General features: G+C 39.3%; 55 protein-coding genes and 3 pseudogenes (1 of these 58 cut by a window edge). 37 read left to right on the top strand and 21 right to left on the bottom strand.

The genetic code is table 11. The features are described 5' to 3' along the window. The 4 genes in view from metI to ribE are tightly spaced (at most 21 nt apart) and all read right to left on the bottom strand, a layout consistent with a single transcriptional unit that may run on beyond the window. On the bottom strand, window positions 1-424 hold the 5' portion of the coding sequence (metI, locus tag FIM66_RS00795) for a methionine ABC transporter permease (RefSeq protein WP_000625456.1). 224 nt of this gene lie to the left of the window's left edge; the window shows 424 of its 648 coding nt (coding positions 1-424); its start codon is at window positions 422-424; its stop codon lies off the left edge, out of view. Between the two features lies 1 nt (window position 425). Then, window positions 426-1409, bottom strand: coding sequence for a methionine ABC transporter ATP-binding protein (locus tag FIM66_RS00790; protein WP_140599797.1), 984 nt, complete (start codon window positions 1407-1409; stop codon window positions 426-428). 21 nt (window positions 1410-1430) lie between these two features. Continuing rightward, a complete protein-coding gene (locus FIM66_RS00785) occupies window positions 1431-1703 on the bottom strand; it encodes a FlhB-like flagellar biosynthesis protein (protein ID WP_001044047.1) in 273 nt (90 codons plus the stop codon). Further along, window positions 1704-2324 carry a riboflavin synthase gene (gene ribE / locus FIM66_RS00780; protein WP_140489625.1) on the bottom strand — a complete coding sequence of 207 codons (621 nt, stop codon included), beginning with the start codon at window positions 2322-2324 and terminating at the stop codon, window positions 1704-1706. It lies immediately after the preceding gene. 74 nt (window positions 2325-2398) lie between these two features. On the opposite strand from ribE, the gene FIM66_RS00775 reads away from it, so the two are divergent. The 9 genes from FIM66_RS00775 to mrdA all read left to right on the top strand — a co-directional run bounded on the left by FIM66_RS00775 (window position 2399) and on the right by mrdA (window position 9756). After that, a complete protein-coding gene (locus tag FIM66_RS00775) occupies window positions 2399-3163 on the top strand; it encodes a TatD family hydrolase (RefSeq protein ID WP_140489623.1) in 765 nt (254 codons plus the stop codon). Window positions 3164-3246: 83 nt separating this feature from the next. After that, window positions 3247-4371 (top strand): lytic transglycosylase domain-containing protein, encoded by a 1125-nt coding sequence (locus FIM66_RS00770; protein ID WP_140599796.1) that lies wholly within the window; start codon window positions 3247-3249, stop codon window positions 4369-4371. Beyond that, window positions 4371-5315, top strand: a complete 945-nt coding sequence (locus FIM66_RS00765) for a septal ring lytic transglycosylase RlpA family protein (RefSeq protein ID WP_140599795.1) — start codon at window positions 4371-4373, stop codon at window positions 5313-5315. Before FIM66_RS00770 ends, FIM66_RS00765 begins: the two co-directional genes overlap by 1 nt. After that, window positions 5312-5806 (top strand): KdsC family phosphatase, encoded by a 495-nt coding sequence (locus FIM66_RS00760; protein ID WP_000593735.1) that lies wholly within the window; start codon window positions 5312-5314, stop codon window positions 5804-5806. The genes FIM66_RS00765 and FIM66_RS00760 overlap by 4 nt, the downstream gene beginning before the upstream one ends. Further along, window positions 5781-6374 carry a hypothetical protein gene (locus FIM66_RS00755; protein WP_140599794.1) on the top strand — a complete coding sequence of 198 codons (594 nt, stop codon included), beginning with the start codon at window positions 5781-5783 and terminating at the stop codon, window positions 6372-6374. The genes FIM66_RS00760 and FIM66_RS00755 overlap by 26 nt, the downstream gene beginning before the upstream one ends. Continuing rightward, the gene (gene lptA, locus FIM66_RS00750) at window positions 6374-6931 is read left to right on the top strand and encodes a lipopolysaccharide transport periplasmic protein LptA (protein ID WP_050841499.1); all 558 of its coding nucleotides are present in this window, start codon (window positions 6374-6376) and stop codon (window positions 6929-6931) included. The genes FIM66_RS00755 and lptA overlap by 1 nt, the downstream gene beginning before the upstream one ends. After that, window positions 6928-7554, top strand: a complete 627-nt coding sequence (yihA, locus tag FIM66_RS00745; RefSeq protein ID WP_121294135.1) for a ribosome biogenesis GTP-binding protein YihA/YsxC — start codon at window positions 6928-6930, stop codon at window positions 7552-7554. Before lptA ends, yihA begins: the two co-directional genes overlap by 4 nt. A gap of 11 nt (window positions 7555-7565) precedes the next feature. Beyond that, on the top strand, window positions 7566-8009 hold the full coding sequence (locus tag FIM66_RS00740; RefSeq protein ID WP_131128897.1) for a hypothetical protein: 444 nt from the start codon (window positions 7566-7568) through the stop codon (window positions 8007-8009). Further along, window positions 7990-9756, top strand: a complete 1767-nt coding sequence (gene mrdA / locus FIM66_RS00735; protein WP_140599793.1) for a penicillin-binding protein 2 — start codon at window positions 7990-7992, stop codon at window positions 9754-9756. The genes FIM66_RS00740 and mrdA overlap by 20 nt, the downstream gene beginning before the upstream one ends. Before the next feature lie 495 nt (window positions 9757-10251). Here the strand turns inward: mrdA and FIM66_RS00725 are convergent, their stop codons facing one another. Continuing rightward, window positions 10252-11067: a MetQ/NlpA family ABC transporter substrate-binding protein gene (locus FIM66_RS00725; protein WP_140599792.1), complete on the bottom strand. Its 816-nt coding sequence runs from the start codon at window positions 11065-11067 to the stop codon at window positions 10252-10254. 145 nt (window positions 11068-11212) lie between these two features. Continuing rightward, entirely contained in the window at window positions 11213-11809 is a 597-nt protein-coding gene (locus FIM66_RS00720) for a peroxiredoxin (protein ID WP_000961643.1), read from the bottom strand. A 242-nt stretch (window positions 11810-12051) separates the two neighbouring features. Between FIM66_RS00720 and FIM66_RS00715 the strand changes: the two genes are divergently transcribed. Further along, window positions 12052-13053, top strand: coding sequence for an ABC transporter substrate-binding protein (locus tag FIM66_RS00715; protein ID WP_140489607.1), 1002 nt, complete (start codon window positions 12052-12054; stop codon window positions 13051-13053). Window positions 13054-13240: 187 nt separating this feature from the next. Beyond that, window positions 13241-14248 (top strand): ABC transporter substrate-binding protein, encoded by a 1008-nt coding sequence (locus FIM66_RS00710; RefSeq protein WP_140474905.1) that lies wholly within the window; start codon window positions 13241-13243, stop codon window positions 14246-14248. Between the two features lie 23 nt (window positions 14249-14271). Here the strand turns inward: FIM66_RS00710 and FIM66_RS00705 are convergent, their stop codons facing one another. Continuing rightward, window positions 14272-15438: an FtsW/RodA/SpoVE family cell cycle protein gene (locus FIM66_RS00705; RefSeq protein WP_140547790.1), complete on the bottom strand. Its 1167-nt coding sequence runs from the start codon at window positions 15436-15438 to the stop codon at window positions 14272-14274. A 205-nt stretch (window positions 15439-15643) separates the two neighbouring features. On the opposite strand from FIM66_RS00705, the gene flgB reads away from it, so the two are divergent. The 6 genes and pseudogenes from flgB to FIM66_RS08390 form a co-directional block, all read left to right on the top strand. Further along, window positions 15644-16066 (top strand): flagellar basal body rod protein FlgB, encoded by a 423-nt coding sequence (flgB, locus tag FIM66_RS00700; protein WP_000347766.1) that lies wholly within the window; start codon window positions 15644-15646, stop codon window positions 16064-16066. Window positions 16067-16078: 12 nt separating this feature from the next. After that, window positions 16079-16564, top strand: a complete 486-nt coding sequence (gene flgC / locus FIM66_RS00695; RefSeq protein WP_140547791.1) for a flagellar basal body rod protein FlgC — start codon at window positions 16079-16081, stop codon at window positions 16562-16564. Window positions 16565-16690: 126 nt separating this feature from the next. Further along, a complete protein-coding gene (gene fliE, locus FIM66_RS00690) occupies window positions 16691-17020 on the top strand; it encodes a flagellar hook-basal body complex protein FliE (RefSeq protein WP_001147918.1) in 330 nt (109 codons plus the stop codon). Window positions 17021-17043: 23 nt separating this feature from the next. Further along, complete coding sequence (locus tag FIM66_RS00685; RefSeq protein WP_080317549.1) at window positions 17044-17169, top strand: transcriptional regulator; 126 nt, start codon at window positions 17044-17046, stop codon at window positions 17167-17169. A gap of 6 nt (window positions 17170-17175) precedes the next feature. Beyond that, on the top strand, window positions 17176-19023 hold the full coding sequence (locus FIM66_RS00680; protein WP_140599791.1) for a peptidoglycan D,D-transpeptidase FtsI family protein: 1848 nt from the start codon (window positions 17176-17178) through the stop codon (window positions 19021-19023). Between the two features lie 324 nt (window positions 19024-19347). Next, window positions 19348-19413, top strand: a pseudogene (locus FIM66_RS08390) (AAA family ATPase); the annotation flags it as partial. Window positions 19414-19469: 56 nt separating this feature from the next. Here the strand turns inward: FIM66_RS08390 and tsf are convergent. After that, entirely contained in the window at window positions 19470-20537 is a 1068-nt protein-coding gene (tsf, locus tag FIM66_RS00675; protein ID WP_140599790.1) for a translation elongation factor Ts, read from the bottom strand. Beyond that, a complete protein-coding gene (gene rpsB / locus FIM66_RS00670; protein ID WP_000258276.1) occupies window positions 20537-21331 on the bottom strand; it encodes a 30S ribosomal protein S2 in 795 nt (264 codons plus the stop codon). Before rpsB ends, tsf begins: the two co-directional genes overlap by 1 nt. A gap of 250 nt (window positions 21332-21581) precedes the next feature. Here rpsB and FIM66_RS00665 point away from each other — a divergent pair, with 250 nt between their 5' ends. From FIM66_RS00665 to FIM66_RS00590, 16 genes are all read left to right on the top strand, one after another. Next, window positions 21582-24392, top strand: a complete 2811-nt coding sequence (locus FIM66_RS00665; protein WP_140599789.1) for a RecB-like helicase — start codon at window positions 21582-21584, stop codon at window positions 24390-24392. Between the two features lie 23 nt (window positions 24393-24415). Then, window positions 24416-25732 (top strand): sodium/proton antiporter NhaA, encoded by a 1317-nt coding sequence (gene nhaA / locus FIM66_RS00660; protein ID WP_140547795.1) that lies wholly within the window; start codon window positions 24416-24418, stop codon window positions 25730-25732. Window positions 25733-25779: 47 nt separating this feature from the next. Then, window positions 25780-26073 carry a preprotein translocase subunit YajC gene (gene yajC / locus FIM66_RS00655; RefSeq protein WP_140478002.1) on the top strand — a complete coding sequence of 98 codons (294 nt, stop codon included), beginning with the start codon at window positions 25780-25782 and terminating at the stop codon, window positions 26071-26073. Continuing rightward, window positions 26074-27651 (top strand): protein translocase subunit SecD, encoded by a 1578-nt coding sequence (secD, locus tag FIM66_RS00650; RefSeq protein ID WP_140547796.1) that lies wholly within the window; start codon window positions 26074-26076, stop codon window positions 27649-27651. It begins immediately after the preceding gene. 8 nt (window positions 27652-27659) lie between these two features. After that, complete coding sequence (gene secF / locus FIM66_RS00645) at window positions 27660-28631, top strand: protein translocase subunit SecF (protein WP_140477998.1); 972 nt, start codon at window positions 27660-27662, stop codon at window positions 28629-28631. A gap of 9 nt (window positions 28632-28640) precedes the next feature. Next, window positions 28641-28979, top strand: coding sequence for a DUF6394 family protein (locus tag FIM66_RS00640; protein ID WP_000383761.1), 339 nt, complete (start codon window positions 28641-28643; stop codon window positions 28977-28979). Window positions 28980-28988: 9 nt separating this feature from the next. Then, window positions 28989-31409: a leucine--tRNA ligase gene (leuS, locus tag FIM66_RS00635; protein WP_140489591.1), complete on the top strand. Its 2421-nt coding sequence runs from the start codon at window positions 28989-28991 to the stop codon at window positions 31407-31409. Beyond that, window positions 31406-31918, top strand: coding sequence for an LPS assembly lipoprotein LptE (gene lptE, locus FIM66_RS00630; RefSeq protein ID WP_001202108.1), 513 nt, complete (start codon window positions 31406-31408; stop codon window positions 31916-31918). The genes leuS and lptE overlap by 4 nt, the downstream gene beginning before the upstream one ends. Next, complete coding sequence (locus tag FIM66_RS00625; RefSeq protein WP_140599788.1) at window positions 31908-33083, top strand: bifunctional folylpolyglutamate synthase/dihydrofolate synthase; 1176 nt, start codon at window positions 31908-31910, stop codon at window positions 33081-33083. The genes lptE and FIM66_RS00625 overlap by 11 nt, the downstream gene beginning before the upstream one ends. Next, the gene (gene csd2, locus FIM66_RS00620) at window positions 33083-34009 is read left to right on the top strand and encodes a M23B family cell shape-determining DD-metalloendopeptidase Csd2 (RefSeq protein ID WP_140599787.1); all 927 of its coding nucleotides are present in this window, start codon (window positions 33083-33085) and stop codon (window positions 34007-34009) included. The genes FIM66_RS00625 and csd2 overlap by 1 nt, the downstream gene beginning before the upstream one ends. A gap of 8 nt (window positions 34010-34017) precedes the next feature. Further along, window positions 34018-34956: a peptidoglycan DD-metalloendopeptidase Csd1 gene (gene csd1, locus FIM66_RS00615; protein ID WP_140599786.1), complete on the top strand. Its 939-nt coding sequence runs from the start codon at window positions 34018-34020 to the stop codon at window positions 34954-34956. Next, window positions 34875-35285 carry a bactofilin family protein gene (locus FIM66_RS00610; RefSeq protein ID WP_140547802.1) on the top strand — a complete coding sequence of 137 codons (411 nt, stop codon included), beginning with the start codon at window positions 34875-34877 and terminating at the stop codon, window positions 35283-35285. Before csd1 ends, FIM66_RS00610 begins: the two co-directional genes overlap by 82 nt. A gap of 3 nt (window positions 35286-35288) precedes the next feature. Next, the gene (gene mfd, locus FIM66_RS00605; RefSeq protein WP_140599785.1) at window positions 35289-38288 is read left to right on the top strand and encodes a transcription-repair coupling factor; all 3000 of its coding nucleotides are present in this window, start codon (window positions 35289-35291) and stop codon (window positions 38286-38288) included. Between the two features lie 124 nt (window positions 38289-38412). Next, window positions 38413-38916 (top strand): ubiquinol-cytochrome c reductase iron-sulfur subunit, encoded by a 504-nt coding sequence (locus FIM66_RS00600; protein WP_000763656.1) that lies wholly within the window; start codon window positions 38413-38415, stop codon window positions 38914-38916. 10 nt (window positions 38917-38926) lie between these two features. Then, the gene (locus FIM66_RS00595) at window positions 38927-40165 is read left to right on the top strand and encodes a cytochrome b (protein WP_033616252.1); all 1239 of its coding nucleotides are present in this window, start codon (window positions 38927-38929) and stop codon (window positions 40163-40165) included. After that, on the top strand, window positions 40162-41019 hold the full coding sequence (locus tag FIM66_RS00590; protein ID WP_140489577.1) for a cytochrome c1: 858 nt from the start codon (window positions 40162-40164) through the stop codon (window positions 41017-41019). Before FIM66_RS00595 ends, FIM66_RS00590 begins: the two co-directional genes overlap by 4 nt. Window positions 41020-41139: 120 nt before the next feature. On the opposite strand, the pseudogene FIM66_RS00585 reads toward FIM66_RS00590, so the two are convergent. The 4 genes and pseudogenes from FIM66_RS00585 to FIM66_RS00565 all read right to left on the bottom strand — a co-directional run bounded on the left by FIM66_RS00585 (window position 41140) and on the right by FIM66_RS00565 (window position 43847). Continuing rightward, window positions 41140-41870, bottom strand: a pseudogene (locus tag FIM66_RS00585) (type II restriction endonuclease). Beyond that, window positions 41863-42759: an SAM-dependent methyltransferase gene (locus FIM66_RS07990; protein ID WP_194149225.1), complete on the bottom strand. Its 897-nt coding sequence runs from the start codon at window positions 42757-42759 to the stop codon at window positions 41863-41865. The pseudogene FIM66_RS00585 and the gene FIM66_RS07990 overlap by 8 nt, the downstream one beginning before the upstream one ends. A 12-nt stretch (window positions 42760-42771) precedes the next feature. Next, complete coding sequence (locus FIM66_RS00570) at window positions 42772-42975, bottom strand: hypothetical protein (RefSeq protein ID WP_025448452.1); 204 nt, start codon at window positions 42973-42975, stop codon at window positions 42772-42774. Continuing rightward, window positions 42975-43847, bottom strand: a complete 873-nt coding sequence (locus FIM66_RS00565) for a class 1 fructose-bisphosphatase (protein ID WP_140599784.1) — start codon at window positions 43845-43847, stop codon at window positions 42975-42977. Before FIM66_RS00565 ends, FIM66_RS00570 begins: the two co-directional genes overlap by 1 nt. A 70-nt stretch (window positions 43848-43917) precedes the next feature. Between FIM66_RS00565 and rpe the strand changes: the two genes are divergently transcribed. Both rpe and FIM66_RS00555 read left to right on the top strand, forming a co-directional pair. After that, window positions 43918-44571: a ribulose-phosphate 3-epimerase gene (gene rpe, locus FIM66_RS00560; RefSeq protein ID WP_140599783.1), complete on the top strand. Its 654-nt coding sequence runs from the start codon at window positions 43918-43920 to the stop codon at window positions 44569-44571. Beyond that, window positions 44549-45412 carry a 3'-5' exonuclease gene (locus FIM66_RS00555; RefSeq protein WP_140599782.1) on the top strand — a complete coding sequence of 288 codons (864 nt, stop codon included), beginning with the start codon at window positions 44549-44551 and terminating at the stop codon, window positions 45410-45412. Before rpe ends, FIM66_RS00555 begins: the two co-directional genes overlap by 23 nt. Before the next feature lie 38 nt (window positions 45413-45450). Here FIM66_RS00555 and hcpG read toward each other — a convergent pair whose 3' ends face one another. The 5 genes from hcpG to FIM66_RS00530 all read right to left on the bottom strand — a co-directional run bounded on the left by hcpG (window position 45451) and on the right by FIM66_RS00530 (window position 50629). Then, complete coding sequence (hcpG, locus tag FIM66_RS00550) at window positions 45451-46428, bottom strand: Sel1-like repeat protein HcpG (protein ID WP_140599781.1); 978 nt, start codon at window positions 46426-46428, stop codon at window positions 45451-45453. A gap of 139 nt (window positions 46429-46567) precedes the next feature. Continuing rightward, window positions 46568-46864, bottom strand: a complete 297-nt coding sequence (locus FIM66_RS00545; protein WP_000539103.1) for a hypothetical protein — start codon at window positions 46862-46864, stop codon at window positions 46568-46570. Window positions 46865-46882: 18 nt separating this feature from the next. Continuing rightward, window positions 46883-48190: a putative RqcH family protein gene (locus FIM66_RS00540; protein ID WP_140489565.1), complete on the bottom strand. Its 1308-nt coding sequence runs from the start codon at window positions 48188-48190 to the stop codon at window positions 46883-46885. Between the two features lie 2 nt (window positions 48191-48192). Continuing rightward, entirely contained in the window at window positions 48193-49761 is a 1569-nt protein-coding gene (locus tag FIM66_RS00535) for a DNA repair protein RecN (RefSeq protein ID WP_140489563.1), read from the bottom strand. Between the two features lie 13 nt (window positions 49762-49774). Continuing rightward, window positions 49775-50629, bottom strand: coding sequence for an NAD(+)/NADH kinase (locus FIM66_RS00530; RefSeq protein ID WP_140489561.1), 855 nt, complete (start codon window positions 50627-50629; stop codon window positions 49775-49777). Window positions 50630-50814: 185 nt separating this feature from the next. Between FIM66_RS00530 and FIM66_RS00525 the strand changes: the two genes are divergently transcribed. Next, window positions 50815-51543 (top strand): outer membrane protein, encoded by a 729-nt coding sequence (locus FIM66_RS00525; protein ID WP_140491094.1) that lies wholly within the window; start codon window positions 50815-50817, stop codon window positions 51541-51543. Between the two features lie 9 nt (window positions 51544-51552). Here the strand turns inward: FIM66_RS00525 and FIM66_RS00520 are convergent. From FIM66_RS00520 to FIM66_RS00510, 3 genes and pseudogenes are all read right to left on the bottom strand, one after another. Next, a pseudogene (locus FIM66_RS00520) lies at window positions 51553-53315 on the bottom strand (DUF262 domain-containing protein). Between the two features lie 142 nt (window positions 53316-53457). Then, window positions 53458-54555, bottom strand: coding sequence for an NAD(P)-dependent alcohol dehydrogenase (locus tag FIM66_RS00515; RefSeq protein ID WP_121294157.1), 1098 nt, complete (start codon window positions 54553-54555; stop codon window positions 53458-53460). A 269-nt stretch (window positions 54556-54824) separates the two neighbouring features. Beyond that, entirely contained in the window at window positions 54825-55967 is a 1143-nt protein-coding gene (locus FIM66_RS00510; RefSeq protein WP_140489555.1) for an alanine dehydrogenase, read from the bottom strand. Window positions 55968-56170: 203 nt separating this feature from the next. On the opposite strand from FIM66_RS00510, the gene rocF reads away from it, so the two are divergent. Beyond that, on the top strand, window positions 56171-57139 hold the full coding sequence (gene rocF / locus FIM66_RS00505; RefSeq protein WP_140491090.1) for an arginase: 969 nt from the start codon (window positions 56171-56173) through the stop codon (window positions 57137-57139). Window positions 57140-57230 lie beyond the last annotated feature (91 nt).

The following is a 57230-nucleotide window of genomic DNA, read 5'->3' as shown; positions in this document are numbered from 1 at the left end:
AAGAAGGCAGGCTCTCTAAAAGCATCATTTTAATGACTTCCAAATGAGACGCTCCCAAACTTAAAGTGGTTTCAATCTTGCCATGCTCTACTTCCATTAGAGAATTTTCAAAAAGCTTTGCGACAAAAGGGATGGCTGAAATGGCTAACGGGATAATACTTGCACTAGAGCCAATGCTTGTGCCAATCAAAAAGCGCGATAAAGGCAAGAGCAAAATAATCAAAATGATAAAAGGGAAAGAGCGAGTCATGTTGATAGAAGTGTCTAAAATCTTATGCAAAAGGGGTTTGTTTAACAAATGCCCTTTTTTACTCACTAACAATAAAACCCCCAAAGGCAAGCCAAAAACAACCGCCAAAAAGCTCGCCACAAACACCATATAAAGCGTTTCTAGCGTGGCTTGAATGAGCATTTGAGAAATCATTTTAATCCTTTAATTTTTCCACTTGTAAGCCTAAAGCGTTTAAATACTCTAAAGCCCTTTGAGTCTCTGCAACACTGCCTAAAAACCGCACCACTAAATACCCTATATCTTTAGTCGTAAGCTCTTCAATGTTGCCTGAAATGATGCTCACGTCTATTTTAAAACGCCTGATCAAATTAGAAATGATCGGCTCGTCTAAATGCTCCCCTAAAAACACGATGCGATAAACATCTTGCGATTTCTTATCTGCATGCTCGTTTTTGATGCCAAGCAATTCTTTAGTAACGGCATGTTTAGGGTTAGCAAAAATTTCTTCCACCGAGCCTCTTTCCACGATTTCGCCGCTGCTAATCACACACATTTGATTGCACAATTCTTTAACCACTTCAATTTCATGCGTGATGAAAACGATGCTCAAATCAAGCTTTTTTTGAATGCCGCTTAGAAGCGTTAAAATAGAATGCGTGGTTTTAGAATCCAAAGCGGATGTGGCTTCATCGCAAAGCAATAAATCAGGGCAATTGGCTAAACTCCTAGCGATCGCCACTCTTTGTTTTTGCCCACCGCTGAGCTGTTTAGGGTAAAAATGCATTTTATCTTCTAGCCCCACTAATTCCAACAATTCATGCACCCTAGATTTGATCTTATTTTTTTCCCATCGGGCGATTTCTAGAGCGAAAGCGACATTTTCAAACACATTTTTAGCGCTCAACAAATTGAAATGCTGGAAAATCATGCCTATTTTTTGGCGCGCTTTTTGCAATTCTTTGGGTTTTAATTCTAACAGATTGACCCCATTGACTAAAACTTCGCCAGAACTGGGGCGCTCCAAACAATTGATTAAGCGAATGAGCGTGGATTTCCCCGCCCCTGAATAGCCTATCACGCCTAAAATACCGCCTTTTTTTAATTCCAAATTCACGCCTTTTAGAGCATGAAACCCGTTTTCATAAATTTTTTCAATGTTTTTTAATTCTACTATCATCGTTTTAACTTTATATCTTGCTCACTTAGACATTTGCGCGTTATTCTCCACGCTATTGAGCCATAAAAACACTTGCACCACGCTTTCATACAATTCTTCAGGTATCGCGCAGTCTAATTCCACCTTTAAAAGCGAATCCACCAGCATGGGGTTAGAAAAGAGCGCTATATCATATTCTTTAGCTTTTTGAATGATCCTTTTAGCCACTTCGCCCACCCCGCTTGCGATCACTTTTGGGGCATGATCTTGCCCCATGTTATAGGCTAGAGCGGCGGCTTTTATGGTTTTATTCATCTAATACCCTAAAGTCAAAGCGTCAGCGTCATCCCAAGAGAAATTTTTTTCAAACCCTTTTGTTTTTTTCAAAATAGACGCAACGCTGCGCACCAGCATGTCCGTTTCAATATTCACGCGCCGTTTGAGTTTATAAGTTTTAAAAAGGGTGTTTTCTAAAGTGTAAGGGATAATCGTTAGCCAAAACCCTTTTTCTTCTACTTTACTTAAAGTCAAACTCACCCCATCAATGGCGATAGAGCCTTGATCAACGCACAATAAAAGCGTTTCTTTAGAAGCGCTGATGAAAAAATCCACTTGATTAGAATGATGAATGATTTTTTCAATGACCCCGATAGCGTCAATATGCCCTTGCACGAAATGCCCGTCCAAACTCGCATCGGCTTTTAGGGCTGGTTCAATATGGACTAAATCCTTGTAATTTTCTAACGCTACGCTGTTTTGGGTTTTTTGGCTCAATTCCACGCTAAAATGCGTTTTTGAACTTTCTATGGCGGTCAAACACGCTCCATTAATCGCAATGCTGTCGCCAAGCTTAGGATTGAGATCGCTCTCTATACTTAAAATATTGTTTTGGAAACTTTTCACTTTAGCTATTTGATGAATGAGACCGCTGAACATCGTTAATGATTATTTTCCTTATGTTAAAATGCTTGAGTATTGTAACATATTAAATAAAACCACAGGATAAAAGCATGTTCATTGATACGCATTGCCATTTGGATCACAAGGATTATGAAAACGATTTAGAAGAAGTGTTAAAAGAGAGCTTAGAAAAAGGCGTTACTCAATGCGTGATTCCGGGCGCGGACATGAAGGATTTGAACAGAGCAATAGAGATTAGCGAAAAATTTGAAGGCGTGTTTTTTGCCATAGGCGCTCACCCTTATGATGTGGAAAGCTTTGATGAAAGCCTGTTTGAAAAGTTTGTCAGTCATCAAAAATGCGTGGCGATAGGCGAATGCGGGCTGGATTACTACCGCTTGCCTGAATTGAATGAAAGAGAGAGTTATAAAAGCAAGCAAAAAGAAGTTTTTACCAAACAGATTGAATTTTCTATCCAACACAACAAGCCCTTGATCATCCATATTAGAGAAGCGAGTTTTGATAGTTTGAATCTTTTAAAAAGCTATCCTAAAGCTTTTGGGGTGTTGCATTGCTTTAATGCTGATAGCATGCTTTTGGAATTAAGCGATCGTTTTTATTATGGGATAGGAGGGGTTAGCACTTTTAAAAACGCTAAAAGACTGGTAGAGATCCTCCCTAAAATCCCTAAAAACAGGCTTCTTTTAGAAACGGATTCGCCTTATTTGACCCCACACCCTTTTAGAGGCACTAGGAATAGCCCTACTTATATCCCTTTAATCGCTCAAAAAATTGCCGAAATCATCAACATAGAGACTGAAGAGCTCGCTTCTTTAAGCACGCATAACGCTCACACGCTCTTTAGTTTCCCCTAAAAATAAGGCTGTGTTAGAAAGCGTTATTCAAGTTTAGTTATAATCAAGGCTATTTTAAAAGCTAGATTAATTATTAGGATATGATGCCAAAAAGAATGAGATGTTTTAGTCAAAAATGGTTGGTTTTTTTTGTTACCCATTGGCTTTTATTGGCTTCTTTAGGTCATGCGAGAATGGCTTTTGAGTCCAATATTGACACCAAAGCGCTAGAGGCTTTTGGGGTTAATGCAAGCTTTTTATCCCAAATGCCAAACGCTTTTAAAAAAATGAATGAAGAAGGAGAATGGAAAAGGCTCGTCAAAAGGTTTGATGCAAATTACCAGTTCATCCCCATCATTAAAAACATGTTAAGACAAGCGAGCGTGCCACAAGAATTCTTGTTTTTAGCGATGGCGGAGTCTCATTTTTCAACAAGAGCTTATAGCAGGAAAAAAGCGGTAGGGATTTGGCAATTCATACCAAGCACGGCTAAAGAATTAGGGCTTAAGGTCAATCATTACATTGATGAAAGAATAGATCCCATTAAAAGCACTCAAGCGGCGATCACTTATTTGAAACGGCTCTACAAGCAAACCGGGGAGTGGTATTTGGTCGCTATGGCGTATAATTACGGATTACGCAAGGTTCAAAACGCTATTAAAGCCGCCGGCACTTCGGACATTAAGATTTTGTTAGGTGAAGATAAAAAATACCTCCCCAAAGAAACACGAGAGTATATCCGCTCCATTCTAAGCCTGGCGTTAAAATTCAACAGCCTAGACAACCTCAAAGATAAAGAATATCTGCTCAATCGTGGGGCGAGGGTGAGTTTAGTGGGCGTCCCGTTTAAAAGGCACACTTCTTTAGTCCAAGTGGCTAAAAATTTAAACTTGAGTTTAGAAACCTTAAAATCCTACAACCACCAATTCCGTTATAACATTCTGCCCTCTAAAGACCCCACCTACACCATTTATATCCCTTATGAAAAACTCGCTCTTTTCAAACAACGCCAACTCAAACAAAATAAAAACATTCAAGCCAGTTCAAAAAGCCCTTTTATCACCCATGTGGTCTTGCCGAAAGAGACCTTATCTTCTATCGCTAAACGCTATCAAGTCAGTATTTCCAGTATCCAATTAGCCAATAACCTCAAAGATTCTAATATCTTTATCCACCAGCGCTTAATCATCCCTACCAATAAAAAGTTACTCGCTACAAGGGAATTTTAATGGGTTTGGCGTTAAAAAAAATTTATTTTTTAAGCGTTATTTTTTTGATTAGTGCTTGTGCGGTTAAAAAAGAGGGAATAAAGAATTTGTCTTATAAGCATGAAAGCTTGCGCGCTTATGAAAACGCTAAAGACTATGACCCGACAACCAAAAAAGCCACCTATAAACGCAATTTTTTTGAACGCCATTTCAAACACCACTCCGATTCGCAAGATAGCAATACAAAACAACCCCTAGATAACGGCATGCGCGATTCTAGCACGATCCAAAGAGCCACCATGCGCCCTTATCAAGTGGGGGGCAAGTGGTATTACCCCACTAAAGTGGATTTAGGCGAAAAATTTGATGGCGTTGCGAGCTGGTATGGCCCCAATTTCCATGCCAAAAAAACCAGTAATGGGGAAATTTATAACATGTATGCCCACACCGCTGCACACAAGACTTTACCCATGAACACCGTGGTGAAAGTCATCAATGTTGATAATAACTTAAGCACCATTGTGCGCATTAATGATAGAGGGCCTTTTGTGAGCGATCGTATCATTGATTTGTCTAATGCGGCCGCTAGGGATATTGACATGGTTAAAAAAGGCACGGCCAGCGTGCGTCTTATTGTTTTGGGCTTTGGTGGGGTTATCTCCACGCAATACGAACAATCCTTTAACGCCAGCTCTTCAAAGATCTTGCACAAGGAATTTAAAGTCGGCGAGAGCGAAAAAAGCGTGAGCGGAGGGAAATTTTCTTTACAAATGGGGGCTTTTAGAAACCAAATAGGCGCTCAAACTTTAGCGGATAAATTGCAAGCAGAGAATCCAAATTACAGCGTCAAGGTTGCTTTTAAAGACGATTTGTATAAAGTTTTAGTTCAAGGGTTTCAAAGCGAAGAAGAGGCTAGGGATTTTATGAAAAAATATAACCAGAATGCGGTTTTAACGAGAGAATGATTAAGTTATTGCTTTTAGATGTGGATGGCACGCTCACAGACGGATCGTTGTATTTTGATGAAAATTTTCACGAAATCAAGGCTTTTAATGTCAAAGACGGGCTTGGCATGACGCTATGGCAAAAATTAGGCAAAAAAATCGCTATCATTACAGGAAGAACTTCAATCATGGTGAAAAAACGCATGGAGAGTTTGGGCGTTCAGTTTGTTTTTATGGGCGTTGAAAATAAAAGCGTGGTTGTGGAGCGGCTCAAAAAAGACTTGCAATTGAGCGCACAAGAAATCGCATGCGTAGGCGATGATTATAACGATTTAGGCATGTTTAAGGCATGCGCTTTGAGTTTCGCTCCTTTTGATGCGCACCCCTTGCTTAAAAGTAAGGCCTATAAAGTGTTGCAAAATTCAGGGGGTAAGGGGGCTGTTAGGGAAGCGATTGATTATCTTTTAGAATTAGAAGGCTTGCAAGATGAAGCGCTCAAGCTTTACCTCTAATAGCGTTTTAAACTTTTTTGTGGTTTTATCTTTCATCACGATAGGGCTAGTTTTTTTCTTTTTGCGTTCCCAACCCACTAGCGTGGTCTCTAAAGAAAATATCCCTAAAATTGAATTAGAAAATTTTAAAGCGTTTCAAATCAACGATAAGATCCTTGATCTGTCCATAGAAGGCAAAAAAGCTCTGCAATACGATGATCATGAAATCTTTTTTGATTCCAAAATCAAGCGCTATGATGAAGACATGATAGAAAGCGTTGAATCCCCTAAAGCCAGGCGGCAGCAGGATTTGTATTTCTTCCCTAATGGGGCTACTTATAAAAGAAGCGATGATTCTAGTTTTTGGAGTGAAACAGGGATTTACAACCATAAGGAGCAAAATTTTAAAGGCAAGGGCCGTTTCATTCTCACTTCAAAGGATAGCAAGATTGAAGGGCTTGACATTTCTTATTCGCATGCTTTAGCCGTTATTGAAGCTCAAAGCATTCAGGCGCATTTATTCTTAGATGAAATCAAACAAAGCCAGAAAGAAAAGAAAAAATTCCCCACTTTCAAAGGAGGTTTTTAATGCGTTGGTGGTGTTTTTTGGTGTGTTGTTTTGGTATTTTAAGCGTGATGGACGCTCAAAAAACAGACAATAAAGGTTTGAAAAAAGAAAGAGAGCTTTTAGAGATCACCGGCAACCAATTTGTGGCGAACGACAAAACAAAAACCGCCGTTATTCAAGGCAATGTGCAGATCAAAAAAGGTAAAGACCGGTTGTTTGCGGATAAAGTGAGCGTGTTTTTAAACGATAAACGAAAGCCAGAGCGCTATGAAGCCACAGGGAACACGCATTTTAACATCTTTACAGAGGATAATCGTGAAATCAGCGGGAGCGCTGACAAGCTTATTTATAACGCGCTGAATGGGGAATACAAATTGTTGCAAAATGCGGTGGTTAGAGAAGTGGGGAAATCCAATGTCATCACCGGCGATGAAATCATTTTAAACAAAGCTAAAGGCTATGCTGATGTGTTGGGGAGCGCGAAGCGGCCCGCTAAATTTGTGTTTGATATGGAAGACATTAATGAAGAAAATCGTAAGGCTAAATTGAAGAAGAAAGGCGCTAAGGAAAAACCATGATTGTCATTAAAGACGCTCATTTTCTCACTTCTTCTAGCAAGCTTTTTCAATGCCCCGCAAGCCTGACTTCTGAGATGGTCATTTTAGGGCGCAGCAATGTGGGTAAAAGCACTTTTATTAATACCTTGTTAGGGAAAAATCTCGCCAAAAGTTCAGCAACGCCGGGAAAAACCCGATTAGCGAATTTTTTTTCCACCACTTGGGAAGATAAAGAAAACGCTTTAATAACAACCTTTAATGTGATTGATTTGCCCGGGTTTGGCTACGCTAAAGTTTCTAAAAGCTTGAAAAAAGAATGGGAGGGGTTTTTATGGGAATTGTTGAGCGTTAGGACTTCAATCAAACTTTTTATCCATTTAGTGGATGCGCGCCACTTGGATTTAGAAATTGATAAAAACGCTAAAGAAAATATTCAAGCCCTTTTAAGGCCCGATCAAACCTACCTTTCTCTTTTTACGAAATTTGACAAGTTGAATAAAAACGAGCAACACCGCCTTTTTTTAAACGCTCCTAAACCTTTTTTAATCAATACCACCCATTTTAACGCTCTTTCTTCAAAATACCCAACCCTTGAAATAGTGCGCCAAACCCTTTTGAAATACTTGCTCACTAACCCCTTATAAGCCACAAAACCATGCTCTCTTTAAAACAAGATTCCTTTTTTTTCTTATGTTTAGGGATCTTTGGTTTTTATTTTTATAGCCTTTTAAGAGACCTAATGCCTTTTTTGCCCCCTATGATTGGGTTTTTATTCTTGTTTTATGCGAAAAAATACGATCATTTTCTGCCAAGCCTAAGCGTGTTTGGTTGTTTGTTTTGGTTTGAAAGCATGCATTTAAAGACTTTAGGCGTTTTGGCTTTATTGTTTTTAATCTACCACCAAATTGTCTATAAAAACTCCTTAAAGCTTTTTAATGACAGCTTTTTATTCAAAACTTTGCATGTCTTTTTGGTTTATTACCTCTATTTATCGCGCTTTTTCTCTGTGTCTTTGGATTTGAAGACGATCGGTTTTCTCGCTCTTTTTGCACTCATAGAGAGCGTTTTGTGGGGTTTGTATGAAAAATCTTCGCTATAAGCTTTTACTCTTTGTTTTTATAGGGTTTTGGGGGTTATTGGTTTTAAATTTATTTATTCTAAGCGTTAAAAATCAAGAATACTATGAAAAACTGGCCGAACGCAACATGACCAAAAAAGAATTTCTAGTCCCTACAAGGGGCAATATTACAGACAGAAACCATGAGTTTTTAGCCCTTAATGAATTGGTGTTTGGCGTGTTTTTGCCTAGTGGATTGAAACAAAAAGAGCTTTTAGAAAAAATTGAAATGATCCAAAAGTTTTTCCCTAATTTTTCCAAAGAAACGCTTTTAAACAATTACCAAAAAGAAAATTCGCTTTATAACCACAACCTCATTAAAGTGGTGGGCCTCATTCCTTATGCCACCATGCAACCTCTTTATACCAAACTCATCCAAACTCAAGGCATTTTTGTGCTGCCTTTAGACAAACGCTACTACCCTAATAACGCTTTAGCTTCGCATGTTTTAGGCTATGTGGGGGTGGCAAGCTTGCAAGACTTGAAAGACGATGAAGAGAACCAATACAGCCAGATTGTGGGCAAAACCGGCATTGAAAAAGAATACAACAAGCTCTTACAAGGCAAGGTGGGCTATAAAATCATGCGTGTTAATGCACTCAATCAAGAATTAGCCACTTTAGAAATAATGCCACCAAGCACCAACAACCACTTGCAATTGAGTTTAGACAAACGCTTGCAAAAAGAAGCGGACAAGCTCTTTGAAAATAAAAGGGGGGCTATTTTAGTGATGGATGCAGAAAATGGGGAATTGCTCGTTGCAGGAAGTTACCCTGAATACAATTTGAACGATTTTGTAGGCGGGATCAGTCAAGACAAATGGCAAAAACTTCAAGATGATATTTATAACCCCTTATTAAACCGCTTCGCTAACGCCTTATATCCGCCGGGATCTGTGGTTAAAATGGGCGTGGGCTTGAGCTTTTTAGAAAACCTTCATATCACAGAAAACACCACTATCCCCACACCGCCTTTTATTGAAGTGGGTAAGCGCAAATTCAGAGACTGGAAAAAAACAGGGCATGGCAATTCTAATTTGTATAAAGCCATTAGGGAGTCTGTGGATGTGTATTTTTATAAGTTTGGGCTTGAAATCTCTATAGAAAAACTCTCTAAAACCTTAAGAGAAGTGGGCTTTGGGGAAAAAACGGGCGTTGATTTGCCGAATGAATTTGTGGGGATTGTGCCGGATAATTTGTGGAAACTCAAACGCTTCAATCAAGATTGGCGCGTTGGGGACACGCTCATTACCGCTATTGGGCAAGGCTCTTTTTTAGCCACGCCCTTACAAGTGCTAGCCTATACAGGACTCATTGCGACAGGCAAACTGGCAACGCCTCATTTTGCTATCAATAATAAACAACCGCTCAAAGACCCCCTGAATAGTTTTCAAAAAAAGAAGCTCCAAGCCTTGCGCGTTGGAATGTATGAAGTGTGCAACCATAAAGACGGCACCGTTTATCATTCCACAAGGGGTTCTAAGGTTACTTTAGCGTGTAAAACCGGCACCGCACAAGTCGTGGAAATCGCTCAAAACATCGTCAATCGCATGAAAGAAAAGGATATGGAATATTTCCATCGATCCCATGCGTGGATTACCGCATTCTTGCCTTATGAAAAACCCAAATACGCTATCACTATTTTAGTAGAACATGGGGAAGGGGGGTCAAAACTAGGGGGCTTGTTAGTGAAAATGAGCAATAAACTCTATGAACTTGGCTATCTTTAATCAAATTTTAAACCTTTTCAAAAACGCGACCTCTCTAAACGCTAAAGACCATCAGCCAACCTGTTTCCAACTCATTCCACCGCTCTATAACTCAGTCTAACGGGTGGTTTAAAACTGGCCTTTATTAAAGAACATTCTAAAAGCGTAACTTTAATCAGATTCAAGCTTGCTGTATTTTTGGCTTTATTCTAATCGCATATTGACAGCTGAAGTCTTGTTTAATGTTTTTAAAAAATGGGGTTTTAGTTATTTGGCTTCATCGTTTTAGATTTTATCATGATTTTCTTAAAGGGATAGAGAGGGTTATTTTGCGCCATTTCCCTCCTTAAGAAATAACGCTTTTTAGGAAATTATCGCTTGATTAGCACAAGCTCTTTTCGTTTTGTTTTAAAAAGACTTTTAGCGTTTTTAATGCTCAATGAGAAAAGAGTTTTTTATTAGCGCCTAAAAGCACCCCCCTCCATTCATCTTAAAGATAAATTTTATCCAAATGGCTTAAAAAGCCGGGATAATCGCCCCTTTATAGGTATCTAAAATAAATTTCCTGGTCTTTTCACTCTGCAAAGCTTCAATCAACGCTTTTATGGCTTCATCTTGCGCGTTATCCTCACGAGCGGCTATTAGATTGGCATAAGGCGAGTCCTTGTCTTCTGAAAATAAAGCTCCGGTGAGTTTTGCTTGCAAGGCGTAATTCCCTGTTACAATAGCCCCATCCACATCCCCTAAAACTTTAGGCAATAGCACGGCTTCTAAAGGCTTGATTTTGATGTTGTAAGGATTTTTGACAATATCAAACTCCGTAGCGTATAGATTGCTTGGATCTTTGAGAGCGATAAGGCCTTGCTTATGCAGTAAAATCAACGCCCTGCCTTGATTGGCCGGATCATTTGGTACAGCAATCACTGAGCCTTTTTTAAGGTTTTTAATGTCTGTGATTTTTTGAGAATAAAATCTTAAAGGCTCCACATGGATATTGGCCAAACCAACAAGGTGCATTTTTCTGTCCAAATTAAACCGATCCAAATAAGGGCGGTGCTGGAAGTAATTCGCGTCTAAAGAGCCGTCATTGAGTGCCAAATTGGGCAACACATAATCGGTAAAAGACACGATCACTAATTTGATCCCTTTCTCTTTTAAATCGTCCACGACTGATTGCAAGATTTGCGCATGCGGCACAGGGTTAGCACCCACTTTAAGCTCACGAGTGATTTTGTGGTCTTCTTTTTTTTCTTTGTGGTGTTTGGCGTCTAAAAGGTTAAACAAACCTAAAGCAATTACCCCCACACTAATAATACGCTTGAATATATTCATAAAAAACCCTTTATTAAAAAAATTAATTCAAAAATTATAAAAAGATAAAACGATACGAAACTTTTAGAAACTGGCAAAGAATAAAAAGAAAAGGATTCAACCAAGAAAAACGAAGTTTCTCTTGATCAAACAGCGAATCAAACCATTAAAGCTTAATGGAATTTTCTTTGAGATACTCTGCAACGCCTTGGTGAGTTGCTTTCATCCCTTTATCGCCTTTTCTCCAACCTGCTGGGCATACTTCACCATGTTCTTCAAAGTGTAAGAGAGCGTCTACCATGCGAAGCATTTCATCGGCATTCCTACCTAATGGCAAGTCATTGATCACTGCATGTCTTACTTTCATGTTTTTGTCAATCAAAAAAGCTCCTCTCAAAGCGATCGCTTCTTCAAACAGCACATCATAGTCTCTAGAAATGCTCTTAGTAATATCAGCCACCATAGGGAAAGTTACTTGACCAATACCGCCTTTTTCTACAGGGGTGTTTTTCCATGCAAAATGCACTTGTTCGCTGTCAATAGACACGCCAATCACATTAAAGCCTTTTTCTTGGAAGTCTTTCACTCTTTTGTCAAACGCAATGATTTCTGTAGGGCATACAAAAGTAAAATCTTTTGGCCAAAAGAAAAGAATCGCACCGTTCTTACCTAAATTTTTGGAAAGCTCAAAGTGTTCATCAACCTCATTGTTTCCTAAAACGGCAGGCGCTTTAAAATCGGGGGCAAGTTTTGTAACTAACATATACAACTCCTTAAGTGTTTTAAAATTTTGTTGAATCAAAATTAAACCTAAAAAAATAGATTTAATTTTATTATGCTTTCCACTCAATCAGCGGAAACATGGTGGAGTATATTCTTAAAAAGTTAATGAAAAGATATTTCCTTTTAAATTTTAAGATTTTATGAAAAAAAGTTTCATTTTTACTGCTTGTATTTCCTTAATGGTGTTATAATCGCTTCATAAATCATACGAAAGGAATTGTCATGCTAATCGCTCGCTTTAAAAAAGCTTTAATCTCTTATTCTTTAGGGGTGCTTCTTGTTTCATCGTTATTAGGCGTGGCTAACGCTTCTAATCAAGAGATCAAAGTCAAGGATTATTTTGGGGAGCAAACCATAAAGCTTCCTGTTTCTAAAATAATCTACTTGGGTAGCTTTGCAGAAGTGCCTGCCATGTTCAATACTTGGGATAGGGTCGTAGGCATTTCGGATTACGCTTTTAAATCTGATATTGTTAAAGCCACTCTCAAAGATCTTAAACGCATTAAATCCATGAGCAGTGATCATGTGGCGGCGTTGAATGTGGAATTATTAAAAAAGCTTAGCCCTGATCTTGTGGTAACCTTTGTGGGTAACCCTAAAGCGGTAGAGCATGCGAAAAAATTTGGTATATCATTCCTTTCTTTTCAAGAAAAAACCATTGCAGAGGTCATGGAAGATATTGACGCTCAAGCTAAAGCCTTAGAAGTTGATGCTTCTAAAAAATTGGCCAAAATGCAAGAAACTTTGGACTTTATCAAAGAGCGTTTGAAGGGCGTTAAAAAGAAAAAGGGAGTGGAGCTTTTCCATAAAGCCAATAAGATTAGCGGCCATCAAGCCCTTGATTCAGATATTTTAGAAAAAGGGGGCATAGATAATTTTGGCTTGAAATACATTAAGTTTGGGCGTGCTGACATTAGCGTGGAAAAAATCGTTAAAGAAAACCCTGAGATTATCTTTATTTGGTGGATAAGCCCGCTTAGCCCTGAAGACGTGTTAAACAACCCCAAGTTTGCTACTATTAAGGCCATTAAAAACAAGCAAGTCTATAAACTCCCCACAATGGATATTGGCGGGCCTAGAGCCCCACTCATTAGTCTTTTTATTGCCTTAAAAGCCCACCCTGAAGCGTTTAAAGGCGTGGATATTAATGCGATAGTCAAAGACTATTATAAGGTGGTTTTTGATTTGAATGACGCAGAAGTTGAACCATTCTTATGGCATTGATTTCTAAAAAGGGCTAAGCTTTTTAGCCTTTCGTGTATCGCGCTAGGCTTAGAACAAGCCTTGTAATTAAAATTTTCTTCCATATTTTTATCTTATTAAGATTTTATGAAAAATAGTTTCATTTTTACTGCTTGTATTTCCTTAATGGTGTTATAATCGATTCATAAATCATACAAAAAGGATCGTTATGTTAGTTACTCGCTTTAAAAAAGCTTTCATTTCTTATTCTTTAGGCGTGCTTGTCGCTTCATTATTATTGAATGTGTGCAACGCTTCAGCGCAAGAAGTCAAAGTCAAGGATTATTTTGGGGAGCAAACGATAAAGCTTCCTGTTTCCAAAATAGCCTATATAGGGAGTTATGTAGAAGTGCCTGCCATGCTTAATGTTTGGAATAGGGTCGTGGGCGTTTCGGATTACGCTTTTAAAGATGACATTGTCAAAACCACTCTCAAAGGCGAAGATCTTAAACGAGTCAAACACATGAGCACCGATCATACAGCCGCATTGAATGTGGAGCTTTTAAAAAAACTTAGCCCTGATCTTGTGGTAACCTTTGTGGGCAACCCTAAAGCGGTAGAGCATGCGAAAAAATTTGGTATATCATTCCTTTCTTTTCAAGAGACAACGATTGCAGAGGCCATGCAAGCCATGCAAGCTCAAGCCACGGTCTTAGAAATTGACGCTTCTAAAAAATTCGCCAAAATGCAAGAAACTTTGGACTTTATTGCCGAGCGTTTGAAAAATGTTAAAAAGAAAAAAGGGGTGGAGCTTTTCCATAAAGCTAATAAAATTAGTGGCCATCAGGCCATTAGCTCAGACATTTTAGAAAAAGGGGGTATAGACAATTTTGGCTTGAAATACGTTAAGTTTGGGCGCGCTGACATTAGCGTGGAAAAAATCGTTAAAGAAAACCCTGAAATCATTTTCATTTGGTGGGTAAGCCCACTCACGCCTGAAGACGTGTTAAACAACCCTAAATTTTCCACTATCAAAGCCATCAAAAACAAGCAAGTCTATAAACTCCCCACAATGGATATTGGCGGCCCTAGAGCCCCGCTCATTAGCTTGTATATCGCTTTAAAAGCCCACCCTGAAGTCTTTAAAGGCGTGGATATTAATGCGATAGTCAAAGATTATTATAAAGTGGTTTTTGATTTGAATGACGCAGAAGTTGAACCATTCTTGTGGCACTGATTTTAAAAAAAGGGCTGATATTTTTAGCCTTTCGTGTATCGCGCTAGGCTTAGAACAAGCCCTATAGCGATACAATTCGCTAAAAGCGAACTCCCTCCATAGCTCAAAAACGGCACCGCTAGGCCTTTAACCGGAAGAATCCCGCCCACCCCAAAGGCGTTGATCACCAAAGAAAAACTAATAAGCAGCACCACGCCCACGCAAAATAGCGAATATTTTGGCTCTTTCAAGCGGTTAGCGATCCTAAAAATTAAAACAATCAAAACAGAAAACAAAATAAAACAAACGCATAGCCCCAAAAACCCCCATTCTTCGGCGATCCCAGCTAAAACCATGTCCGTATGCACTTCGCTCAAAAACCCAAGCTTGATTTGCCCTAGCCCAAGCCCTTGCCCCAACAGCCCCCCATTATGCATGGCATTGCCTGCATGAAAGACCTGATAGGATTCGGGCAAGTCGCTTATTCTAAGAGCGTTCGCTAATCTATCCGGCAAGAGCGTGAAAAGCGAGTTTTGCAAATTAGACCACCACAATTTCAGGCGCAAAATCCTATGAGCGCTTGTAACAATCGCTAAAACGCTGATCGCAAACGCCCCTGAAACAATCAAGCTAAACAAATGCGCGCTCCCCCCAGAAAAAACCAACAACACCGCTAAAACCGCCCCCAAAAGAACGATCTGTCCCAAATCGTTTTGCAAAACCCCCACCCCAATCGCCAATGCCACAAACACCACCGAATAAGGCACAAAAGTGATGAGTTCTTCTTTCACATTAGCCTTTTCTTGTGCCACAAAGGTGCGAGACAAACTCCACGCAAGAAAAAAGGTAAAGCCAACCTTTAAAAACTCCAAAGGCGCTAGAGAGAAAAACCCCAAACGAATCCATCGCTTCGCCCCCCCTGCGCTACTAGAAAGGCTTTCTGGCAAAAAAAACATGCCAATAATGAGTAATGACGGGATAAAAAGAAGAAAAAACCCCAAACGGCTAAACCACTTGCTAGGATCAACCCTAGACAACCCCCACATGATAACAATCCCTATGATCGCACTCACAAGCTGGCGTATGAAAAAATGGAATTCCCCATAATGATACAGCACCACTGTGGTGTAAGTTGAGAGCGAATAACTCATCAATACCCCCAAAAAAATCAATAGCGAAGCACAAAAAAACAGGTTTCTGTCTGTAGTCATTAGGATTTCCTTATTTTTGGTTTTTGAATAGGCGTTCTCTTAAGGTATTTTAGGGGTATTTTACACTATAATGGCTCTGAATTGGCTTATCGCTCAAGCTTAAGCATGTTTTGAAATGGATCGCATTCTTTAATGAGGAAATGAGCTATTTTTGGAATGTTTTTTGCATGCTTTAATTTTGCAAGGGTTTAAAAAAGGGGTTTTGATGGATTTTTCTAAAGCGTTTGGATTGGTTTATAAAGCACTAGATTATAGGGCTTTAAGGCAAGATATGATCGCTTCTAACATCGCTAATGTGGATACACCCTTTTACAGGCCAAAGGATTTGGATTTTGAAAGCGTTTTGGCGAAGAAAAAAGCGGAAATTTTTGAAAACCAATCCAGTAAAGTTTTGCCTTTAGCCCACACTAATCCTAGGCATTTAGACTTTGAAAATAGCGCTAAAGATGGGGCAAGCCTTTTTTTTAGAGATGGGCATTTGGCTAAAAATGATGGCAACAGCGTGGATTTAGACATAGAAACGAGTGAAATGGGCAAGAACTCTACCATGTATTTAGCCTTGAGTTCAGCCTTAAAAAAGTATCGAGGCGTGATCAATTACGCCATTGATTCCAGTAAGAATTTATAGTTAAGGGAAAGCATGTTTTTATCTTCTTTTGATATTAGCAGTTATGGTTTGTCCGCCCAACGCTTAAGGGCTAATTTGATTTCTTCTAATATCGCTAACGCTAACACCACGCGCACGAGCGAAGGAGGCCCTTACAGGAGGCAAGAAGCGGTGTTTAGGGCTTTTGATTTCAACGAGATTTTAAACCAAAAAATCGCCCAAAACAATCAAATTACCCCCTATGAAGACCCTTTAGATGAAGGCGATGATAACCCCTTAATCCCCATTACAAGCGTGGTGGTGGATAAGATTGTGCGCGATGATAGCGAGCCGTTAATGAAATACGATCCCAGCCACCCTGACGCTAACGCTCAAGGCTATGTAGCTTACCCCAATGTGAATGCGGTGGTTGAAATGGCGGACTTAGTGGAAGCGACTAGAGCCTATCAGGCCAATGTTGCAGCCTTTCAAAGCGCTAAAAACATGGCGCAAAATGCGATTGGCATGTTACAAATGTGAATGATTTGTAACAATTTATGGTAGTATAAGGAAATTTAGGTAGTATTAGCCAAAGATCAGTAGAATACAAAATGAATAAGATATTTAATAGAGTTAAATTTTTAAAAAAGAGCTTAAGGAGGTTCTATGCAAGCCATACACAATGATAAAAGCTTATTGAGTCCTTTCTCTGAGCTTAACACAGACAATAGGACTAAAAGAGAAGAATCAGGCAGCACCTTTAAAGAACAAAAAGGTGGGGAGTTTTCTAAACTCTTGAAACAATCTATCAATGAGCTTAACAACACTCAAGAGCAATCTGATAAAGCCTTAGCGGATATGGCGACAGGGCAAATCAAAGACTTGCACCAAGCGGCTATCGCCATAGGGAAGGCTGAAACGAGCATGAAACTCATGCTTGAAGTGCGTAACAAAGCGATCAGTGCTTATAAAGAGCTTTTGAGAACGCAGATCTAATCTCTTAAGTGGCGTCTCTTTAAATGATCGCTTGGTCTTTTTTAAAGAGAGGGTTTGTTTTTGTTGCACCCCATTTTAATAGATTTTACCATCAAAAATTCATGCTCTCATGCGTTGTGAAAATCCAACGCTACGCCATTTTCAAGTAAGCGTTCATGGATAATAAAAACATCGATCCCAACTTCAATCTAGAGCAATTCTTAGAAACCCAAAAATACAAGGGCATGGTTACGGCCTTAATCTTTTTATTGCTTTTTTTTATTTTTTTAATGGTGGCTTTTAAAAAAGCTTTTTTTGCCCAAGCCAACATGCCCACTCTAGTGATGAGCAAACAAGACACTGCGACTAGGGGGACTATCTATAGTCAAGACAACTACAGCCTAGCCGCTTCGCAAACCCTTTTCAAACTGGGCTTTGATACAAGGTTTTTAAACCCGGATAAAGAAGATTTTTTCATTGATTTCCTTTCTATCTATAGCAATATCCCTAAAGAGTCCCTAAAAGACGCCATCAATACGAAAGGCTATATTATTCTAGCCTATGATCTCACGCCCAATATGGCTGCTAATATTAGGGACTTGAATAAGAAATTTTTAGCCTTTGGGGTTTTTCAAAATTTCAAAGACGCGCACGATAAAGTGTGGCAAAAGCAAGGGCTAAACATTGAAGTGAGCGGCGTTTCCAGGCATTACCCTTATCAAAATAGCCTAGAGCCCATCATTGGCTATGTGCAAAAACAAGAAGAAGACAAACTCACTTTAACTACCGGTAAAAAAGGCGTTGAAAAATCTCAAGATCACTTGTTTAAAGCCCAACAAAATGGCATAAGAACAGGCAAAAGAGATGTGAGTTTTAATTTCATTCAAAACCACTCTTACACAGAGGTTGAACGCCTTGATGGCTATGAGGTGTATTTGAGCATTCCCTTAAAACTCCAAAGAGAAATTGAAACCCTATTGGATAAAACTAAAGACAAACTCAGGGCTAAAGAAATCCTAGTGGGTGTCATTAACCCTAAAAGCGGGGAAATCTTATCGCTGGCTTCAAGCAAGCGCTTCAACCCTAACGCCATTAAAACCAGCGATTATGAAAGCTTGAATTTGAGCGTTGCCGAAAAGGTTTTTGAGCCAGGCAGCACGATTAAACCCATTGTTTATTCCCTGCTGTTAGACAAAAATTTGATCAACCCCAAAGAACGCATTGATTTAAACCATGGCTATTACCAATTAGGAAAATACACCATTAAAGACGACTTTATCCCTAGTAAAAAAGCCGTTGTGGAAGACATTTTGATCCAATCTAGCAATGTGGGCATGATAAAAATCAGTAAAAACTTAAATCCAGAGGATTTCTATAACGGGCTTTTAGGCTATGGATTTTCTCAAAAAACCGGCATTGACTTATCCTTAGAAGCCACAGGGAAGATCCCTCCTTTGTCCGCTTTCAAGCGTGAAGTGTTAAAGGGCAGCGTCTCTTATGGCTATGGGTTGAACGCGACTTTTTTGCAGCTTTTAAGGGCTTATGCGGTGTTTTCTAATGAAGGCAAATTGACTACCCCCTATTTAGTGCAACGAGAAACCGCCCCTAATGGCGATATTTACATCCCTAGCCCCAAACCCACCTTTCAAGTCATTAGCCCCAAAAGCGCTAGGAAAATGAAAGAAACCTTAATCAAAGTGGTGCGTTATGGCACAGGTAAAAACGCTCAATTTGAAGGGCTATACATAGGGGGCAAAACCGGCACGGCTAGGGTTGCTAAAAACGGGAGTTATAGCACGGAATCCTACAACAGCTCTTTTTTTGGGTTCGCTGAAGATGAAAGGCAGGTTTTTACTATCGGCGTGGTTATCTTAGGCTCGCATGGCAAGGAAGAATATTACGCTAGCAAGATTGCAGCCCCCATTTTTAAAGAAATCACCGAAATTTTAGTGCGTTACAATTATCTATCGCCCTCTATTGCGATTCAAAACGCTTTGGAAAAAAACCGCTTTAAAATAAAATAAAAGGCTCTTTTTAACCCAAACCCCAAAAAGGAGTCTTAAGTTGCCGGCTCTGTGGCATTAAGGCCAAATTTAGAGAACAGATTAGAAAAATCTGTTTAAGCTAGGTTGATCCCAATTAAATAAAATGAGACTTGCATGATCCCTAGAAAGATAATCAAAACTAACCCTTAAATCAAAAAGAATGCGGATTAGCTTGCTATTATAATTTAAACGCAAGGTTTGCAATAGGTGAGTATTCAAAATTTAATCAAAATAATGTAAAAATAGAGCAACTATACCGATGTCTAGTGGCATAATTCAAGCTAACTAAAAGGCGAAATTCAAATGATTAAAAGCATAGAGATTGAAAATTACAAAAATTTCAAACACCTTAAAATGGAAAATTTTAAATAAAGAAAGTTAAAAAATTAAAAGAAAACAACCTTTAAAAGTTGTTTTCTAAAATCTCACTTCATTTGCAAAGCCACTTCTTCAGCGAAATTCTCTGCCTTTTTCTCAATGCCTTCGCCCAATTCAAAACGAACATACTCAGTGATTTTTAAATCATCATCCCACTCTTTGGAACAATCAGCGATGACTTGAGCGATAGTTTTTTTATCGTCCATGACATAGAATTGCCCTAAAAGGGTCAGGCGTTGATCAATAAGGGTGTTATCAGCGATGAACCTTTCCATTTTTCCAGGAACGATTTTATCCCAGATTTTTTCAGGCTTGCCCTGCTCTTTTAGTTCGTCTTCAAAAGCTTTTTTTTGATGGGCTAAAACTTCATCGCTCAATTCAATGCGGCTCCCAAAAGTGGGGATGTTTTTCAAAGGTTTGCCCAAGCGTTTAGCCTCTTCATTGTCTTTTTCAATTTCAGCGATCAAGGCTAATGTTTCTTTTTTGACAAAATCAAGGCTAAAGTCTTTGCAATCTAACACTTGAGGCTTCATCGCTGCGGCATGCATAGCGATGTTTCGGGCCAGTTCAACCACTTTTGGAGCGTTTTTCTCATTATCGTATTTTATACCGATTAACACGCCCACTCTAGCGTTAGAATGCGCATAACCATTGATGATATGAGAGCTAGGGGCTTTTAAATGAGCGATTTTTCTCACTAAAATGTTTTCACCGATCACAGCGATTTGAGAGTGCAAATATTCTTCAAAAGGTTTGTTGTCTAACGGGCTTTTAAGCAGTTCTTCTGGGGTATGAATGTTATGGGCTTTGATCGTTTCTAAAGTTTTTTTAACCAATTCCTTAAAGCCCTCATTTTTAGCCACAAAATCCGTTTCGCTATTGATTTCCACCATCATTGTGCTTTTAAAATCAGGCGCGACTTCTAAAGCGACTACGCCCTCAGCAGCGATCCTATCGGCTTTTTTAGCGGCTTTACTCAAGCCTTTTTCGCGCAAGAAATCAATGGCCTTTTGCAAATCCCCAGCCACTTCCACAAGGGCTTTTTTGCAATCCATCATGCCCGCATCGGTTAAGTCCCTTAATTTTTTGACTAATTGAGCGCTAATTTCTGACATTATTCGGCTCCTTGAGTGATTTCTTTTTGGATTTCAGCGAGCATTTCTTCTTTTTCTTCATTGCTCACGAACTCTATTTCTTCGCTATTTTCATCCGCATGGACAATTTCTTCTTGCATGAGTTCTCGCCCCTCTAAAATCGCTTCGCTCATTTCTTTACAGAACAATCTAATAGAGCGGATCGCATCGTCATTTCCAGGAATGGGGTAATCCACTAAATCAGGGTCGCAGTTAGTGTCTAAGGGGGCCACGATAGGGATATGGAGTTTCCTCGCTTCAGCGACAGCGATTTTTTCTTTAGCCACATCAATCACAAAAATCATATCAGGGATTTTCTTCATGTGGCGCACCCCACCAAGATACTTATCCAGCTTTTCTTTTTTCCTTAAAATCATGAGCTTTTCTTTTTTAGTCAATAGATCAATTTGACCGCTATTTTCCATTTCTTCAATGATTTCTAATTTCCTCACTGATTTTCTAATGGTGCTAAAATTAGTCAGCATGCCACCAAGCCAACGGTAATTGACATAAGGGACTTGAATGCTTTCAGCAAATTCTTTCAAAGTCTCATTGGCTTGTTTTTTAGTGCCTACAAACATGATGCTCTTGCCTTGAGCGCTCGCATCGCGTACGATATTATAAGTGTATCTAAAATAGCGCAAGGTTTTTTGCAAATCAATAATATGGATATTTTTCCTAACGCCAAAAATGAATTTTTTGGTTTTAGGGTTCCAACGCCTTGTTTGGTGTCCAAAATGCACACCGCATTCTAATAAATCTTTCATGGTTACCATGAGAATATTCTCCTTAAAGTTATTTTGGTTCTCTTCCTCCATGCTCATTTGATTCTTAAATTTCTTAAGAACACCTAAATACTAAGGATTAGCATGTGTGAATTTGACGCTGTCTTTGCCTTGTTCCTATTAAAATGATAGAAAAACGACAAAACCCTATGATTATAGCAAAAGATTAAGGTTTTTTAGCTTAAGTAAAAAAGGCTTTTAGGTTATAATAAAGACAAAACAGAAATTTAGGGTAGCTATAATGGATACAAAAAGACAATGCATGGCTTTAAAGGCTTCAGCAGGGAGCGGGAAGACTTTCGCCTTGAGCGTGCGGTTTTTAGCCCTATTGTTTAAGGGGGCTAATCCTAGCGAGATTTTAACGCTCACTTTCACTAAAAAAGCCACCGCCGAAATGAAAGAGCGCATTTTAGACTATTTAAAAATTTTGCAAAAAGAAAACCTTGAGAGTGAAAAAGAAAAATCCCAAAATATCCTGAAAGAATTAGAAGAAAAATACCATTTAGACCCTAGTTTAGTGCGAAATAGCGCTCAAAAAATCTACCAACGCTTTTTAAACGCTGAAATCAGAATCAGCACCATTGATGCGTTTTTCCAAAGCATTTTAAGGAAATTTTGTTGGTTTGTGGGGTTGAGCGCGAATTTTGAAGTCAATGAAGACACCAAAGCGCACCAACGACAGCTTAATGAGGGTTTTTTGAGCGCTTTAAATAACGAACAGCTTGAGGAATTGAGCGTTTTTATCACTCAATGCTTAAGCCATGAGAGTTACACGAGCGATTCTATTTTAGAACGGCTGCGTTTTTTAAAAAACAAGCTCTATTTATTTGATCCTAATAAAAAAGAGCCTGCATTTGATGAAGAGGGTTTTTTAGAAAAATTAAGAAGCTTAAACGAACAAATTCAAAGCATAGAAACAGCGTCAAATGAGGCTAAAAAAGCCATTAAATGCGATAGTTTTAGGGGATTTTTAAACAGCTCTTTAACCTGGCTTGAAAAAAAGAGCGAGTACCGCTATTTTAAAAAACTCAAAAATGAAATCCCCACTTTAGAGAGCGAATGCGAAGAGATTGAAAACGATTTAAAACGCTATTATGAAGCCAAAGAAACCGCAATATTTAAAAAATTCCCTAAATTCATCCAGCTTTATGATAACGCCACTTCTAAAATCCAAGCCCTAGATTTTGATGCGATTAAAGATAAGGTTCATGTCTTATTGAATGGTTATGAAGAAATGCCGGCGGAGTTTTTTTATTTCAGATTGGACAGCAAGATTGCGCACATTTTGATTGATGAATTTCAAGACACGAGCTTGAACGATTATAAGATTTTAGCCCCTTTTATTGATGAGATTAAAGCCGGGATAGGGCAAGCGAAATGGCACAGGAGCGTGTTTTTTGTGGGCGATGTCAAGCAGAGCATTTATGCCTTTAGGGGGAGTTTTAGCTCTTTGTTTGAAAGCGTTTCTAAGGATTTTTACCACGATAATTTGGAATTCAACCACCGCAGTGCGCCTTTAATCATTAATTATGTGAACACCATTTTTAAAAAAGCTTATCAAAATTCCCCCACCGCTTATTTGGAGCAAAAATACCCTAAAACTTCTCAAAATAAACATGTTACAGGTGGCTATGTTAAAGTCTCTTTAGTGGCTGATGAAAGAGAATTGTTGTTAGAACAAATCTTACAAGAAGCTCAAAACCTTTTAGATCATCGTATTGATCCTAAAAACATTACCATTTTATGCGCCACTAATAAGGACGCTTTAGAAATCAAAAATTATTTGCAAGAGCGTTTGAGCGAAATTCACCCAAGCACGGAATCTAGCGCGAGATTGTCTCAATTTGTAGAGTCTAAAATCATTAAGAACGCTTTAGAATACGCTCTAGCGGAAGAACCTTACAAGCCCTTTTATAAGCACAGCGTTTTAAAACTCGCTGGATACTTGCATGATGATGTGATCGCTTTACCTGGTTTTAACCCCAAAAAAGAGAGTGTGGCAGGCTTTGTGTGGAAAATTATGGAATTGTTTGAGCTTTATACAGAGTGCGCGCAAATCTGCTTGGAGTTGGCAGTTGGGTGCGAAGATGCGAATGAATTTTTAGAAAAATTAGAGGCTAAAGAGATCGCTTCTTCCCATTCAAAAGGCACGCAGATCATGACCATTCACAAATCTAAAGGCATGCAATTCCCTTATGCGATCGTGTGCGAACGCTTGGGCAAGCCTAATTCAAGCCATTCCAATCAATTTCTTGAAGAATATAGCGGCACAGAGCTTACGCGCCTTTATTACAGAATGAAAAATCGTGAGGTGGTGGATAAAGATTACGCTAGGGTTTTAGATAAAGAAGAAGCGACCAAAAATCATGAAGAAACCAATGTGTATTATGTCGCATTCACTAGGGCTGAGTTAGGGCTGATTGTCGTGGCTAAAGACAAAAAAGGAATGCACGAAAAATTGGATCTTGCACCTTTAGAAGAGGGAGAAATTACGCCGGTTATTTCTCCACAAAAAGAGCCTTTAATTACAAGCGCTCTCATCAAGCCCCATGCCTATGGCGAGCAAGTCCAAGAGATAGAAGAAGAGCCTAGCGATTATGAAAAGAATAACGACCAGGAAGCGATCCATTTTGGTATCGCCTTGCACAAGGGATTAGAATACCAATACGCTTATAACATTCCTAAAAAAAGCGTTTTAGAGTATTTAAACTACCATCATGGTTTTTATGGTTTGGATTACCAAGCGTTAGAAGAAAGTTTAGAGCTTTTTGAAAACGATGCCAAGATACAAGCTCTTTTTAAAAATTTGGCTTTAAGGGGTGAAGTGGCTTTTTTATTTGAAGGGGTTGTGTCTAGGATTGATGTTTTATTGTGGGATAAGGGGCAAAATTTGTATGTTTTAGATTATAAAAGCTCTCAAAACTACCAACAAAGCCATAAGGCACAAGTTTCTCATTACGCTGCGTTTTTGCAAACTCAAGCCCCCCATTTTAAGATACAAGCGGGCATTATTTACGCTCATAAAAGACTGCTTGAAAAATTATGGGTTTGAAATTAAAAATTTTAAGGTTGTCTATGAATATCAAAAAAACAGAAAACGCGCTCAGCTTAACGCTTAAAAACTTTATTAAAAGCGAGTCTTTTGGAGGGATTTTCCTCTTTTTAAACGCTGTTTTAGCGATGGTGGTGGCTAATTCGTTTTTAAAAGAAAGTTATTTTGCACTATGGCACACCCCTTTTGGGTTTCAAATAGGGGATTTTTTCATCGGCTTTAGTTTGCACAACTGGATTGATGATGTTTTAATGGCGTTATTCTTTTTAATGATAGGCTTAGAGATCAAGCGAGAATTGTTGTTTGGGGAATTATCCAGTTTCAAAAAAGCTTCTTTCCCTGTGATTGCGGCTCTTGGGGGCATGATAGCCCCAGGATTGATTTATTTTTTTCTTAATGCTGACACGCCTTCTCAGCATGGTTTTGGGATCCCTATGGCGACGGATATTGCGTTCGCTTTAGGCGTGATCATGCTTTTAGGCAAGAAGGTGCCAACCGCCTTAAAGGTTTTTTTAATCACTCTAGCGGTGGCTGATGACTTGGGGGCTATTGTGGTGATCGCGCTCTTTTATACCACGAATTTAAAATTCGCATGGCTTTTAGGGGCTTTGGGGGTGGTTCTTGTTTTAGCCGTATTAAACCGCCTGAATATGCGTTCGCTTATCCCTTACTTGCTTTTAGGGGTGTTGCTTTGGTTTTGCGTGCATGAGAGCGGTATCCATGCGACGATTGCTGCAGTGATTCTGGCTTTTATGATACCGGTGAAGATCCCTAAAGATTCTAAAAATGTAGAGCTTTTGGAACTGGGCAAGCGGTACGCAGAAACGAGTTCAGGAGCGCTTTTGAGTAAAGAGCAGCAAGAAATCTTGCATTCTATTGAAGAAAAAGCGAGCGCTTTACAAAGCCCCTTAGAAAGATTGGAGCATTTTTTAGCCCCCATTAGCGGGTATTTCATCATGCCTTTATTTGCGTTTGCAAACGCTGGGGTGAGCGTTGATTCTAGCATCAATTTAGAAGTGGATAAGGTGCTTTTAGGGGTTATTTTAGGGCTTTGTTTGGGCAAGCCTTTAGGGATTTTCTTAATCACTTTTATAAGCGAAAAGCTTAAAATCACCGCGCGCCCTAAAGGCATCAGCTGGTGGCATATTTTAGGGGCTGGGCTTTTAGCGGGGATTGGCTTTACCATGTCTATGTTTATTTCTAATCTGGCTTTCACGAGCGAGCATAAGGACGCTATGGAAGTGGCAAAAATTGCGATTTTACTCGGATCTTTGATTTCTGGGATCATAGGGGCTTTGTATTTATTTTTGTTAAACCAAAGAGCGGCTTTAAAGAAATAGCTAAAAATGCTATAATTTGAGATTAAAACATCTTTTAAGGAAATTGAATGGGACAAATTAAAGAGATTCTAACGACGCTTTTGCCCCTTGTGGTGCTGTTTCTTATTTTTTATTTTTTGATCGTTCGCCCGCAACGCCAGCAACAAAAAAAGCACAAAGAAATGATAGAGGGCTTGACTAAGGGCGATAAAATCGTTACTCAAGGAGGGTTCATCGTTGAGGTGCTTAAAGCGGAAGCGAATTTTTTTAGCGTGAAGCTCAATGATGACACCACCGCTAAACTTTCTAAAAACTATGTAGCGTTCAAATTAGACGAAGAAACAACGCCAAATAACAACTGAATGAAACTTTTTAACCCTCGTTTAATCGTTTTTATTTGCGCGCTTCTTTTAGGGGTAGGGTTTTCTGTGCCTTCTTTGCTAGAAACTAAAGGCCCTAAAATCACTTTAGGGTTGGATTTAAGGGGGGGGTTGAACATGCTTTTAGGGGTACAAACCGATGAGGCTTTAAAAAACAAGTATTTAAGCCTGGCGTCCGCTTTAGAATACAACGCTAAAAAGCAAAATATCTTGCTTAAAGACATTAAATCCAGTTTAGAAGGGATCAGTTTTGAGCTTTTAGATGAAGATGAAGCGAAAAAATTAGACGTGCTTTTAGTGGAATTGCAGGGTCATAGCCAGTTTGAAATCAAAAAAGAAGCGGAGTTTTATAGCGTGAAGCTCACCCCTTTAGAGCAAGAAGAATTGCGTAAAAACACGATTTTGCAAGTGATAGGGATCATTCGTAACCGCTTGGATCAATTTGGTTTGGCAGAGCCTGTAGTCATTCAGCAAGGTAAAGAAGAAATTTCGGTGCAATTGCCCGGCATTAAGACTTTAGAAGAAGAACGGCGCGCTAAAGACTTGATTTCAAGATCCGCTCATTTACAAATGATGGCAGTGGATGAAGAACACAATAAAGATGCGATGAAAATGACGGATTTAGAGGCTCAAAAATTAGGCAGCGTGTTGTTGTCTGATGTGGAAATGGGGGGTAAAATCTTGCTCAAAGCGATCCCTATTTTAGATGGCGAAATGCTTACAGATGCGAAAGTGGTGTATGATCAAAACAACCAGCCGGTGGTGAGCTTCACGCTAGATGCGCAAGGGGCTAAGATTTTTGGGGATTTTTCAGGTGCGAATGTGGGCAAACGCATGGCGATCGTTTTAGACAATAAAGTCTATTCAGCCCCTGTGATCAGGGAGCGTATTGGCGGAGGAAGCGGGCAAATTAGCGGGAATTTTAGCGTGGCTCAAGCGAGCGATTTAGCGATCGCTTTAAGGAGTGGGGCAATGAGCGCACCCATTCAGGTTTTAGAAAAAAGGATTATAGGCCCGAGCTTAGGGAAGGACAGCATTAAAACTTCCATTATCGCTCTCATTGTGGGTTTTATTTTAGTGATGGGCTTTATGGTGCTTTATTACTCCATGGCGGGAGTGATCGCTTGCATGGCGTTAGTGGTCAATCTTTTTTTGATCGTGGCGGTCATGGCGATTTTTGGAGCGACGCTGACTTTACCGGGAATGGCGGGGATTGTTTTGACCGTGGGGATTGCCGTGGATGCTAATATCATTATCAATGAGCGCATTAGAGAAGTTTTAAGAGAGAATGAGGGCATCGCTAAGGCGATCCATTTAGGCTATATCAATGCGAGTAGAGCGATTTTTGATTCCAATATCACTTCCTTGATTGCTTCGGTGTTGCTATACGCTTATGGCACAGGAGCGATTAAAGGCTTTGCTCTCACCACAGGCATTGGGATTTTAGCCTCTATTATCACCGCTATTATAGGCACGCAAGGGATTTATCAAGCCCTTTTGCCTAAACTCACTCAAACAAAAAGCCTTTATTTTTGGTTTGGCGTGAATAAAAGAGCTTAGGAGGTTTTATGGAATTATTCAAGCAAACTAGAATCTTAAGCTTCATGCGTTATTCCAATTATGGGGTGGTTGTTTCAGCGATCTTAGTGCTTTTGGCGTTAGGGCTTTTGTTTTTCAAAGGGTTTTCTTTAGGGATTGATTTTGCGGGGGGGAGTTTGGTGCAAGCGCGTTACACTCAAAACGCTCCCATTAAAGAAGTGCGCGATCTGTTTGAAAAAGAAGCTCGCTTCAAGGGCGTGCAAGTGAGCGAATTTGGCTCTAAAGAAGAGATTTTAATCAAATTCCCTTTTGTAGAAACGGCCGAAAATGAAGATTTGAACGCTATCGTGGCTAACATTCTAAAACCCAGTGGCGATTTTGAAATCCGTAAATTTGACACCGTGGGGCCTAGAGTGGGGAGCGAATTGAAAGAAAAGGGCATTTTGTCGCTGATTTTAGCGTTAATGGCGATCATGGTTTATGTGAGTTTCCGCTATGAATGGCGTTTCGCTTTAGCGAGCGTTATTGCGCTTGTGCATGATGTGATTTTAGTGGCAAGCTCGGTGATTGTTTTTAAGATTGATATGAATTTGGAAGTGATTGCGGCTTTGCTCACCTTGATTGGGTATTCTATTAATGATACGATCATTATTTTTGATCGGATCAGAGAAGAAATGCTCTCTCAAAAAACCAAAAACGCCACTCAAGCCATTGATGAAGCCATTTCCAGCACACTCATGCGCACGCTTTTAACTTCTTTAACCGTGTTTTTTGTGGTGTTGATTTTGTGCGTGTTTGGGAGTAAGATCATCATTGGCTTTTCATTGCCCATGCTAATAGGCACGATTGTAGGGACTTACAGCTCTATTTTCATCGCCCCTAAAGTAGCGTTATTGTTAGGTTTTGATATGGGTAAATATTATGAGAATGAGGCTAGAAAAATCAAAAAAGCTCAAGAGAAAGAAAAAATGCGCCGTTTGTATGAGGGCGGTCAAGTTTAAGGAGTTTCTATGGATTGGGGTCGGGTCATTCATGTGCTGTTCAGCCTTATTTCTTTAACCACCATTGCAGGGTTTTTGTATGAGCCTAACACGGTGGTGTTGTTTGTAGCGTTAGCTTTAAACCTTATTTCTGTTACGCTCAAAATTGGGGTGTGTAAGCGTTTCGCTTCAGAGCTGTTGGCCAGCTCTTTAGCCACCGTGTTGCACCTCATACCGGCGTTTGTGTTTTTACAGATTTTAAATAATTTGGTTACAGCTTACATGCTCATGATTGGGGCTTTGATTAGTAACGCTTTCAGCCTCATCTTTTTGTTGATTGAAAGCGTTGTAACGAGCGAAACGGATTAAGGGGTAACAATGGATTTTATCAATATAGAAAAAAAATGGCAAGAATTTTGGTGGAAAAATAAGAGTTTTGAGCCTAAAGACGATTTTAACCTCCCTAAAAAATACATTCTAAGCATGCTGCCTTATCCTAGTGGGGAAATCCACATGGGGCATGTGCGCAATTACACCATTGGCGATGCGTTGGCGCGTTATTATCGTTTGCACCATTACAATGTGTTACACCCTATGGGGTTTGATTCTTTTGGGATGCCTGCGGAAAATGCGGCCATTAAGCATGGTATCCACCCTAAAACCTGGACTTATGAAAACATTGAAGCCATGCAAAAAGAGTTTGAAGCTTTAGGGTTTTCTTTTTCTAAAAACAGGGAATTTGCCACTTCAGATCCGGATTACACGAAATTTGAACAGCAATTTTTCATTGACTTGTGGGAAAAGGGGCTAATTTATCGCAAGAAAGCCATGCTCAATTGGTGCCCTAACGACAAAACCGTTTTAGCTAATGAGCAAGTCATTGATGGGAGGTGTTGGCGTTGCGATACGGAAGTTGTTCAAAAAGAACTCTACCAATATTATTTGAAGATCACAAACTACGCTGAAGAATTGCTAAAAGACTTAGAGACTTTAGAAAATCATTGGCCTTCTCAAGTCCTAATCATGCAAAAAAACTGGATAGGGAAATCTAGCGGGTTGCAGTTTGGCTTTAAAATCGCTGATGAGTGCTTGAAAGCTTGCAACGGCATTCAAAAAATTGAAGTTTTTACCACAAGAGCGGATACCATTTATGGTGTAACTTACATCGCAATCGCCCCAGAACACCCTTTAGTAGAGCATGCCATTAAGCAAGTGAGCCAAGAAGATTCAAAGATCATTAAAGCGATTTTAAACACGACTCAAAGAGAAAGAGCCTTGGAGAAAAAAGGGGCGTTTTTAGGCATTTACGCTATCCACCCTTTAACAAAGCAAAAAATCCCTGTTTGGGTGGCTAATTTCGCCCTAGCTAATTATGGCTCTGGAGCGTTAATGGGCGTGCCAGCCTGCGATGAAAGGGATTTTGAATTCGCTAATCTGTATCATATCCCTATTAAAGTGATCACTCAAAGCCCTCAAAATTTGCCCCACACCAAAGAAGAGGTTTTAAAAAATAGCGGGGAGTGGAGCGATCTTTCTAGCTCAGTGGCCAGAGAGCAAATCATTGCTTATTTTGAAAAAGAAAACCTCGGTAAAAGGGTGATCAACTACCGCTTGCAAGATTGGGGAGTGAGCCGTCAAAGGTATTGGGGAGCGCCCATTCCTATGATTCATTGCAAAAATTGCGGGATTGTTCCTGAAACCCAACTGCCGGTAACTTTACCTGAAGACATTGTGATTGATGGGGAGGGCAATCCGTTAGAAAAGCATGCGAGTTGGAAATTCGCTCAATGCCCTAAATGCCATAAAGACGCTTTAAGAGAAACAGACACCATGGATACTTTCATCCAATCCAGTTGGTATTTCTTGCACTACACCACCCCCAAAGATAAGCGTGAAAATCAAGCGTTTGATCAAAATTACTTGAAGTATTTCATGCCAGTGGATACTTATATTGGCGGCATTGAACATGCGATTTTGCACTTGTTATACGCACGCTTTTTCACTAAAGCTTTAAGGGATTTGGGCTATATTCATTTAGATGAGCCTTTCAAACAGCTTATCACCCAAGGCATGGTTTTAAAAGATGGCGCTAAGATGAGCAAATCTAAAGGCAATGTCGTTAGCCCTAAAGAGATACTTAAAAAATACGGGGCTGATGCCGCAAGGCTTTTTATCCTTTTTGCTGCCCCACCGGCTAAAGAATTGGCATGGAATGACAGCGCTTTAGAAGGGGCACACCGGTTTATCAAGCGCTTATACGATAAAGCGAACGCCATTACCCCTACCACTTCTAAGCCTGAATTTAAAGGAGTGAGCCTGAATGAAGCGCAGAAACTAGCTCGTAAAAAAGTCTATGAAGCGTTAAAAAAATCGCATGAAATTTTCAATAAGGCTGAAAGCGCTTACGCGTTTAACACTTTGATCGCAAGCTGCATGGAGGCTTTAAACGCTTTGAACGCGCAAAGTGATGAGCAAATTTTATGCGAGGGTTATTTTGTGTTGTTGCAAATTTTAGAGCCTATTATCCCGCACACCGCATGGGAGTTGAGCGAGAGGCTTTTTAAAAGAGAGAATTTCAAGCCTATAGCGATCGATGAAGACGCTTTGATGGAAGACTTTATGACTTTAGGGCTTACCATTAATGGCAAAAGGCGCGCGGAATTGAAAGTCAATATTAACGCCAGTAAAGAAGAAATTATTGTTTTGGCTAAAAAAGAATTAGAGAAATATTTAGAAAAGGCGAGCGTTAAAAAAGAAATTTATGTGCCTAATAAGCTTGTTAATTTTGTTATCGCATGAGGGCTTTACTTTTTTTTATTTTATTGCTTTTGTTCAAGGGCTGTGGGTATAAGCCCATCGCCGCTTACGCTCAAAACGCTTTAGGCGATAGCATCTATGTGAAACTCATTGTGAATTTGCCTAACCCTGAAAACTCTGTAGAGTTTAAGGATTTGATGAATCGTTTAGTCGTGCAACGCTTCCAAAGCCGCTTGGCGAGTGAAAAGGATGCGGATTCTATTATTATCATAGAAATCACGAATGTAACCGATACGAGTATCACGCAAAACAAAGAAGGCTTTACGACTTTCTATCGCGCAACCGTGTCTGTGAATTACACCTACGATAATAAAAGAGGCACACAAAAGACTTTTCAAGATAGCGGGTATTATAATTACGCTGTGAATTTGCAAGACCCCCTTAATACCTACCAGAACCGCTATTATGCCATCAATCAGGCTGTGGAACAAACTTTGACTAAATTTGTGGCTCAAATCGCTTATGAGGGGAAATTCAATAATGAAAAATAGCCCTTTGAATGGATTAAAGGCGTTTTTAGAAACAAAGCCTAAAGAATACCATGAGTTTGACCCTAGCCGTTTCATTCAAATTTATAAAGATTTTAAAAACGCTTTTTTTGAAATTCAAGCGAAAGTCATTCATGTTGTAGGGACTAATGGTAAGGGCAGCACGGGGCGGTTTTTAACCCTTTTATTAGCCGATCAAAATTTTAAGGTGTTGCATTTCACCTCCCCTCATGTTTTTGAATTTAGGGAGCGCTTTTTTTTGAATGGTTCTGTTGTTGAAGAAAGCGTTTTAGAAAACGCTCACCAGCAATTGCAACCACACGCTTTCAGCAGCGCTTGCTCGTATTTTGAATACGCTACCTTACTGGCCGTCATGCTCGCTAAAGATTGCGATTATTTGGTTTTGGAAGCAGGGCTTGGGGGGGAGTTTGACAGCACGAACGCTTTAGAAAAAACCCTAAGCGTTTTCACCCCCATTGATTATGATCATAAGGAATTTTTAGGGGATAGTTTAGAAAGCATTGCGCAAACTAAATTAAAAGCGATGGGCCCTCTTAGTATCATCGCTCCCCAACAAGAACTGGTTTTAAAGGTAGCTCAAAAAATCGCTAAAGAAAAACACGCAAAATTGATTTTAGTCCAAAATGGAATTTCAAAAGGAGTCAGGGATTATATTGAACGCCACCACTTAGCCCGTTTTTTAGCGATGAATTTAGAAGTGGCTCTAAAAGCGTTTGAAACGCTTATGCCATGCAAAGAACAAGAAGTTTTAAAAAACCTAAAGCCCTTGAATTTAATCGGCCGTTGCGAGCTTTTAAGCCCTAATATCTTAATAGATGTGGGGCATAACCCCCATAGCGCCAAAGCCTTAAAAGAAGAAGTCAAACGCATTTTTAACGCTAAAATCATTTTGATTTATAATTGCTATCAAGATAAGGACGCTTTTAGGGTGCTAGAAATTTTAAAGCCTGTGGTTAAAAAGGTTTTGATTTTAGAATTGCATCAAGAAAGGGTTATCAAGTTAGAAAAGCTTAAGGGGATTTTAGAAACTTTAGGGTTAGAACACGCTTTGTTTGAAGATATGAAAGAAAATGAAAATTATTTGGTGTATGGCTCATTTCTAGTAGCCAACGCTTTTTATGAACGCTATCCAAAGAAGAGGGATTGATGCCGCAAAACCAGCTTGTGATCACCATCATTGATGAATCAGGCTCTAAACAGCTCAAATTTTCTAAAAATTTAAAACGCAACCTCATCATTTCTGTTATCATTTTTTTATTGATCGTGGGGCTTGGCGTGGGGTTTTTAAAATTTTTAATCGCTAAAATGGATACGATGACAAGCGAGAGGAATGCGGTTTTAAGGGATTTTAGGGATTTGTATCAAAAAAATTACACTTTAACAAAAGAGATTAAAAACAAGCGAGAAGAGCTTTTTATTGTGGGGCAAAAGATTCGTGGGTTGGAATCCTTGATTGAAGTCAAAAAGGGGGCTAATGGGGGAGGGCATCTCTATGATGAAATGGATTTAGAAAATTTGAATTTGGCTCAAAAACATTTAGCGCTCATGCTCATTCCTAATGGCATGCCCCTAAAAACTTATAGCGCTATCAAACCCACTAAAGAAAGGAACCACCCCATTAAAAAGATTAAGGGCGTTGAATCCGGGATCGATTTTATCGCGCCATTAAACACGCCTGTTTATGCGAGCGCTGATGGGATTGTGGATTTTGTGAAGACCAATTCTAATGTGGGGTATGGGAACTTGGTGCGCATTGAACATGCGTTTGGTTTTAGCTCCATTTATACGCATTTAGATCATGTCAATGTGCAGCCTAAAAGCTTCATTCAAAAAGGGCAGTTGGTTGGCTATAGCGGGAAGAGCGGTAATAGCGGCGGCGAAAAATTGCATTATGAAGTGCGGTTTTTGGGTAAAATTTTAGACGCAGAAAAATTTCTGGCATGGGATTTGGATCATTTCCAAAGCGCTTTAGAAGAAAATAAATTTATTGAATGGAAGAATTTGTTTTGGGTTTTAGAAGACATTGTCCAGCTCCAAGAGCATGTGGATAAAGACGCGCTCATAAACCAGTAAGGATTTTAGTGTTTTTAGACAGGCGTTTGATTGTGATGGTTACGGACTCTAAAGGGAGCCGTTACATTAATGTTCATATCTTATTCCGTCAAATTGGCTTGTATGCGCTGTTGAGCGTTGTGGGATCTTTATTGTTTTTAGGCATTTCGTTACTGGTTTTAAATAAAGAAATTAGAAATATTGAAAAGCAGCATGCTTTAATCACTAAAGAATTTGAGAAAAAAAAAGAGACGAATGAAAAGCTTTCCTTGCAAATGGATGAATTTTTAGACGATTTGCAACTTTCAGGGGAACGCGTCAACGATTTAGAAGAAGTGGTGGGAGTGAATAGGCCTGAAGAAGAAAAAGAAGAGGGTAATTTTTCTAGCCGCTTGGATGTCGCTGGGATTACCGGGCTTCAAAAAAGCTTTATCATGCGCCTTATCCCCAATGACTACCCGCTAGAATCCTATCGGCGCGTTTCAGCCGCCTTTAATAAAAGAATCCACCCTATTTTGCATGTGTTGCACAACCATACCGGGCTTGATTTAAGCACCACTATTAACACGCCTGTGTATGCGAGCACGAGCGGGGTAGTGGGGTTAGCGAGCAAAGGGTGGAATGGGGGGTATGGGAATTTGATTAAAGTTTTCCACCCTTTTGGTTTTAAAACCTACTACGCCCATTTGAATAAAATCGTCGTAAAAACGGGCGAATTTGTCAAAAAAGGGCAGTTGATTGGGTATAGTGGTAATACAGGGATGAGCACAGGGCCGCATTTGCATTATGAAGTGCGGTTTTTAGATCAACCCATAAACCCCATGAGTTTCACCAAATGGAACATGAAAGATTTTGAAGAAGTTTTCAATAAAGAAAGGAGAATCAGATGGCAATCTTTGATAACAATAATAAATCAGCTAATGCAAAAACAGGACCAGCGACTATCATCGCTCAAGGCACAAGAATAAAGGGGGAGCTTCATTTGGATTACCATTTGCACATAGATGGCGAATTAGAAGGGGTGGTGCATTCTAAAAGCACGGTGGTGATCGGACAAACCGGCTCGGTAGTGGGTGAGATTTTTGCTAATAAATTAGTGGTGAATGGCAAGTTCACTGGCACGGTGGAAGCGGAAGTGGTAGAAATCATGCCTTTAGGGCGCCTTGATGGTAAGATCTCTAGCCAAGAGCTTGTGGTGGAAAGGAAAGGGATTTTGATTGGGGAAACTCGCCCTAAGAATATTCAAGGGGGGGCGTTGTTGATCAATGAGCAAGAAAAGAAAATTGAAAATAAATAGGGAATGATCCAATCTAGCCTTTATAGAGCCTTAAACAAAGGCTTTGATTATCAAATACTCGCTTGTAAGGATTTTAAAGAATCCAAGCTCGCTAAAGAAGTCATAAGCTATTTTAAGCCAAATATTAAAGCCGTTCTTTTCCCGGAGTTTAGGGCTAAAAAAAACGATGATTTGCGTTCGTTTTTTGAAGAATTTTTACAGCTTTTAGGGGGTTTGAGGGAGTTTTATCAAGCCTTAGAAAACAAGCAAGAAACTATCATCATTGCCCCTATTAGCGCGTTATTACACCCTTTACCCAAAAAAGAACTTTTAGAGAGCTTTAAAATCACTCTTTTAGAAAAATATAACCTTAAGGACTTGAAAGACAAGCTCTTTTATTATGGCTATGAAATTTTAGACTTAGTGGAAGTGGAAGGCGAAGCGAGCTTTAGGGGGGATATTGTGGATATTTATGCGCCTAATTCTAAAGCGTATCGCTTGAGTTTTTTTGACACGGAGTGTGAGAGCATTAAGGAATTGGATCCCACCACTCAAATGAGCCTTAAAGAAGATTTGTTAGAAATTGAAATCCCCCCCACGCTTTTTAGTTTGGACGAACCATCTTATAAGGATCTAAAAACAAAAGTGGAACAAAGCTCCTTAAATAGCTTTTCTAAAGATTTAACCAGTTTTGGTTTGTGGTTTTTAGGAGAAAAAGCGCAAGACTTGCTAAGCGTTTATAAAAGCGTTATAAGCCCTAGAGCTTTAGAAGAAATTCAAGAATTAGCGAGCTTAAACGAATTAAATTATGAGCGTTTCAAATTTTTAAAGGTTTTAGAAAACGCACAAGGCTATGAAGATTTAGAAATCCATGCGCATGCCTTAGAAAGCTTTATCGCTTTGCATTCAAATCATAAAATCACGCTCCTAGCCCCTAATAAAACGATTTTAGACAATGCGATAAGCGCGCTTGAAAAAAATAGCATTGAATGCGTCATCGCCCCCTTTGTGTTAAATTTTAAAACCCCTGATGGGATTTTTATCTCGCTCAATTCTTTTGAAAGGAAGAAAAAACGCCAAAAATCCAAGCTCGCTTTGAACGAATTGAATGCGGGCGAATGGGTGGTGCATGATGATTATGGGGTGGGCGTGTTTTCTCAATTAGTCCAGCACAGCGTTTTAGGGAGCAAGAGGGATTTTTTAGAAATCGCTTATTTGGGCGAAGACAAACTGCTGTTACCGGTAGAAAACTTGCATCTCATCGCTCGCTATGTGGCGCAAAGCGATAGCGTGCCAGCTAAAGACCGGCTAGGGAAAGGGAGCTTTCTCAAACTAAAAGCTAAAGTCAGGACTAAGCTTTTAGAGATTGCAAGCAAGATCATTGAATTAGCGGCTGAACGCAATTTGATCTTGGGCAAAAAGATGGATGTGCATTTAGCGGAGTTGGAAGTCTTTAAATCGCATGCGGGGTTTGAATACACCAGCGATCAAGAAAAGGCTATCGCTGAAATTTCAAAGGATTTAAGCTCTAAGAGAGTGATGGACAGATTATTGAGTGGGGATGTGGGTTTTGGGAAAACAGAAGTGGCGATGCATGCGATTTTTTGCGCGTTTTTGAACGGCTTTCAAAGCGCGTTAGTCGTGCCTACTACCTTATTAGCCCACCAGCATTTTGAGACTTTAAGGGCGCGTTTTGAAAAATTTGGCGTTAAAGTGGCTCGTTTGGATCGGTATGCGAGCGAAAAAAACAAGCTTTTAAAGGCGGTGGAATTAGGGCAAGTTGATGCGCTAATAGGCACGCATGCGATTTTAGGCGCGAAATTTAAAAACTTGGGTTTAATGGTCGTAGATGAAGAGCATAAATTTGGCGTGAAACAAAAAGAAGCTTTAAAAGAATTGAGCAAAAGCGTGCATTTTTTAAGCATGTCCGCTACGCCCATCCCACGCACTCTAAACATGGCGCTCTCTCAAATTAAAGGCATTAGCTCTTTAAAAACCCCGCCCACAGACAGAAAGCCCAGCCGCACTTTTTTGAAAGAAAAGAATGATGAACTCTTAAAAGAGATCATTCATAGAGAATTACGCCGTAACGGGCAAATTTTTTACATCCATAACCACATCGCTAGCATTTCAAAAGTCAAAACCAAGCTAGAAAATTTAATCCCTAAACTCAAAATCGCTATTTTGCATTCCCAGATTAACGCTAACGAGAGCGAAGAAATCATGCTAGAGTTTGCTAAGGGGAACTATCAGGTTTTATTATGCACTTCTATTGTGGAATCAGGGATCCATTTGCCTAACGCTAACACGATTATTATAGATAATGCGCAAAATTTCGGGCTGGCTGATTTGCACCAATTGAGAGGGCGTGTGGGGAGAGGTAAAAAAGAAGGCTTTTGTTATTTCCTTATAGAAGATCAAAAAAGTTTGAACGAACAGGCCCTAAAACGCTTGCTCGCTCTAGAAAAAAATTCGTATTTGGGCAGTGGGGAGAGTATCGCTTATCATGATTTAGAAATCAGGGGGGGCGGGAATTTGCTCGGGCAGGATCAGAGTGGGCATATTAAAAACATCGGTTATGCGCTCTATACGCGCATGCTTGAGGATGCCATTTATGAATTGAGTGGGGGGAAGAAAAGGCTTGAAAAAAGCGTAGAAATCCAACTTGGCGTGAGCGCTTTTTTAAACCCTGAACTCATTGCAAGCGATAGTTTGAGGTTGGATTTGTATCGCCGTTTGAGTTTGTGTGAAAATGTAGATGAGGTGGGGCAAATCCATGAAGAAATAGAAGACAGGTTTGGCAAAATAGACGATTTGAGCGCTCAATTTTTGCAAATCATTACGCTTAAAATCTTAGCCAATCAGCTTGGCATCATTAAGCTTTCTAATTTCAATCAAAACATCACCCTTACTTATAACGATGAACATAAAGAAAGCTTAAAAGCCCCAAGCAAAGACGATAACGATATTTTAGAAACCCTTTTGAAACATTTGCGCGCTCAAATTTCTTTAAAACGGCGTTAAAAGCGTTTGATTTTAGTCTCAATTTTGTTATTTTAAAAAGATTATTAAGAGAGTTTGTTGTAGAATAGGGATTTGCTATGCCTTTAGTCGTTAAAAGGTAATTATCATTAAGGAGTTTTTAATCATGGCAGATATTCAAAGGCGTGATTTTTTAGGAATGAGCCTTGCTAGTGTTACAGCTATAGGGGCTATAGCGAGTCTGGTAGCGATGAAAAAGACTTGGGATCCGCTCCCAAGCGTTGTTTCAGCTGGTTTTACGACCATAGATGTGGCGAATATGCAAGAAGGGCAGTTTTCTACCGTGGAATGGCGTGGGAAACCGGTCTATATTCTCAAGCGTTCTAAAAAAGAGGGCTTTAATGAAAAGCGCGATTTTAAAGTTGGCGGGAGCGTTTTTACCACAGCCATTCAAATTTGCACGCATTTAGGGTGTATCCCTACTTATCAAGATGAAGAAAAAGGCTTTTTATGCCCATGCCATGGGGGGCGTTTCACTTCTGATGGCGTGAATATTGCCGGCACTCCCCCTCCACGCCCTTTTGATATTCCGCCTTTTAAAATTGAAGGCACTAAGATCACTTTTGGTGAAGCCGGGGCTGAATACAAAAAAATGATGGCTAAAGCGTAAGGAGAATTCCATGGCAGAGATAAAAAAAGCGAAGAATTTAGGCGAATGGCTGGACATGCGTCTTGGCACTAACAAGCTTGTTAAAGTGCTAATGACAGAATATTGGATCCCTAAAAACATCAATTTCTTATGGGCGATGGGGGTGATTTTATTGACCCTTTTTGGCGTGCTTGTGGTCTCAGGGATTTTCTTGCTCATGTATTACAAGCCTGATGCGAAAATGGCGTTTGATAGCGTGAATTTCACCATCATGCAAGAAGTGGCTTATGGCTGGCTTTGGCGCCACATGCATGCCACGGCAGCGAGCATGATTTTTGTCATCATTTATATCCACATGTTTGTTGGCATCTATTATGGCTCTTACAAAAAGGGCCGTGAGATGATTTGGATTAGCGGGATGGTTTTGTTTGTGGTCTTTAGTGCGGAAGCCTTTAGCGGGTATATGCTGCCTTGGGGGCAGATGAGTTATTGGGCCGCAGCGGTTATCACGAATTTATTTGGAGGCATTCCTTTCATTGGGGCTGATGTGGTGGAGTGGATTAGGGGCAATTATGTCGTGGCGGATTCCACTTTAACGCGCTTTTTCATGCTCCATGTGTTTTTACTGCCCATTGCGATCATTCTACTTGTTGGGGTGCATTTTTATTCTTTACGCATCCCGCATGTCAATAACCAAGAAGGCGAAGAGATTGACTTTGAATTGGAAGAAAAGAAATTCATTGAAGGCAAGAAAAAAGAATCCAAAGTCATTCCTTTTTGGCCGGTATTCTTGTCTAAAGATATTTTTGTGGTTTGCGCATTCATGGTCTTTTTCTTTTACTTGGTGTGTTACCACTATGATTTTGCGATGGATCCTATCAACTTTGAAAGGGCTAACAGCCTTAAAACGCCACCTCACATTTACCCTGAATGGTATTTCTTATGGAGCTATGAAGTCTTAAGGGGCTTTTTCTTTAGCGCTGATTTAGGGCTAATGGCCTTTGGCGTGGCGCAAGTGATCTTCTTCTTACTGCCCTTTTTGGACAGAAGTCCGGTTGTCGCTCCCGCGCACAAACGGCCAGCGTTTATGGTGTGGTTTTGGCTTTTAATCATTGATATGATTGTTTTAACGATCTATGGCAAATTGCCTCCGCTTGGGATTGGTAAATACATTGGCTTAGCGGGTTCAATCACTTTTTTAGCCCTTTTCTTTGTGGTATTGCCCATCATCACTATCGCTGAGAGCAAGAAACAAGGGGGTGTTAGATGAAAGAATTTAAGATTCTAATCATCCTTATTGTGGTGGTAGGCGTGATTTATTATGGGGTTGAGCCTTATGCGCATTCGGTGATGCACCCTAAAGTCGCTCCGGCGGATTTTGCTTTCAAGGATTTAGAGCCGATGGATTTAAAAAATGGCGACGCTAATAAAGGAAAACAGCTTGTAGCCGAAAATTGCACCGCTTGCCATGGCATTAAATCCCAAAACATTCCAGCCCCTATGGACAGCCTTAGCGCGAGCAATTCTTTTGGGGTCGTGCCGCCGGATTTAAGCCATGTGGCGGGGGTTTTGAGCGCGAATTTCTTAGCCCACTTCATCAAAGATCCTGTGAAAACGGCGAAATTGAGTCATAAATTTAACGATGAAAGGCCATATCCTATGCCGGCGTTTTCTCAATTTAGCGATAAAGATCTGAGTGATATTGTGGCGTATCTCACTTCTATTTTGCCTAAAAATTTGAGCGATAAGGAAGTGTTTGCACAAAGCTGTCAAAGGTGCCATAGCCTGGATTACGCTAAAGATAAGGCCATTAGCGATCCTAAAGATTTGGCCAATTATTTAGGCTCTCATGCGCCTGATTTGTCCATGATGATTAGGGCTAAGGGCGAACATGGCTTGAGTATTTTCATCAACGATCCGCAAAAGCTTTTGCCTGGCACGGCTATGCCTAGAGTGGGGTTGAGTGAAAAAGCTCAAAAACAAGTCATCGCTTATTTGGAAAAAGCGGGCGATAGGAAAAAACATGAAAGGAATACCTTAGGGATTAAGATCATGATTTTCTTTGCGGTGCTGTCGTTCTTGGCTTATGCATGGAAAAGAAAAGTTTGGAGCGAAGTGCATTGAATTAAAAAAAAGGGGGGGAAAGCATGTAAGGGGCTTTTTCTATGAGACTAATCATCAATTTCTTTATATTAAAAATAAACTTGTGTTTTACAAGAAATAGATAAATGGGAAATAAATATGCTAATGAGTGAGCGTTTTCAAAAATTCTAAGACATTCTGCTCTCTTAAAATGTGATTATGCGAAAAGAAGCTTTCAATCTGGTGGTGGTTAGAAAATTCCTTTTTATGCTCATAAGCTTTTCTGATGTAGGGGGCAAACCCAAAAGGGTTTTCTAAATCCTTTAAGGCGTTTTTCAAACTTTCTTCATCTTTATCTAAAGTATCAAAATACTTAAGTAAGACCTCTCTGGTTTCATAACTCAAAATATCTGAGCCTTTAAAAAAAGTGATGTCTGCATTAGCGACTCCATACACATAAATCGCATTGGGTTTAGGCAGGTTTGAATTCCACATGGGGCGAGAAGTTTGAAGGTTTTTTCACCCTTATCGTTTTTAGAAAACTTGATTTCAATCCCCACCACATAATCAAAAATAAAAACCAAAAAATCAGGGTAATTTTGTGAGCCAAAAGGCTGGTATAAAAAATGGCTTGTAAGGTTTGAAAAAGGGTTTTTAAGGGTGTGTGGGTGATTTTTTTCTAAAACTTGCTTTTTGAGTTGGTTAAAAGCGGTTTTGACTTCCTTATTAGGCTTTTCTTCAATATGGCTTAATTTTTCTGTTAAATCGCCGTTGATTTCGCTAAAGTGTTTTTTTAATTCATTCCTAAATTGGTTTTCAAACTGCTCCCCTGTGCTAGAACTTGCAAAAAACTTTCTTTTATTGGTAATTTCTTGGAACACTTTTTCAAGCATGCATTTCCTTTAATTTGCAATATTCTTCCACAAAATCATAAGTGGAAAACCCTAAAACTTGCGTGTTTTTATGAGCGAGTTTGTTGAAATCAATTTTATGGATAATCATTAAAGCTTCTTTAGAATGGGCTTTGATGAAAAAATATTGTCGGTTTTTAATCAGTAAATTTGCATTGGTGATCTTTTCGTTGTAATCATAAAAGCCTTGTCTCACCACCGCAAAATCCCATTGGTATTTTTCTTTGTTGAAATATTTTAGGGTGTGTGGCGTGTTGTTGTGAATGTAAGTAATAAAGTCATTATGGCGGATTTTTGGGGGTGCAATGATGCGTTCGTCTTTAAGATTTAGGGCGATATTTTTATGCATATAGATTTGAAAAACGCATTTCACATCATAGGGTCGTTCATTAAAAATAAAAGCGTTTTTCTCTAAATCAGCGTTTAAAACCAATTTTGCACGCTTATCAATGTGTTTTTGAATGGAATAGCGTTTGAATAAATTGGGCAAAATAAACGCTACAATAGGTGCTTCGTTTAAAGATTTGTTTAAAAAATCTAGGGCTAATTTCCCTCTATGCCCAAAAGGAGGGTTGCCAATAATAATACGCTTTTTGTTAAACTCAATCAATTCCAACAGATAATCTTTTTTTTGAATGCCTTGAGCTTTAGGGGCAATATCAAGGGCAAGACAATCAGCAATCCCTAATTCTTTTAATGCATCAACAAAGCTCCCACTCCCTGCACTTGGCTCTAAAAAATAGAATGCGTTTAAGTCTAGCCCTAGATTTTGATTGATGAGATCTTTTAATAAATCCAAGCAAAATCGCGCGATTTTGGGGTGGGTGTAAAAAGCGTCTAAATTTTTTTGCAAGATAGTATTACTAGCCATTTTAATCCCATTTTAATTGAAATCAAACCCGCCCGCTTCGCCTAAACTCATGCTCTCATAAGCCGCATCCACATAGCTGTTGCGGATCTTGCAATTCAAAACCTGCTCGCATTTCAAGCAACTCGCTACTTGCTTTTCTTCTTGGCATGCTTGTAATTTCAAAAGAGCGTCATTAAAACGCTCTTCATATTCTAATTTTTTAGCGCTATTTTGCATCATTCTCCCTTTAAATATTTTTCTAAAATCTGAGCTTCATGCGGACTAGCTAAATAGCATTCGCTTTTTTCATGGTAATTTTCTACGCTTTGCTCTAGCAAACGCTTTTTAACCCCTTTATCAAAATAAAACGCTTCCCCTTTAGCTTTTTCAATGATCAAGGCCAAAGGAAAGACTTCAAAAAGCTTTCGCAATTTCTTTTGCGGGTAGGAAAACATTCCGCCTTTTTTAACCAACACATGATGGACATCAGCCACCATAGATCCTGAGTATCGCAAGCGGTAATTTTCTGCAAAAAACCCTTCTAAAGCCTTTTTCAAGCCCAAAGAAAAATCCTTTTGATTGCCTCCGCTAGCGATGATTTTACCCTTATTTTCTAAAACGATGGTTTCTATAAAATGGAACTTGTTTTGATAAAACGCATAACGATAAACTTCTTCTAAGGCCACCACTAATTCAATTTTATGCCCAAAAACCACATAAAGGCTTGCAACTAAATTTTGCGCCTTATAATCCTTTTCATAAACCCCTATAATCGTGCCTACTAAGAAATTCGCCTCCATCACTGAGCTCCCGTCTAAGGGGTCATAAGCGATCAAGTAAGAGCCGTTTTCTTTAGTAACAGGCGTTTCTTTTTCTTCGCTAAAAACGCTTTTGACATTTTCTAAACTCAAAAAATTTTCTTCTAAAAACTTATCTAGGGCTAAATCCGCTTTAATGGGCGTATCACCGCTGCTGTTTTCTAATTTAGTGTAACTCCCAGCGTCCGGCTTTTCTAAAATCTCTTGGGCTTTTTTAACCCCTTTTTCTAAAAGACTGATGATTTCTATAACGATGTTCGCATGCTTGCCTTTAAAATGTTTGTAATCCATAAAAACCCTTTTATGATTTGATTAAAGATGCTAATATTTTACTTGAAAACATTGGAAATAGGGAAGTATTTTGAAAGTAGCTCCGAGCCTTTTGAGCGCTGATTTTATGCATTTAGCCAAAGAGATAGAGAGCGTGAGTAACGCTGATTTTTTGCATGTAGATGTGATGGATGGGCATTATGTGCCTAATTTAACGATGGGACCTGTAATTTTAGAGAAGGTTACTCAAATGAGCAAAGTGCCTTTAGATGTGCATTTAATGGTAGAAAATGCGAGCTTTTTTGTAGGATTATTCGCTCCTTTAAACCCGCAAATCATCAGCATTCATGCAGAAAATGAAAAGCACCCCCATAGGGTGTTGCAACTCATTAAAAATTCAGGCATCACGCCAGGAATTGTTCTCAACCCCCACACGCATGAAGAAAGCATTAAATACTTGCTAGAAAGCGTGGGGCTAGTGCTTTTAATGAGCGTGAATCCGGGCTTTGGCGGGCAGAAGTTTTTAGATTTAGTGCTAGAAAAATGCTTGAAAGTCAAGGAATTGATTAGGCGCTACAACCCTAGCTGTCTTTTAGAAGTGGATGGGGGCGTGAATGATAAAAATATCTTTGAGCTCCAACAAGCGGGCGTGGATGTGGTGGTTTCAGGGAGTTATATTTTTAAATCCAAAGATCGTAAGCTGGCTATTGAAGGCTTACAGAATGTCAGACAGCCTCTTGCATAAAGATATTCAAGCCCTAATCGCTCGCTTAAAGCACCAGGATTTAAGCTTAGGCATGCTAGAAAAATCGCTCTCTCGCCTTATTTATGATGAAATCAATTTGGAATATTTAAAAGCGTGTGGGCTTAATTTCATAGAAACGAGCGAAAATTTAATCACGCTCAAAAACCTTAAAACCCCCCTTAAAGATGAGGTTTTTTCCTTTATTGATTTAGAGACCACCGGCTCTTGCCCCCTAAAACATGAGATTTTAGAAATCGGAGCCGTGCAAGTGAAGGGGGGGGAAATTATCAATCGTTTTGAAACCCTTGTGAAAGTCAAAAGCGTTCCTGATTATATCGCTGAGCTTACAGGCATCACTTATGAAGACACCCTAAACGCCCCAAGCGTGCATGAAGCTTTGCAAGAATTACGGCTTTTTTTAGGCAATAGCGTGTTTGTGGCCCACAACGCTAATTTTGATTACAACTTTTTAGGGCGTTATTTTGTGGAAAAATTGCATTGCCCTTTATTGAATTTAAAGCTTTGCACTTTGGATTTATCCAAACGAGCCATTTTGTCCATGCGTTATTCTTTGAGCTTTTTAAAAGAGCTTTTAGGGTTTGGCATAGAAGTCAGCCACAGAGCCTATGCGGACGCTTTAGCGAGCTATAAACTCTTTGAAATATGCTTATTAAACTTGCCCAGTTACATCAAAACGACGATGGATTTGATTGATTTTTCAAAATGCGCTAACACCTTGATCAAAAGACCCCCAAGATCCAAATACCAAGAGATCCCATCGCCGTTTTCTCTTTTTGAGAGGACAAAGGGTTTGTTCAATATCATAAAAGCAACCAGTTAAACGAAAGCTGTTTAATGGGGCTTAATAGGGCTAGGATTTTATTGTTTTTGTTCTTTGAGAATATCGCATGCTTCTTTTAATCCTAGCTTGCAACTCTTTTCAAGGTTTTCTGTCGTTTGTTTTTCATCCTTTGCTACGCCCTTACCCTCATTATAAAACGCTGCTAGAGCGTAACACCCTTTAGCATCGTTCAATTCACAAGCTTTAGCAGAATATTCAAAAGCTTTTTTAAGATCCTTTGTTACGCCTTCACCATCACGATAAAACTCTCCTACAAGCGTGCATGTTAGAGCTTCGTTTAATTCGCAAGCTTTAGAGTAATATCCAAAAGCTTTTTTAAGATCTTGCGTTACGCTTTCACCAAGAAAATAATCCCCTCCTAATTTAGAACACCCTTCACCATTATTCAACTCGCAAGCTTTAGAGTAATATTTGAAAGCTTTTTTAAAATTTTGTGTTACGCCTTCACCATTATGATAAATATCCCCTAAAATCGCACAGCCATCGCCATAGTTTAACTCGCAAGCTTTAGAATAATATTCTAGATCTTTTTTATCTTTTTTCAAACCCTTTATCATATCGTTATAAAAAGTTGCTGACAGCATACACCCTTCAACATTATTTAACTTACAAGATTTAGAGTAATATTCTAAAGCATTTTTAAGATCGTTTGCATTAAAATAAAACTCTGCTAAGTCCTTGCATTTTTCAGCATCGTCTGATTTGCAAGCTTTAGCAGTAGCGGTGTGTTCAAGAGCTTTTTCAATGCTTTCTCTTGCACTTCCTTTTAGGATGACTTTAGAATAAGCCTCTCTTAAGATCGCACAACCATCAGCATCGTTTAATTCGCAAGCTTTTTCAAAGTATTCCTTAGCTCTAGTGAAATCTTTATCCGTGTAAATAGTGATACCTGAAAATATAAGCTCTTTAGAGTCTTGCTCTGCCATTAACCCCCCTAAACACAACGCCCCCAAACACAAAACCCTAAAAACCGCTTTTTTGACACCCCTTAACATGACGCATTCCCTTTTGTTAAAAATATAAGATTCTATTGTGATTGATATTGATAGCTAAAATCTTTTAATGTTTAAAAAACAGGGACTTGATTATTTCATTTTAAACTCATGAAAGGATAGGGGGGTTATTTGCGATACCCTACCCCACAATATCCAGCAAATGCTCTTCATGCCACAATTCAATTTCTTCTTCTTCCAAGCCAAACGCCTTAGCCCTTTGGCTGTTTTGATAGCGGTTTTTGGAGCCTTCTTTAGGGTCTTTATCGCTAATAGCTTGCATGTTTTCTAACGCTCTTGTTTCTTGGGCTAATTCAAGCTTACTTTGAAAGCTTTGCGCTAAATCCAGCATATCACTTCTTGCACCCTGTTGGATAGCAGAATTTAAAGGAGCGTTTTGGTTGATATAAGTTACATTGCCTAAAGCTGAAACACCCATGCTAACCTCCTTAAGTGTTTAAGTGTCCTTTAGACTAATAGTTCGGTATTTTGAGTAAATGACATTAGCTCCTTTGATGATTTTGACAAATTTTCGTTGCGTGTAGTCAATTTCGTAACTATTAAACGCATCTTTTTGCATTTTAATCAACATTTTGGCTAATTCCATAATGACCTCATCTTTGGGCGCGTTCTTCTGGCAAAAAACGATCAAATGCGATCCAGGAATATCTCGCACATGCATCCACAAATCATTCGCTCTTGCGTCTTGTAAAAGCTTGATATTCTCTTTTTGGTTTTTCCCTAAACCGATTTTAAAATCCTTATAATACAGCACTTCATACCCGCTCATCGGGCGTTTGATTTTGGAATTTTTAAAGGGCATAAACATTTCTAAAACGCTTTCTTCTTGTGCTCCTTTAACATAGTTGATTTGATTTTCTTTAAAAGCGATTTTTTCTTTCAAATTCTCTTCTTCTAAATACAAGAATTGCGATTTTTGCTTCTTTTTCTTGCTGAGAGTGAATTTTTTATTGATAAAAGCGTTTAGGGGCATGCTCTTATCAATTTCAATCGCGCATTCTTTATCTTCAAAATCCTTTAAAACCACGCGGCTTTCATGCTTATGGATTAAATGCTGGTAAGTGAGTAACAGCGAGGCTTGAGTTTGCAATTCTTTCGCTTCTAATTGTAAGTTTTTAGGATCTTCTAGTTTTTCTAATTTTTCTTTCAAACGTTCTTTTTGGGCGTTTAATCGCTTGATGATTTGATTTTTTTTGTGTTCTAATTCTTTATGCTGATAGGATAAAAAATCTTTTTCTAAAATTTCTAACAATCCTTTAAAATCCAAATCCTCTTCTTGATGCTCGTAAATATTAGGAGGCAATGCCCCTAAAATATCGTTTTTAGCGACCCTGTCATTAAAACGAAAGGCCTCTATCACGCATTTTTCTTGATCTAAAATCATGAGGTTGGCTTTTTTAGGGATCATCTCCAAACGCAAAATAAAATTTTCACTCTTATAAGCTAAATCTTTAGCACCCTTGATTTCTAAAATCCGATCGTTATCAATGATGTTTGCTTGTAAAATTTTGGCGTTTTTAGTGAATTTATTCAAACAAAAATCTAACGCTAAAGTGTTTTTCAAAACGCTCTCTGGGGGTTTTTTGGACAAACCGATATAAGGCGCATTCAAATCCACAACAAAGGCGTGTTTGTCTTTAGAAAAAGTCTCTAATAAAAAACTAGACGCGTTCAAGCGTTTGAGGTTAAAATGCGTTTGAGTGTTTAAAAATTCGCTGAATTTCTTTAAAAGAAAAAATTTCATCATCACACCTTTAATTTTTCCTTAGCGAAAGAAATCGCGCTCTCTATGTTTTCGCTCCCCCCTATCATGCGCGCGATTTCTAAAACCCTTTCTTCGTTATTAAGGGTTTTTGCAAGGCTTTTGTGGTTTTCTTTAAACACCAAAATATGGTTTTTAGCGAGCGCTGGGATATGGACTTGGTGCGAAATGGCAAAGATTTGCGAATGGCTGCTCAAGGTTTCAAGGGCTTTAGAGACCGCCAAACTCTCTTCGCCGCTCAAGTTGGAATCCATCTCATCTAACACCAACACGCCTTTAAAATCCTTTAAAAACTCCATTTCTAAAAGCATGAACGCCAGCCTCAAACGGCTGTATTCTCCAGAGCTTAAAGTTTCTAATTGGGAATTTTGCAAATGTAAAACGAGTTTTTGAGCGCCTTTTTCGCTCATGGGGGCTTCTTCTAAAACTAAACTAGGGCTTTTTAAGAGCAAATCTTTAGCCTTATCGCTTAAAAGAGCGTTAAAACCGGCTAAATACTCTTTTCTAAAGCCGCTTATTTCTCCGCACAATTTCAAGCATTCGGCTTTCAATCGCTCTATTTCTTTGTGGTAAGTTTCGCAATGATGGTCAATTTCTTTTAAGTTATGCAGTTCGTTTTTAACATGCCCTAAGCGTTCTTTAGCATGCGCAATGCTCCCGTAATCCTTAATGATCCCACTTAGCATGCCAAGCCTTTCTAACACCTTTTCAATATCCAAACGCTCGCACTCTTCTAATTTAGCCTGCTCTTTTTCCAACAGAGCGCTCGCCTCTAATAAAGCGCTTTTTAAAAACTCCGCGCTATGGCCCACGCTCTCTAAAGCATGCGTGATTTTGTGGGTATTTTCTAGCACATCTAACGCCAGGGCGATCTTGTCGTTCAATTTTTCCTTACTAGAGAGCAATTTTTTCTGCTCCAAAAGGCGTTCGTATTCGTCTTCTTTTAAATCCAGCCTCTCTAATTTCATTTTTTCAAAATTCAAACGCTCTTCTAAATCCTTTTGGAAACGCTTTTTATCCTCTAATAATCGCCTTTCTTTTTCCAGATTCTCTAAGCGGGTGAATTTTTCTTCAAGCACGCCTAAAAGGGGGCTAAACGCCTTGTTTTTGTTTTGGATATAGCCATCCAGTAAGGAGAGCATTAAAGTATCATTGAGTTCATTCTGGCTGAATCTATCGTTAGATAAGCGCTTGATCAAACCTTTTAATAACGCTTTGAGCGTGTTTTTAGACAGGCTTGTTTGGTTTAAAAAATAGCGCGTTTTTTCTTTTTTAATCACGCTGATGACTAGGGGCTCATGCTCATCTTCTCTAAAAATGCCGTATTCTTCAGTGTCTAAAAAAGGTGCGATCAATTCCACTTCAATGCTTGAAGCGTTGCTCTCTTTAAGCCCAAACGCCCCTAAAAGGCTCGCAATAAGAACGCTTTTCCCCACCCCGCTAGCCCCACTAATCGCGCTCAAGCCGTCTTTAAACTCTAGATCCAATTTTTCAAAAACAGCGTTTTGGCGCACTTTTAAGCGTGTGATTTGAGCGTTATTAAAATCTCGCATGTTTTTACCCTTTTTATCGTTTTTTGCTAGGGCTTTCCCCCCATAATAGCTTTTCTTTAAGCACTTTAAAATAATCCCTTGAATTTTTTTGTAAGAGTTTGGTAGTCGTGGGGCTTTTTTGAATGTATAGGGGTTGGTTGGCTTTTAAATCATAGGTGGCTTGCCCGTCAATGACCACAAGAGCGTCTTCATGAGCGCAAAAATTCAAGCAAAATTCCGCTCCTAACACTAAAGGGCGTTGCGTTAAAGAAAAATCGCACAAGGGCGTTAAAATATAGCTCTGGCTTAAAGCATGCACAATCGGCCCATGAGCGCTCAAATTATAAGCGGTCGAGCCTAGGGGCGTGGCAATGATAAGCCCATCGCCTTTATAGGTGTTAAAGGGCGTATGGCCTGCATAAGCTTGGATGTCTAAAACCCCTAAAGCTTTTTTTTTAGCGATCACAATTTCATTGATCGCATAAAAAGAGGTTTTCCCAATACGGCCCTCTAAAGCCAGATGCTCTTCTAGTTTGATAGCACCTCGCTTGAGATCTTGTAAGAAATCTTTCAAACCATTCAATTCAACCGCGCTCAAAAACCCTAAATTCCCTATTCTAACCCCAAAACATGGCTTATTGTAAGAATGCGTCATTCTTAAAGCCCCTAAAATCGTGCCATCGCCCCCTAAACATAAAAACGCATAGGCTTTTTCTATCAATCGTGCATCTTTTGCCCCATCAAGGCTATCAATCATAAAGCTTCCAAACCCCTCATCTTCTAAAAGCTTTAAAACCCATTCTTTAGCTCGTTCTAGCTTTTCAAAAAGGGGGTTTTGATAATGAGTGGGCCGCACAAACACGCCGATAGTTTGAGGTGAATCTTTCATGCGTATATTGTAGCTTAAAGCTTGAAACAAAATTTTAAAAAAGGGGGTTTTAGCCGCTTTTTTATTATCTTATGTAAAATTCATGAAAAGTTTTTATTTTTATTAATGTTTCATTTTTCAAATTTTTTTAATTATTTTTTGGGTATTCTTTTTAAGAATGTAAGCATTATGTTAAGGAATCACACATGAAAAAATTTTTTTCTCAATCTTTATTAGCTTTGATTGTTTCTGTCAATGCGCTATTAGCTATGGATGGTAATGGTGTTTTTTTAGGGGCGGGTTATTTGCAAGGACAAGCGCAAATGCATGCGGATATTAATTCTCAAAAACAAGCCACTAACGCTACTATCAAGGGCTTTGATGCGCTTTTAGGGTATCAATTTTTCTTTGAAAAACACTTTGGCTTGCGCCTTTATGGGTTTTTTGACTACGCCCATGCCAATTCTATTAGGCTTAAAAACCCCAACTATAACAGCGAAGCGGTGCAATTGGCGGGTCAAATTCTTGGGAAACAAGAAATCAATCGCTTAACGAGCCTTGCCGATCCTAAAACCTTTGAACCCAACATGCTCACTTATGGGGGGGCTATGGATTTAATGGTTAATGTCATCAATAACGGCATCATGAGTTTAGGGGCTTTTGGTGGGGTGCAATTAGCTGGCAATTCATGGCTTATGGCGACACCGAGTTTTGAGGGCATTTTAGTGGAGCAAGCTCTTGTGAGCAAAAAAGCCACTTCTTTCCAATTTTTATTCAATGTGGGGGCTCGCTTGAGGATCTTAAAGCATTCTAGCATTGAAGCGGGCGTGAAATTCCCCATGCTGAAGAAAAACCCCTATATCACTGCAAAAAATTTAGATATAGGGTTTAGGCGCGTGTATTCATGGTATGTGAATTATGTGTTCACTTTCTAGGGTGTGGCCCTAGAGGGTCAGCACGCTCTCAATGATTTTAATCAGCTCTTCTTTTCTTGTTTCTAAGCTTTTGGGCGTCCATTCTGTGTAGCGGCACACATCGTTTTTAGTCATATCATAGCAAGTCATCATCTTAAAAGTTTTCTTTTTGTTTAACCTGATTTCTTCTCCCATGTAGATTTTCTTTTTATCTTTGAAATCCAAATTTGAAGCTTGTTTGTTTTTCTTGCCCCCTAAAAGCGTGAGGTTGGCTAAAGAATGCGTGTATAATTTTCTTTCCTCTTCGCTAAAGTCTTTAGCCCACTGGCTTGAGAGATTGGGTTTTTTGGGCAAGATGTGTTCAATATGCAGATTCTTATCCATCTGAATGCGCTTAGGGCAATCGTCATCACTCATGAAATATTCCACTAAAATGAGAATGGGCTTGACCCATGAATTCTTTGTGGATAGTTTTTTATCAAGGTTGCCTCTCAAGCTTTCGTTAAAGGTTTTCATTATCTTATTTTCATCTAAATATTCTTTTATAATAGAGTTAATATTCTCCTTAATGCTTTTCTTTTCCTTTAGGTCTTTAATAATGTTGTAACAAGTTTGTCCGATTTGAGATTGTGTCTTCCCTGCAACCCAATTTTGGTAATAAAACTTGACTAACAATTCCTTTAAATCCTCTATTTCTTGATTGTTATAGCCGTGCAACAAACTGGTGCACAAAATGACACGCCAAGAATCCGCAGCCACATAAGAAAGCAAATGAGCGTGCCGATCTTGCATTTCTAACACCTTACAATAAGCGTTGTAAAAATCTTCTACGATCTTAAGGTATTCTAATGGGGTTTTATCAAGCTTTTCAAACTGATCGGCAAGTCTTTCTTCCATTTTGTTCGCACTAGTTACCGGATTAAGATAGTCTAAATACCAACTGAACAATGTTTCTGCGGGGTTCTTCTCTCGCTTGTTCTCTTTTCTCTTTGGAAATTTTGACTCATTGTCTGAACATTTTTGACGCAAGGCATTCCAACGAATCACAAACTCTTCTTGATCCTTTTCTTTAGCGAGTTTTTTAACAACTCCACCTTAAAAACATCTATCGCATGCAAGGGCAAACCCCTAGCGTTTAAAACACTAAAAATCCTTAGTGCCATGCTTATATTGGGGCAAGTGGTTTTGATAAATATGACCTTATGATAAAGCCATATAATGAAAGCGTTAATGTCTTTAATCTCTTTTTTTTCAAGATAGTTTTTTAAACAAATCGCATTTTTCAAGTAGTTGTTCTTAACTTTTGTGCTGTCCTTACCATTGTTTGCATCAAGATCATCAAAAAATTTCAAGGCATCTTGAAAATCTTTTTTGGCGTTAGATCCTATTGTGTTAAAATCCAATCGCTTTCTCTTTTCTCCATCAGGATCGCACAAACTATCCTCTAAAAAGCCTCTGCTAGTTGGGGTTAAATCTTTATCATAGAGAGTAACTAAAACTTTTGCAAGCAGAATGAAAGTGCTTAAGCGTTGCTGGCCATCTACAATGTCATAAGTTTCGGCATTGGTCATACGATCTTTGTCAGTTGCGATTAAAACTAATGAGCCGCAAAATTAATCGCTTTCTGTATAACATTCATAGCTAAAAAACAAATCGTCTAAAAGCTTTTCGCAGTTTTCTTCTGTCCATTGGTAAGGGCGTTGGTAATCAGGGATTTGATAATAAGAACCAAGTTTTGTAGCTAAAACATCTTTTAATTGATAGGCTTCGCCTTTAATGCCTTCGTTTGCCATAAAAACCCCTTGTATGATTTAGGGTAGATTATAACATTAAAAAGTGTTTTTTTTTTTTTTTGAAATATTTCTACGCATTAAAACGCATGGTTTTTGTTAGAGCAGACAGAAAAGAACCCCTAATTTAGGGGTTTTTTGGGGGTTATTTCTTAAAATTTTCCATGGATTTTTTCATATCAATCACATAGCGGAAATTCCCTTGCCCGTTTAAGAGTTTGTCCCAAGTCGCATCAATTTCTTGACCGGTAACTAGCTCAATCTCAGGGTAAATGCCATGCTTGATGGAAAAATCCATCATTTCTTGGGTTTCTTTCACGCCCCCAATCCAAGAGCCATAAACCTTATGATTGCCTGAAAACAGCACCAAATCGCCAAAATCCAAATTCCTTTGCGGATCTTTTGGGGGGATACCCACAATCGCCACTTCACCGCCATATTTTAATAATTTAGTGTAAGCGAGCAAATCATATTGCGTGGGAATGCTAGAAACGATTAGATCAAATTTTTCTTTGCATTCTCCCACACTTGTATAAAAGTTAGTCGCGCCTAGTTTTTGAGCCATTTGCTTTTTCTTGTCGTTCCTTGCGAACACGCTCACTTGCGCTCCCATAACCACGGCGTATTTTAAAGCCATATGCCCCAACCCGCCAAAGCCAGCGATACCCACTTTAGAGCCTTTAGTAACTTTAGAAAATTTTAAAGGCGAATACACGGTGATGCCCGCACAAAGCAAGGGGGCTGCCTTGTCTAATGGGGCTTCTTTAGGGATAGAAATCACAAAGTTTTCGCTCACCACGATATTGTTAGAATACCCGCCATAAGTAGGCTCATTATTGTGGAAAGAATCTTCCCAGCTGTAAGTGTAAATGGTTTTGTTGTTTTCGCACCATTGTTCTTGGTGTTCGTGCTTACAGGTATGACACTCACCGCAAGAATTTACCATGCAACCCACTCCAGCGTGATCGCCTACTTTGAACTTCGTTACCTTAGAGCCAACCGCGCTCACTACCCCAGCAATCTCATGCCCAGGCACCATAGGATAAATTCCAGGCAACCAATCGCTATGAGCGAAGTGAATATCCGTATGACAAATTCCTGAAAAATGGGTGTCAATGACAACATCGTATTCGCCCATGGCATGGCGACTATGCTCCCATTCGTGGAACTTCCCGTCTTTGCTGTCTATCGCAAAACCTTTAAAAGGCACTCGTTGGCTGTTACAATTGCAAGCGTTATGCATAAAAACTCCTTAAAACATCAAAGTATCATTCAGTCTTATTTGTAGTTTTAACAACAAGGAAAAAAGGGATTTTTGTGTGTTTCTGTAACCGTCAAACAGGTTCAAAAGAAGAGTGTTTGTGTGTTTCTGTAACCGTCAAAAATTTAACAAAAACTATTAAAGGCTAAATGTGAAAGGATTTTAAGGGATTTATGCTTAAAGCTTTCTTAAGCTAAAGAAAAACCCTTACCCTAAAGCGGCCTTAAAAACCCTTGCTAAAGCTTATTTTTTTAAAGCTCCTTTAAAATTTCTAGAGGCGATTTGAACGCTAGATTGAACGCTTTAGCGATGCCTTCTTGGGTGATGTAGCCGTTATAAGCGCTCAAGCCTCCAAGCGTGTTCGCCACGATTTTAGTGTTGGCTGTTAAAAAACCCTTCAAGCCATGCTCTAAATAATACAACAAATACGGCACGCTCGCATGGCTATAAGCCGTAGAGCTCGTTTTAGCGACAATCCCTGGCATGTTCGGCACGCCATAATGCAACAAATCCTCTTCCACATACACCGGGTTAGAATGGCTTGTCTGGTGTATGGTCTCTATGCACCCCCCTAAATCGCAAGCCACATCAATGACTACCCCTTGTTTTTGCATGTGTTTTAAATGCCTTCTTAAGATCACTTTAGGGGTTTGGCTCGCTGTAACCAGCACCGCTCCCACTAGCCCCACCGCCCCGTTTAAAGCTTGAATGATATTGGCTTCATTCACGCTTAAAACTTCTAAATCATACAGATGGTAATAGGGGTGGTTTTGTAATTTAGCGTAGTCTAATTCTAAAATCGTTACTTTAGCCCCCATTTGGCTTAAGACTTTCGCGCTCTCCATGCCAACCACACCGCCCCCAACTACGACAATTTTAGCCCTTTGCGCTCCCGATAAACCCCCTAGCATGACCCCCTTGCCCATAAACCCCTTAACATGCTCTAAAGCCAGTAAATAATGCTGGATTAAATGCGCGGCCAACCTCCCAGCCACCACGCTCATAGGCGCTAAAATGGGGTAGTCGTTTTTAGGCCCGGCAATGGTTTCAGTGCAAATGGAAGTGATTTTTTTATCAATGAACATTTCGCACAAGCTTTTTTGATACGCTAGATCCAAATAACTAAACAGAGCCGCTTTTTCTTTTAGTAAAGGGTATTCATGCTCTAAAGGCTCTTTGCATTTGACCACCAAATCCTGCCCCCACGCCGTTTTAGAATCCACGATTTTAGCCCCCACGCTCTCATACACTTCGTTACCATAACCGCTATTAGCGCCGGCTTTATTTTCCACTAAAACCCCCACGCCCTTTTGAGTGATTAGCGCCACATCATCAGGCACCAAAGCCACTCGTGACTCTAAATCCATGCTTTCTTTGACTAGCCCAATAGTCATATTAATCCTTTAAATAGTAATGTCAGTTATGATTATATTCGCTCAATGAGACTATTTGAGCGTTTTTCTGTCAAAAACTTGAATAGTTTTACTCTTTTACACAATGAAATTGTTCTATTTATTATCCATTTGCTTATTAATAATTGGTTGTTAATTTTGGTTTAGAATAGAAACCATTAGAGGGGATTTAAAGGAGTTATACAATGATTTTAGTAGGATTGGAAGCGGAATTAGGAGCGTCAAAAAGAGGCACCGATAAAGGGGTTAGGCGTTTGAGAGAAGCCTTAAGCGCAACGCATGGCGATGTGATTAAAGGCATGCAAACGATCATTCAAGAGCGGTGCGTGCTTTATAAAGAGTTTAGATACGCTAAGAATTTTGAAGATTACTACCTTTTTTGTAAAGAAAGTTTGATCCCTTGCATGCGAGAAGTGTTTGAGAAAAAAGAATTTCCTTTGATTTTAAGCTCAGAGCATGCGAACATGTTTGGGATTTTCCAAGCCTTTAGAAGCGTTCATAAGGACAAAAAAATAGGGATTTTGTATTTAGACGCGCATGCGGATATTCATACGGCTTACGACAGCGATTCAAAGCATATCCACGGCATGCCTTTGGGCATGGTTTTAAATCGTGTCCGTAGCGGGTTTAATCGCATGAGTGAGAGCGAAGAAAAGGCATGGCAAAAGCTTTGCTCTTTGGGGTTGGAAAAGGGAGGGTTAGAAATTGATCCTAAATGTTTGGTGTATTTTGGGGTAAGAAGCACCGAACAGAGCGAAAGAGATGTGATTAAGGAATTACAAATCCCTTTATTTAGCGTGGGCGCGATAAGAGAAAACATGCAAGGAGTGGTTCAAAAAACCAAAGAATTATTAAAAGCGGTGGATATTATTTACCTTAGTTTGGATTTAGACATTATGGATGGCAAGCTTTTCACTTCTACCGGCGTGCGTGAAAATAACGGGCTGAGTTTTGATGAATTAAAGCAATTACTGGGCTTGCTTTTAGGAAGTTTTAAAGACCGATTAGGAGCGCTTGAGGTAACCGAATACAACCCCACGGTGAGCGTAAAACACACCAACGAAGAAGAAAAGCAGGTTTTAGAGATCTTAGATCTCATCATCAATAGCTGTAAAATTAAAGATAAGAAGCCATCTTTTGCAATGAGTTACTGATCGCTTTTCAAACAAAACGATAAAAAGTTAAAAAAGAGGCAGTGTTTAGATGAAAAATTAAACCGCTTTTAGCGTCAAAGAATGTCTTGTG

Origin of the sequence: Helicobacter pylori (assembly GCF_006439795.1) — a bacterium.
Classification (GTDB): domain Bacteria; phylum Campylobacterota; class Campylobacteria; order Campylobacterales; family Helicobacteraceae; genus Helicobacter; species Helicobacter pylori_CR.
This window is presented reverse-complemented; position numbering and strand designations above follow the sequence as displayed.

Bases quoted from the DNA above. Each gene is read 5' to 3' on its own strand.
- FIM66_RS00790 (WP_140599797.1), bottom strand. From the start codon at position 1,409: ATGATAGTAGAATTAAAAAACATTGAAAAAATTTATGAAAACGGGTTT.
- FIM66_RS00785 (WP_001044047.1), bottom strand. From the start codon at position 1,703: ATGAATAAAACCATAAAAGCCGCCGCTCTAGCCTATAACATGGGGCAA.
- ribE (WP_140489625.1), bottom strand. From the start codon at position 2,324: ATGTTCAGCGGTCTCATTCATCAAATAGCTAAAGTGAAAAGTTTCCAA.
- FIM66_RS00775 (WP_140489623.1), top strand. From the start codon at position 2,399: ATGTTCATTGATACGCATTGCCATTTGGATCACAAGGATTATGAAAAC.
- FIM66_RS00770 (WP_140599796.1), top strand. From the start codon at position 3,247: ATGCCAAAAAGAATGAGATGTTTTAGTCAAAAATGGTTGGTTTTTTTT.
- FIM66_RS00765 (WP_140599795.1), top strand. From the start codon at position 4,371: ATGGGTTTGGCGTTAAAAAAAATTTATTTTTTAAGCGTTATTTTTTTG.
- FIM66_RS00760 (WP_000593735.1), top strand. From the start codon at position 5,312: ATGATTAAGTTATTGCTTTTAGATGTGGATGGCACGCTCACAGACGGA.
- FIM66_RS00755 (WP_140599794.1), top strand. From the start codon at position 5,781: ATGAAGCGCTCAAGCTTTACCTCTAATAGCGTTTTAAACTTTTTTGTG.
- lptA (WP_050841499.1), top strand. From the start codon at position 6,374: ATGCGTTGGTGGTGTTTTTTGGTGTGTTGTTTTGGTATTTTAAGCGTG.
- yihA (WP_121294135.1), top strand. From the start codon at position 6,928: ATGATTGTCATTAAAGACGCTCATTTTCTCACTTCTTCTAGCAAGCTT.
- FIM66_RS00740 (WP_131128897.1), top strand. From the start codon at position 7,566: ATGCTCTCTTTAAAACAAGATTCCTTTTTTTTCTTATGTTTAGGGATC.
- mrdA (WP_140599793.1), top strand. From the start codon at position 7,990: ATGAAAAATCTTCGCTATAAGCTTTTACTCTTTGTTTTTATAGGGTTT.
- FIM66_RS00725 (WP_140599792.1), bottom strand. From the start codon at position 11,067: ATGAATATATTCAAGCGTATTATTAGTGTGGGGGTAATTGCTTTAGGT.
- FIM66_RS00720 (WP_000961643.1), bottom strand. From the start codon at position 11,809: ATGTTAGTTACAAAACTTGCCCCCGATTTTAAAGCGCCTGCCGTTTTA.
- FIM66_RS00715 (WP_140489607.1), top strand. From the start codon at position 12,052: ATGCTAATCGCTCGCTTTAAAAAAGCTTTAATCTCTTATTCTTTAGGG.
- FIM66_RS00710 (WP_140474905.1), top strand. From the start codon at position 13,241: ATGTTAGTTACTCGCTTTAAAAAAGCTTTCATTTCTTATTCTTTAGGC.
- FIM66_RS00705 (WP_140547790.1), bottom strand. From the start codon at position 15,438: ATGACTACAGACAGAAACCTGTTTTTTTGTGCTTCGCTATTGATTTTT.
- flgB (WP_000347766.1), top strand. From the start codon at position 15,644: ATGGATTTTTCTAAAGCGTTTGGATTGGTTTATAAAGCACTAGATTAT.
- flgC (WP_140547791.1), top strand. From the start codon at position 16,079: ATGTTTTTATCTTCTTTTGATATTAGCAGTTATGGTTTGTCCGCCCAA.
- fliE (WP_001147918.1), top strand. From the start codon at position 16,691: ATGCAAGCCATACACAATGATAAAAGCTTATTGAGTCCTTTCTCTGAG.
- FIM66_RS00685 (WP_080317549.1), top strand. From the start codon at position 17,044: ATGATCGCTTGGTCTTTTTTAAAGAGAGGGTTTGTTTTTGTTGCACCC.
- FIM66_RS00680 (WP_140599791.1), top strand. From the start codon at position 17,176: ATGGATAATAAAAACATCGATCCCAACTTCAATCTAGAGCAATTCTTA.
- tsf (WP_140599790.1), bottom strand. From the start codon at position 20,537: ATGTCAGAAATTAGCGCTCAATTAGTCAAAAAATTAAGGGACTTAACC.
- rpsB (WP_000258276.1), bottom strand. From the start codon at position 21,331: ATGGTAACCATGAAAGATTTATTAGAATGCGGTGTGCATTTTGGACAC.
- FIM66_RS00665 (WP_140599789.1), top strand. From the start codon at position 21,582: ATGGATACAAAAAGACAATGCATGGCTTTAAAGGCTTCAGCAGGGAGC.
- nhaA (WP_140547795.1), top strand. From the start codon at position 24,416: ATGAATATCAAAAAAACAGAAAACGCGCTCAGCTTAACGCTTAAAAAC.
- yajC (WP_140478002.1), top strand. From the start codon at position 25,780: ATGGGACAAATTAAAGAGATTCTAACGACGCTTTTGCCCCTTGTGGTG.
- secD (WP_140547796.1), top strand. From the start codon at position 26,074: ATGAAACTTTTTAACCCTCGTTTAATCGTTTTTATTTGCGCGCTTCTT.
- secF (WP_140477998.1), top strand. From the start codon at position 27,660: ATGGAATTATTCAAGCAAACTAGAATCTTAAGCTTCATGCGTTATTCC.
- FIM66_RS00640 (WP_000383761.1), top strand. From the start codon at position 28,641: ATGGATTGGGGTCGGGTCATTCATGTGCTGTTCAGCCTTATTTCTTTA.
- leuS (WP_140489591.1), top strand. From the start codon at position 28,989: ATGGATTTTATCAATATAGAAAAAAAATGGCAAGAATTTTGGTGGAAA.
- lptE (WP_001202108.1), top strand. From the start codon at position 31,406: ATGAGGGCTTTACTTTTTTTTATTTTATTGCTTTTGTTCAAGGGCTGT.
- FIM66_RS00625 (WP_140599788.1), top strand. From the start codon at position 31,908: ATGAAAAATAGCCCTTTGAATGGATTAAAGGCGTTTTTAGAAACAAAG.
- csd2 (WP_140599787.1), top strand. From the start codon at position 33,083: ATGCCGCAAAACCAGCTTGTGATCACCATCATTGATGAATCAGGCTCT.
- FIM66_RS00610 (WP_140547802.1), top strand. From the start codon at position 34,875: ATGGCAATCTTTGATAACAATAATAAATCAGCTAATGCAAAAACAGGA.
- mfd (WP_140599785.1), top strand. From the start codon at position 35,289: ATGATCCAATCTAGCCTTTATAGAGCCTTAAACAAAGGCTTTGATTAT.
- FIM66_RS00600 (WP_000763656.1), top strand. From the start codon at position 38,413: ATGGCAGATATTCAAAGGCGTGATTTTTTAGGAATGAGCCTTGCTAGT.
- FIM66_RS00595 (WP_033616252.1), top strand. From the start codon at position 38,927: ATGGCAGAGATAAAAAAAGCGAAGAATTTAGGCGAATGGCTGGACATG.
- FIM66_RS00590 (WP_140489577.1), top strand. From the start codon at position 40,162: ATGAAAGAATTTAAGATTCTAATCATCCTTATTGTGGTGGTAGGCGTG.
- FIM66_RS07990 (WP_194149225.1), bottom strand. From the start codon at position 42,759: ATGGCTAGTAATACTATCTTGCAAAAAAATTTAGACGCTTTTTACACC.
- FIM66_RS00570 (WP_025448452.1), bottom strand. From the start codon at position 42,975: ATGCAAAATAGCGCTAAAAAATTAGAATATGAAGAGCGTTTTAATGAC.
- FIM66_RS00565 (WP_140599784.1), bottom strand. From the start codon at position 43,847: ATGGATTACAAACATTTTAAAGGCAAGCATGCGAACATCGTTATAGAA.
- FIM66_RS00555 (WP_140599782.1), top strand. From the start codon at position 44,549: ATGTCAGACAGCCTCTTGCATAAAGATATTCAAGCCCTAATCGCTCGC.
- hcpG (WP_140599781.1), bottom strand. From the start codon at position 46,428: ATGTTAAGGGGTGTCAAAAAAGCGGTTTTTAGGGTTTTGTGTTTGGGG.
- FIM66_RS00545 (WP_000539103.1), bottom strand. From the start codon at position 46,864: ATGGGTGTTTCAGCTTTAGGCAATGTAACTTATATCAACCAAAACGCT.
- FIM66_RS00540 (WP_140489565.1), bottom strand. From the start codon at position 48,190: ATGAAATTTTTTCTTTTAAAGAAATTCAGCGAATTTTTAAACACTCAA.
- FIM66_RS00535 (WP_140489563.1), bottom strand. From the start codon at position 49,761: ATGCGAGATTTTAATAACGCTCAAATCACACGCTTAAAAGTGCGCCAA.
- FIM66_RS00530 (WP_140489561.1), bottom strand. From the start codon at position 50,629: ATGAAAGATTCACCTCAAACTATCGGCGTGTTTGTGCGGCCCACTCAT.
- FIM66_RS00525 (WP_140491094.1), top strand. From the start codon at position 50,815: ATGAAAAAATTTTTTTCTCAATCTTTATTAGCTTTGATTGTTTCTGTC.
- FIM66_RS00515 (WP_121294157.1), bottom strand. From the start codon at position 54,555: ATGCATAACGCTTGCAATTGTAACAGCCAACGAGTGCCTTTTAAAGGT.
- FIM66_RS00510 (WP_140489555.1), bottom strand. From the start codon at position 55,967: ATGACTATTGGGCTAGTCAAAGAAAGCATGGATTTAGAGTCACGAGTG.
- rocF (WP_140491090.1), top strand. From the start codon at position 56,171: ATGATTTTAGTAGGATTGGAAGCGGAATTAGGAGCGTCAAAAAGAGGC.